Origin of the sequence: Burkholderia sp. AU39826 (assembly GCF_020419965.1) — a bacterium.
In the GTDB taxonomy this organism is placed as follows: Bacteria; Pseudomonadota; Gammaproteobacteria; order Burkholderiales; family Burkholderiaceae; genus Burkholderia; species Burkholderia semiarida.
Map to the genome: position 1 here is coordinate 57,672 of NZ_JAIZQG010000023.1, position 53,952 is coordinate 111,623.

The window sequence follows — 53,952 nt, forward strand, 5'->3', positions numbered from 1 at the left end:
GTTCTCGCCCGACTTCCGGCCGCGTAGCGCGCCGGCGCCGAAGCGGCGCGCGCCGCAGCATTCGGGACTGTTCGACTGGCTGAGGTTGTTTCGCTGAGCGTGATGCGGGCGGGCTTGGTCAGAAAAAGCGCTCAGCCCGCCGCGAGCGTCGCAGCCAGCGCGTCGTATTCAGACGCCCATGCCGCACGCCACACCGCCTTCGTCGCGTCATCGACCCACGCGCCGTCGATTCCGTTCAGCATGAATTGCTTCAACTCGGCCACGGTGAAGCCGAAATGGCTGAACATCAGCTCCCACGCTTCCGAAGGGTTCACCTTGTGCAGCGTCGGATCGTCGGTGTTCGGATGGATCTTCAACCCGAGGCCCGGCATCTTGCGCATCGGATGCAGCTCGGCCCATTGCTCCGGCGGTAGCGTGCGCAGGTAGTACGAGTTCGTCGGCACGACGGTGAATACGATGCCGCGTTCCGCGTAGCGCGCGCACAGCTCGGGGTTGTCGACGATCGTATAGCCGTGATCGATGCGGTCCACCTGCAGCAGATCGACGGCCGTCTCGACGTTGCGCCACGGCATCCCGAATTCGCCCGCATGCGCGGTCGTGCGAAAGCCGGCCGCGCGCGCGTTGCGGTACGCTTTCCAGAACAATTCGGGCGGCCGGTCGTTCTCGCGATAATCGATGCCGAGCCCCGCGACTTCGTCCGCGCGATTGGCCGTCATCCACTCGACGATCACAACCGCTTCGTCGGGGTCCTGCTCACGGTCGATGCTCGGAATCAAGCGCGCGCCGATCCCGAAATCGCCCGCGGCGTCGCGAATCGCCGTCACGATCGCGGCCTGCGCGTCCGCATACGCGATGCCCGACACGCGCACCGTTCCCGTCGGATTCCAGAAGAATTCCGCATGCCTGACGTTGTGCGCGGCCGCGTCTTCCAGATACTCGTAGGCAATCCGCCGCAGGTCGTCGGGGCGTGTGAGCAAATACTTGTCGAGCGCGCGCAGCACGTGCAGCACGCCCACCGGCTTCTCGCCGCGCGCGTAGAACGCGTCGATCTCCGCGCGCTCGATCGGCGCGCCGCTGCGTTCGGCCAGTGCGACGAACGTGTCGTGCCGCACCGCGCCGAGCAGATGGCAATGCAGCTCGACCTTCGGCAACGCGCGGAAGAAGGCCCGATGCGCGGGCGTAATCTCGATGCCCGTGCGCGCGGCCGGGACGTTGCCTGGTGTTCCCTTCATGTCAGTCTCTTTTTTTGGTAGTGCCGATGCGTCGCGAAGCCGTCTCTCAGTGCGGCTTCACGACGGTCCAGAAGTAATAGCCGAGCGGCAGCGCGAGCACGACGAGCCCCCACGACACGTCGCGCCAGCGGCCGGCCAGCAACTTGACGAGCACGTAGCACAGCAGCCCGCCGGCAATGCCGGTGCCGAAGCTGTTCGACATCAGCGTGAGCAGCACCATCGACATCACGGGCAGCGCATCGGTGAAGTCGTCGAAATGCGTGTGGCGGATCGTCGCGAACATCGACAGCCCGATCAGGATCAGCGCCGGTGCGGTGGCCTCCTTGGGGATCGCGAGCGCGACCGGCACGAACAGCAGCATCGCGGCGAACAGCATGGCCGCGGCCAGCGACGACAGCCCGCTGCGGCCGCCGGCTTCGACACCCGCCGCCGATTCGATCAGCGCGGTCAGCGCCGGAATGCCGAACACGGGGCCGAGCGTCGCGGCAAGCGAATCGACGAGGAACGGCCGGTTGATGTTCGGCAGGTTGCCCTGTTCGTCGAGCAGGTTCGCCTTCGCGCCGACCGCGAGTGCGGTGCCGAGCGTCGAGAAGAATTCCGCCGCGAAGAACGCGAACAGGTACGGTGCGGCGGCCAGACTCAACGCGCTGCCGATATCGAGCTTGAACGCGATCGGCGCGATGCTGTGCGGCAGCGACACGAACGACGCGGGCAGTTGCGTGACGCCGAGCGGCACGCCGGCCGCGGCCGCGACGAGGATCGCGATCAGGATCGCGCCGGGCACCTTGCGCGCCTGCAGCACGATCGCGATCGCGAGGCCGATCAGCGCAACGAGCGCGCCCGGCCGCGAGAAGTCGCCGAGCGCGAACGCGTTGGTCTTCGCGTTCGCGACGACCATCCCCGCATTGCGCAGCCCGAGCATCGTGACGAACAGCCCGATCGACGCACCGAGCCCGAGCTTGATCTGTACCGGAATCAGGCGCACCACGACGCCGCGCGCGCCGAGTATCGTCAGCAGGAAGAACAGCACGCCCGACACGCACGCGATGCCGAGGCCCGTCTGCCAGCCGACGTGCTCCGTCGTCGCGAGCGTCACGCCGATGATCACCGAGCCGCCGATACCGGGGCCGACGAGGAACGGCAGGTTCGCGTAAAGCCCCATCAGCGTGGTGAACAGCACGAACACGACGATCGTCGCGGTCGTCGCCGCGCCGCGGTCCATGCCGCCCGTCGCGAGCAGCGACGGGATCACGACGAGCAGGTACGCGGCCGCGAGAAACGACGTGACGCCCGCGATCGTCTCGGTGCGCACGCTCGTGCCCCGCGCGGCGAGCGCGAAGCGACGCTCGAGCCAGTTGGCCGGCGCATGCGCCGGCATCGTGTCAGTCGCTGACATGGTGGTTCTCCCGTGATTCCGAATATTGTCCTGTGTCGGGTCGTGCAGCGCGGTCTTATACTGCCGCGTACCGCATCCCGACCGTTATTGCCCGATGTCCGACCGCTCGTCGCTGCTCCCCGCGCTTACGCTGCGGCAGGTCCAGCACTTCGTCGTGCTCGCCCATGCACGCAGCTTCACGCAGGCCGCGCAGGCGCTGTCGCTCACGCAGCCGGCGCTCACCGCGTCGATCCGCCAGATCGAGTTCCTGCTCGGCGGCCGCCTGTTCGCACGCACCGCGCATCGCCTCACGCTCACCACCGCGGGCGAAGCCGTGCTGCCGCTCGCCGAACGCCTGCTCAATCAGGCGCGCGGCACCTTCGACGACATGACGCGGCTCATCGGCGAACGCATCCAGACCGTGCGCATCGCGTTCATTCCGTCGGTCGCGGGCCGCCTGCTGCCCGCGCTCAACGCCCTGCGCGGCACGCACCCGACGCTGCGCTTCACGCTCACCGATTTGCCGAACAGCGCACTCGTCGAAGCGGTGCGCGACGGCGTCGCGGATCTCGGCATCGGCGTGCGCGAACCCGATAGCGACGACGGCACGCTGCGCTACCAGCAGCTGTTCGAGGACGAGATCGTGATCGTCGTACGGCACGACGATCCGCTCGCCCGCGCGAAGAGCGTCACGTGGGCGAAGCTCGTCGATCGCGAACTCGCGGTATTCGTGCGCGGCAGCGTCAGCGAATCGCTGCATCGCACCGGCGGCGCCGGGAAACTGCGCCTGAACGTCACGTACCGGATGGAATACACGGAGCCGCTCTACGCGCTCGCGCGCAACGGCCTCGCGACCGCCGTGCTGCCGAGCCTCTACACGATGCATCTGCACGATCCCGAACTCGTCGCGCTGCGCGTCGACAAACCGCGCGTCACGCGTGCGATCTCGCTGATCTCGCTCGCCGCCGACGATCGCGGACCGCACGTACGCGCGTGCCGCGAGTGGATCGAGAAGCACATCTGATTCCGTTCGCCGCGCTTGGGCACCCACGTTCAGGGCAGCTTCGCGATTCGATCGACGAGCGTCGCGTAGAAGCGGTCCGCGTCGACCTCGTTGATCCACGTGGCATTCGGAGCACGGCCGCTGCGCCCGTTCCAGTCGACGATCGTCTCGCCGAGCGTCCATTGCCCGGTCGTCTCGACCACCACGTTCACCTTGCGGCCGCCGAACAGCGTCGGATCGACGAGATAGCCGACGGCCGTCGGGTCGTACATCGGCGCGTCTTCAACACCGCGCCGCTTCTTGTTGTAGGCGAGCTCGGCCTCCATGATGTCCGCGACGATCGCGCCGCAGCGGTTGCCGAGCGCGCGGAACGGCGCGACGCGCGCCGGCGTGATCGGCGCCTTCACCGCGACGTCGCGCGGCAGCACGACGATCGGCACGCCGCTGCCGAACACGACGTCGGCAGCCTGCGGATCGACGTAGACGTTGAACTCCGCGGCCGGCGTGATGTTGCCGCGCTCGAAGAACGCGCCGCCCATCAGTACGATATCGCGCAGTGCGGCGCGAATCCGCGGCGCCTCGACCAGCGCGGTCGCGAGGTTCGTCAGCGGGCCGAGTGCGCACAGCGTCACGCTGTTCGGCGCCGCGCGGCTCAGCGTATCGACGAGGTACGACACCGCGTGACCGGCCGCGAGCGGCGCGCGCGGCTCGTGCAGTTCGACGCCTTCGAGCCCCGTCTTGCCATGCACGTTCGCGGCCGTCACGAGGTCGCGCACGAGCGGACGCGGGCAGCCCGCGTACACCGGCAGCGTCTTCGTGCGGCCGGCCCAGTCGCGGACGATCCGCGCATTGCGTTCTGTCAACTCGAGCGGCACGTTGCCGGCCACGGCCGTCAGCGCGCGCACGTCGAGCCGGTCCGGCGCGCCGAGCGCGAACAGGATCGCGATGGCGTCGTCCTGCCCCGGATCGGTATCGATGATCACCGTGCGGCGCGCGGCGTCGCCGCCGGCCGCGAATGCGCCCGTTTCGGGCAGCAGCGCGGTGCCGGCCAGCGCGGCGGACAGTTTCAGGAAGGTGCGGCGGGATGCGATCGGATGAGTCATGGTCGGGTGCTCAGAAGACGTGCCGGACGCCGAGCGTCGCCATCATCTGGCGCGTGCCGGTCGAACGCGCATACGCGAAGATCTGCGCATGATCCGCGTCGCCTGCCGCCTGCTGCGCGATCACCGTCAGCGCGACGTCGGTGCGTTTCGACAGGAAGTAATCGGCCTGCAGGTTCACCTGATGCCATTTCGGACGCTTGTCGATCACGTCGTACTTGCCGTTCGTGAACGCATACGCGGCGCCGAGAAAGAGCTGCGGCGTCATCGTGTAGACGACGTTCACGTCCAGGTTCTGCAGGTGCAGGTGCGAATTGTCGAGGTAATCGTAGCGCACGTCGGTGAACATCGCCGCGAACTGCGCGCGGCCGATCGTGTAGAAGCCGCCCGTGCCCGCGATCCGCTGCCGGCTTGCGTACGCGGCCGGCGACATCGCGCTCTTGCTGAAGATCAGCAGCGGCGACGCATAGTCGTTCGCGATCGCGCCGTCCTGGTTCGTCGCGCTGTACGGATGGTTGTACTGCGCATAGACCGCGCTCCAGCGCAGCGGGCCGCGCTCATAGCCGAGCCCGAGGCTGTACGCGCTGTTGTTCGCGAAACCGGTGGCATTGCTGAAGCCGTACAGTGCGGTGAACTTCAGCCCGTAGTAGACGGGGCTCACGTACTTCACCGAGTTCTGCACGCGAATGTCGTTGTAGCCGTTGTCGTTGTCGCCGATGTTCACGCCGTTGCTCGCGATGATCACAGGCCCGATGTAGTCGTGGATCGCGTCGTACTGGCGGCCGAACGTCAGCGAACCGTAGGTACGATCGGCGAGCCCGACGTACGCCATGCGCCCGAACTCGCGGCCATTCTGCGCGGCCGTGCCCGTCATCACGTTGAAGCCGTTTTCGAGCTGGAAGACCGCGGACAGCCCCTGCCCCAGATCCTCCTTGCCCTTCAGCCCCCAGCGCGGGTTCTGGTTCGTGCCGGACAGCGCCTGCCACGCGTTCTTGCCGCCCTGATTCGTCGCGAACCCGACACCGGCCGAGATGAGACCGTACAGCGTGATGCTGCTTTGCGCACCGGCATGGGTCGCGAAGGCGCCGAGCATCGCGAGCGGAGCGAGCTTGTAGAGAGTTTTCATGCGGGTCGTGTGGTCGATGAGGGTCCAGGCGCGGCAGGGTTCCGCGAAACTGGACACGACTATACGAACCCCGATCGGATAATAAAAGTTTGCTTTCCTTATATGTCAATAAAACGGATTTATTCTCATCTTCACGCCTTCCGCGCTCGGCGGACGGGCCGTCAATCCGCCGTGTCCCCGCCCTTCGGCAGCTTCGACCACGCGCCGCGCCCCGGCATCGGCGACCAGGCCGGGCGGGTCTTGCGCGCGCTGTCGATCACGACCAGATAGCGGCCCGCGATCGGCGTGATGTCGCGATCGCGACGCAGCACCCACAGCGACTTGCCGGCCTCTACGCGTGCCTGATAGTCGTCGTCGAGCAGCCCGTGCTGGTCGAGGAACGTATTCAGCGACGCGGGAATCCGTACGCAGCCCTTCGAATGCCGGATGCCGAGCAGCGCTTCGAGCCGGTCGGGGTCGGTCGCATGCATCTGGAAGCGCATCGGCGACACGCCGCCCTTGCCCCAGCCGCGCTCGCCGTCCACCCAGCCGAAATCGTAAATGCGCATGTCGCGGTGGCCGTAGCCGCGAATGCCGTTCTCGTTCGTCGTGCCTTCCGCGCGGAAATCCATCGTATCGGGCGAGTGATGGAACACGCCGAGCGGCGTCAGGAAATGGTCGTACTGGCCCGGCAACCCGGTGCCGACCGGTGATGCGCCGATCATCAGCCACGCATTGGCCGGCGTCGCGCGGAAGTAGATGAACAGCGCCTGCACGTTCGGCGCGCGATCGACCATCACGACGTATTCGCCCGCGAGATCGCCGAGGTCCGCATCGGCGAGTGCTTTCTGAAGCCGCTCGCCGTACGCGCGCTGCTCGTTCGCCGGCACGTTCAGGCGTCGCGTGACTTCCTGCGTGAAGCGCTTGCGCATGTCGAGCGCGCGCGTCGTCGCGCGTTGGGCTTCCTCGGCCGACAGCGGCGGATGCCGGCGCGGCGGAGTGGGCGCAGGCGGCTCGGCCTCGCTGGCGGATGTGTCGGAGGCGCCCGATGCAGGCGCGGCGGCCGACGACGCGGAAGCGGCCGACGCACCCGACGCCGCGCCCGCGGGTTCCGCGTGATTCACGTGTGACGCGGCGGATGCCGGCGCTGCCGCCGATGATGCACCCGGCGCCGCATGCGCGGACGAAGCCGGATGCGTACCGGAGGGCGCCGAAGCAGGCGGCACAGCGGGTGAGGATGAGGATGAGGACGACGCGGCAGACGGCGCAGCGTCGGACGCGGCAAAGGCAGGCCGCTCGGCGAGCACGGAAATCGACACTGCTGCAGCAAGCCACACGGATGCGGCGACTGCGCGGTTGAGGCAACGCGGCTTCGCAAAGCGCCGCGTCAAATAGGCAAGAATCATACGTTCGAGGCCATCGGCCGATCCGGCCGCCGCATGCTGCTGGTGCGAGCGGCGCATCTTCCGCGCAAGCCATCGACACGTGCGGCGCATCGCGCGCGCCCGGCGCCGACGCCTCTTCGCGGCGGAGCCGTTCGCTGATGCAACGCGGGCGCTCCGATGGCGGCTAATGAGTCGTCAGGCCCTCCATTTTACTCGTCGATGCGCGAATCGGCAGCGACGAAAACCGCGATTTCCCGTGAAATTGCGCTTCGTCACGCTTTGTTTCAACTCGTTTCCACTTGCGCGTTCGTTGCATGGCAGGCTCGTGCCGTCCGATCGATTCGGTCAACCAATCATTCCAACGCCCCGTCCATCTGAACTCAGAACCTCGACCACATCGCACGCATGTCGCACGAACCGCGCGACACGCGTGCGCACCTGCCCACTACTTCGAGATGGTTTCGAGCGCGATACCCTTCGTGCGCGGTCCCATCCCTCCGATCGCGGCCATTACGATCACCATCGCGCCCGCGATGAACGCGAACACGCCGAACGTGCCGAAACCGCGCAGCACGGCCGCGATCACGAACGACGAGAAGATTGCCGAGAAGCGGCTCCACGAATAGACGAAACCGACGGCCCGCGCGCGGATCGACGTCGGGAACAGCTCCGCCTGATATGCGTGGAAGCTGTACGACATGATGTTGCTCGCGAGCGTGAGGCCGATGCCGAGCACGATCAGGAAAGCGCCCACCGTCGTCTGGCTGAACAGCAGCCCGCACACGACGATCGCCGCCGCCATCGCGACGATCACCGACTTGCGCTCGAAGCGATCGGCGATCACGAGGCCGATCAGCGGGCCGATCGGCGCCGCGAGCGCGATCACGCTCGAATACATCAGGCTCGACGTGATCGTGATGCCCTGCTTGATCAGCAGCGTCGGCACCCAGTTCGCGAAACCGTAGAAGCCGACCGTCTGGAACACGTTGAAGATCGTCATCATGATCGTGCGGCTGCGATACGGCGGCACCCACATGTCGCGGAAGCTGCCGCGCGGCGGCACGGGTTCGGCCGGCGCGGGCGGCGGCAGCGGCCGACCGTATTCGGCTTCGACCTTCGCCTCGAGCGCGCGCATGATGCGATCGGCTTCGTCGACCCGGCCCTGCTGCGCGAGCCAGCGCGGGCTTTCCGGCAGTTCGCGGCGAATCCACCACACGAACAGCGCGCCGTGCGCGCCGATCAGCACGACCCAGCGCCAGCCGTCGAGGCCGAGCGGCGCGTGCGGCACGAGCAGGTACGCGAGAAACGCGACCACCGGCACCGCGACGAACCCCACCGCCTGCTCGCATGCGAACGCGCGACCGCGGATCTGCTTCGGCACGAGTTCGGAGATGTACGTGCCGATCGTCACCATCTCGACGCCGAGGCCGAGACCGACGACGAAGCGCCAGAAGTTCAGCCCGGTCGCGGTGTCCTGGAACGCCATCACGACGTTGGCGGCCGTGTACCACAGCAGCGACCACGTGAAGATCGCCCGACGGCCGAACCGGTCGGCGAGGAAGCCGCACGCGATCGTGCCGATGAAGAGCCCCGAGAACAGCGCGGCGATGAAGCTCGCGACGCCCGTGGTGCCGAACAGGCCGTGCGTCGTCGCGGAAAGGATGCCGCTTTTCACGAGGCCCGGCGCGACGTAGCCGCTGTACAGCAGATCGTAGAGTTCGAAGAAGAAGCCGAGGCTCAGCAGCACGACGAGCTTCCAGACGCTGCGCGTCGGCGGCAGGCGGTCGAGGCGGGCCGAAATGGAGCCGGGGTCGATGGAGGGGGATGGGGCTTGTGCCTGCGGAAGGCTGTCCGTTGAGGCCATCTTGGGCGCGTCTCCTGATCGTGTCGTGTTGTGTGTTGTCGTCCGGCGGACCGTCGAACCGCCGCCGGGCGAATCGCTGCATTGTACCGGCACGCCCGTTTCGCGCAGGTGCGAACCGGCAAGCCGGCTGCGATACAGGCACCGAACCGAATCGATGCCCGATTCCGCGCCGGATAATGTGTAAATTGCGTAACCGTGTATCAGAGCCGAAACGCGCGTCAGCTCGGCGTTGCAGCGCCGCCTTCCCCCGCCCGCTGGCGGCGCAAGCCCGGCAATACGGGCCTGCCGCGCCGTTTCGCGCAGGCACGCGCCGCCAAAATCGCGGCGAACGGCAAGACGCAATCGGTACAACCACGCGTTCCGCGCCCCGGTAACATGCTACCGGGCCAACTACCGGCTTCCGGCTGCCTTTCGGCAACCGGCATTGTCGGCAAATCGTAAGCATTCCATGTCCATACAACGACTATCCCTGTACGCCCGCCGGATCGCGCTGATCGCGCTGCTGCAGTTCGCGGCGATCGCGACCGCGTCGGCGTTTCCGGCGGCCGCGTCCGCGCCTGTCGCGAGCGGCGTCGGCGCAACCGTGCCGGCCATCTCGCTGCCCGACGCGGTCGCGCAGCTCAAGCAGATGCAGGCCGAGCTGGACCGCATCAAGCAGCAGACTTCGACCACGTCCAACAGCAAGGAGCTGGACGCGCTCGACGATTCGGCGCAGGAACTGAGCGCCGATGTCGCGAAACTGCAGAGCGATCTCACGCCGCAACGCGCGCAGGTCCAGGCGCAACTCGACGTGCTCGGGCCGCCGCCTGCCGAAGGCGCCGCGCCGGAAACGCCCGCCGTCGCGAAGCAGCGGGCCACGCTCGACGCGCGCAAGACGCAGATCGACGCCGCGCTGAAGCAGGCGGCCGACCAGAAGGCGAGCCTCGCGAACCTGACCGAGCAATTCGCGAAGCTGCACCGCAGCCTGCTGAAGAACCAGCTCGCGTTCCGTTCGGGCAGCATCTTCAGCGCGCAGTTCTGGCTGCCGCTGTTCCACCTGGCGCCGGACGACCGTCAGCGACTCGACGATTTCAACGGCGAACTGTTCGACATGCTGCGCTCGTCGTGGGTGCCCGGGCAGCGGACGATCACCGCGATGCTGCTGATCGCCGCATTCGCGGCATGGCTCGGCGGCCGCCGGCTCATCGAGCGCGGGCTCGCCTGGGTCGCGCTGAACCGCCTGCCGCCCACGCGCCTGCGGCGCAGTGCGCTGGCGCTGTCGACCGCCCTGTCGACCTTCCTGGCAACGGCGATTGCGGTGCAGATCTTCTACCTCGCCGTCGCGCGCCGCTACGAGCTCACGCCGTCGCTGACCGATCTGTGGGACCAGTTCGTGAAGCTCGCCGCGACCTGCGCGCTGATCGCGGGCCTCGGCCGTGCGCTGCTCTGCACCAAGCACCCGTCGTGGCGCCTGCCCGCGCTCGCCGATCCCGTCGCGCTCGCGATGAAGCCATTCCCCAGCATCCTCGCCGCGCTGCTGCTGGTATCCGGTACGCTCGAATCGATCAACCGGATCGTCGACACCAGCCTGTCGGTCACGCTGTTCGGCCGCGGCATCGTATCGCTCGTCGTCGCGCTGACGGTCGGCGCGTCGCTGTTGCGCGCGAACCGTGCGCGCGCCGCACTCGCGGCGGCAGGCGAGGCGCCCGAGCAACGCTCGACGCTCGCCGGCCTGATCCATGCCGGCGTCACGCTCGCGATCGTCGTATCGTTGATCGCACTCCTGATCGGTTACATCACGGTCGCGCGCTTCATCACGTACGAGCTCGTGTGGTTCGAGATCGTGCTGTGCGCGACCTACATCCTGATCCAGTTGACGCGCGACGCGAGCGAGAGCCTGTTCTCGTCGAGCCTGTCGACGGGCCAGCAGATCAAGCACCTGTTCGCGCTCGAAGACCGTCACCTCGATCAGGCGCGCACGGTCCTGTCCGGCTTCGGCACGAGCCTGCTGATGCTGATCGCGGCGATCGCGCTGCTGACGGGCGGCTTCGGCACGACGCCCGGCGACCTGCTCGACAGCGCGGTCGCGATGATCGGCAGCCAGCGGCTGCAGAGCCTGAACATCATGCCCGACCGGATCATGAACGCCGTGATCGGGTTCGCGATCGGCTTCTACCTGCTGCGCTCGCTGCGCCGCTGGCTCGACGGCGAGTTCATGCCCGCGCTCGGCATGGATACCGGCATGCGCGTGTCGCTGATCACGCTGTTCACCAACGTCGGCTACGTGCTGCTCGTGCTGATGACGCTCGGGCTGCTCGGCGTCAGGTGGAGCAATCTCGCATGGATCGTCAGCGCGTTGTCGGTCGGTATCGGTTTCGGCCTGCAGGAAATCGTGAAGAACTTCGTGTCGGGGCTGATCCTGCTGACCGAGCGCCCGGTGAAGGTGGGCGACATGGTCAGCATCGCGGGCGTCGAAGGCGACATCCGCCGCATCAACGTGCGTGCGACCGAGATCCAGTTGAGCGACCGCTCGACCGTGATCGTGCCGAATTCGCAGTTGATCTCGCAGAACGTGCGCAACGTGACGATGGGCAACAGCACGCAGGGTGTCGCGACGCTGGTGCTGACGTTCCCGCTGAATACCGATCCGGAACAGGTACGCGACCTGCTGCTCGATGCGTATCGCGCGCACCCGGCGATTCTCGACAAACCGGCGCCGTCGGTGACGTTCAGCCAGCTCGCGCCGGACGGGATCACGCTGAGCGTGACGGGTTACGTGTCGAGCCCGCGGATCGCGAGTTCGACGAAGAGCGATCTGCTGTTCGAGATCCTCAAGCAGTTGCGCGCGGCGGGAATCACGCTGTCGAGCCCGCAGATGCTGGTCGTGCAGAACATGCCGGCGGAAGAGAAGTGAACAAAGACGGCCGGTCGCGTACTGCGGCTACCGCGATGGCCGTCTCCAGTCCTACCGGAATGCCCATCGTCCGATGATGCCGGCGCTGGCAAGCAGTCGAAGCCGTGCCGCCTCCCATTCGGCGAGCGTTCGCACCCGTTCCTGGCGGGCATCGGCAAGCGCCGCCTGCGCCGACAGCAGTTCCAGAATATCGCCTGCGCCGAACGCGTAACGATTGCGCGCCGATGTCAGCGCCGCTTCCGCGGCAGCCAGCAAGCGTGCCGACGCTCCCAGGTTATCCGCCGTCGTCTCCGCATCGGCGTGAGCCTTCAGCACGTCACGCAGAATCTGCTGCTGCGTATCGTGAAGCTGTGCCTGTGCCAGTTCGGTCTGAGCCTGCGCGCCGCGAATCCGATACGTGCGGGAAAAACCGTCAAAGAACGGAATCGTCAGAGTCAGGCCGATGCTGGTTTGCGTCGCCCGCACCGACTGCAGCCCCTGATTCGGGTAGCCGTTCCGGGACAACGTGCCGCTCAGATCCAGCGTCGGCATACCCTCTGACCGTGCAGTCGTCACCTTCGCTTGTGCAGCCTCCCATTTGGCTCGCGCTGCACGAATCTCGGGATGAGAACCTTCGGCCGCGCGAAGCCAGTCGCTTAGCTGGCGCTCCGCGTCCAGCGCAACCGGTACGACTGCCTCTTCGACCTCGATCCGCGTGCCGGCGGGCAGACCGGTCGCAAAGACCAGTTCGGCGCGGGCCCGCGCGACCTCTCCGCCCGCTCGCCGGGCAGCGAGCAATGCCTTGGCCAACGCCGTCTCCGCCTGCAATACGTCTGCTCGGGATGCAACGCCCATGGCCAGTCGCTTACGCGACGCACGCAGCGTCGATTCCGCCAAGGTCGCGGATTCGGTACGCGCGGCAAACGCGGCTTGAGCATTCTGAACATCGAAATAACTCCCGACGACATCCGCGACCGCCTTTTGCATCGCTGCGTCGTGGCTCGCCAGCGCGGCCGTCAGCAGCTGTTGCGCTGCCGCGCCGTTTGCAGCCCGCCCGCCAAAGTCGAGTAGCCGCCAGTTCAACGTCGCGTTCGACGCTCGACCGACACCGCGCGTATTCATCGACGGTGCATCGGGATACCGGTTATATGTCGTCAGTTGGCTGATCGATCCGTTGATAGTGGGGAGCCATGCCGATCTGGCTTCACCCACCGCGGCGGCCTGGATCTTGATCGATGCCCACGCCGCTCGGATACGGGGGTTGTGGCATAGCGCAAGATCGACCGCATCACCAATCGTCAGCGGCTTCGCCGGGTTGGTCGACGAAGCGCACACAACTGGCGCGTCATCGCCCGGTAATCGCTTCCCCGCATCCAGCACCGGCGGACGGGTCAGCAGCGGATCGGCGAGGCCATCCGGAATCCCGCGTGTTTCGGCATTGCACGCAATCGAAACCAACATCAGGCCGAAGATCCACGGACGCGCGCGATCTTTCAAGCTCCTAGCGCTCACGCAAACTCTCCCGTGCATGCTGCAGCAACGGCGACAGCACATACTCGATTACCCGCCGCGTGCCGGTTCTGATCTCCGCACTGCCCGACATACCCGGCGACAGTGCGATCTCGCGACCGTCGACCATCAGCGCCGAACGATCGAGCATGATCCTGACCGAGTAGACGAGCCCCTTCTTGTCGTCGTCTATCGCATCGCGCGAGACATGACTCACGGTCGCCGACACCGTGCCGTATTTCGTGTACTCGAATGCGTCGATCTTCACGCTGGCGGCCTGCCCTTCCTTGACGAAGCCGATATCCCGGTTGTCGACGAATGCTTCCATTTCTACCGCCCCCTCTCGCGGCACGATCTGCATCAACGGCTGCGCGGCCGGCACCGCCGTCCCGATGGTGTGGACGGCGAGCTGCTGGACGGTTCCGTCGATCGGCGCGGTCAGGCGCAGCAGTTCCCCGTGTGCCTCCGCTCGCCGCATGTCGCCCGACGACGCGTCCACGATACGCTGCGCATCGTTCAGCGCATCCTGGGTATTCCTTCGCGTCTCTGCCACGAGCGCCGCGCGTTGGTGACGAGCATCCGCCAGTTGTCCGGCCATATCGATGCGCTGCTGCTCGGCCTCGATCCACGCGTGCTCCGCAACGTCACCGGTCTTCATCAACCTGGCGTAATCGTCCGCACGACGCGCCGCAAGCGGAGCGGCCTGACCGTACCTGTGTATTTCGCTGTCGAGACGGTCCCGCCGCGCGACGAAATCGCGCCATTGATCCAGCAGGTGTCGCTCGACCTCGCGCCGCCGCTCGGGCGACACGCCCTCCACATCCGCCAGTCGAGGTTGTCGCCCCGTGTCGATCGCGTCGATCAACGCCCGTGCACGCTCGACCTGCAGTACCGCATTCAGCCGGTCGCCGTCCGCCCGTTGACGTTCGGCGTCGATCACGCGCGTGTCGAGATCGATCAGCGCATCGCCCGTCTTCACGATCTGCCCGTCGCGCACGTGCAGCGCTCTGACGCTCGCCACTTCGACCGCCGCCAGTGTCTTGGTCCGGGAGGATGGAATGATCTTGCCGCCGCCGTCGACGACAATGTCGATTTTCCCGAAATACGACCAGACGATCGCCGTCATCACGAGCAGGATGAGAATGCGCGCGACCCACCGGCCTGCCGGCGAGACAGGCGCCGCCTGGACCGACAGCGCCGCCGGGAGAAATTCGGCCTCGTTCGCGTCGAATGTCGGCAGCGTCATCCGATGGCGTCGCTTCCAGCAGTGACGCCAGACGTCGCGGTAACGCCCCACCAGTTCACGCCAGGCCTCTGCCTGCTGCCGCACGCTCATGTCCGTGCCTCCGCTACGTCGCGGCCGCCCTGTTGCAGCGAATACAAGTGTGCGTAGATGCCCTCCCGCATGCGCAGCAGTGTGTCGTGCGTACCGCTTTCCACGATCTGCCCGCGATCCATCACGAGAATCCGGTCGGCATCGCGCACCGCCGAGAGCCGGTGCGCAATGATCAATACCGTGCGTCGCGCGCAGATGTCGCGCATGTTGGCCTGTATGACGGCTTCGGATTCGTAGTCAAGCGCGCTGGTCGCCTCGTCGAATATCAGGATGCGTGGATCGGTCATCAATGCGCGGGCAATGGCGATGCGCTGCCGCTGGCCACCCGAGAGTCCGGTGCCATGCTCGCCGACGAGTGTGTCGTACCCCTCCGGAAGTTCGCAGACGAACTCGTGTGCGCCGGCCAGCCTCGCAGCATCGATCACCGCGTCGATCGACGCAGTGGGTCGAGCCAGCGCGATGTTGTCCCGTACCGAACGATTGAACAGCGTGTTTTCCTGCAAAACGACGCCAATCTGCTGGCGAAGGCTCGCCGTATCGATCACGGCGATATCCTGCCCGTCGACGAGCACTCGCCCGCGATCCGGCACGTATAGCCGCTGCGCGAGCTTGGTCAGCGTGCTTTTGCCCGACCCGGAGCGGCCGACGATTCCAATGACCTCCCCCGCCGCGATCCTGACGGAGATCTGCCGGATGACATCGCTTGCATCCGGCCGGTAGCGAAACGATACCTGGTCGAACTCGATCGCCCCGTCGAGACGGGGTACACGCGTCTTTTTCGCTGCGGTTTCGGGCGCCGTGTTCAGGATATCCCCGAGGCGCCCCATCGAAATCCCCACCTGTTGAAAGTCGTTCCACAACTGCGCGAGACGCAGTATCGGACTGGATACCTGCCCGGCCAGCATGTTGAACGCGACGAGCTCGCCGACCGTCAACTTGCCGTCGATCACCAGCGTGGCGCCCAGCCACATGATCGCCGCGGTCACCAGCTTGCTGATCAACGTCACGCCGCCGCTTGCAATCGTGGCAACGTTGGTCGCCGCCAGTCCCGCACTCACATAAGCGGCCAGTTGACGATCCCATCGGTCCGTCCAGCGCGGCTCGAGTGCCATCGCCTTGACCGTATCGATTCCGCTGATGGTTTCAACGAGGAATGACTGATTCTCGGCGCCCTTATTGAATTTCTCGTTCAGACGCCGCCGAACGATCGGCGTAAACACGACCGACAATAATACGTAGAGCGGAATCGAAACAACGACGATCAACGTAAGCCACGCGCTGTACCAGAGCATCACCCCGAGAAAAACGAACGAAAACGCGAGGTCCATCACCAGCGTCACGGCGTTGCCGGTCAGGAACGCGCGAATGTTCTCCAGCTCGCGAATACGGGCGACGGAATCGCCTACACGGCGCGCCTGAAACCACGCCAGCGGTAACGCCAAAAGATGGCGGAAGAGCCGCGCGCCGAGTTCGACGTCGATCTTGCTGCTCGTATGCGCGAAGACCCACGTTCGTATCCCCGAGAGCGCCGCCTCGAATAGCGTCGCGCAAATCAGCCCAACGGCGATCACGTTCAACGTCTTCATCGCGTGATTGACGAGCACCTTGTCCATCACCACCTGGAAGAAGAGCGGCGTGGCAAGCGCAATCAATTGCAACACCAGAGAAATCACGAGGACCTCGCCCAGCAGCTTTCGATACGTGACGATTGCCGGAATGAACCAGCTGAAATCGAAGCGCGCCAGAGTGCCCGCAATGCTGCTCCTGCTCGTGAAATAGATGAGCTCTCCCGTCCAGATTTCCAGAAGACGCTCGCGCGTCAGCACGGTAGGCGCCTCCCCCGGAAACTGGACAAGCGTTCGAGGCGCGCGCGTTCCATCCCCGGCCTGATACTGCGCGACCACGAAATAGCCGCCTTCACCCTTCATCCGTGCGACCGCGGGCAAAGGCGCCCGATCCAGTCGTTCGAGGTTCTGTTGAACGACCCGGGCCGTCATGCCGAGCGAACGCGCGGCTCGCAGGATTGTTTGAGTATCGAAACGATCGAAACCAAATTCATGTCGCAACGCGGCTTCGTCGGCCGCGATGCCGTGCAGGCTCGCCATCGTCAGAACGACGGCGAGACCGGAGTCGACATCCTGCGTCGGAAACGACGCCTGAGGCCGGAAATTGGAACTGTCCATGAAGGGAATACGAGGCGAGGAAGGAAATGCGATACGGCCGGCAGCAGGCCGTCCGGTCGCACTAATGTGCAATCGGACGGATGGACATTCGGGAACGGGAATTAGCGCCAGCTTGTCGCCAGCGTGGGCGCAAGCGCGGCCTGATGCTCAGGGGGCAGCGTTACCGCTCCTGCAGCCGGCGGCGACCATGCCGCCATGGCCTGCACCAGCTTCTCGACATCGGCGTTGACGAGCGTCCGACCGTCGTCCAAGCGGATCTGCTCGATCTGATAGCGTGATCCCGAGTACCAGTCCCGAACCGTAGCCGTATCGCTGGAGCCGAGGATACTGATCTCGAGATCGTCGCCGACGTGACGGAACCACAATTGATCCGCGGATACACCAGCCCCGATGCTGATCACATCGTTGTTGCCGAGCGTTTCGTCGTCGTCCCGGATCGTGTCGCGGCCGGACCCGCGGCCAAATCGATAGGTATCGTTGCCCAAGCCGCCGACCAGGATGTCGTTGCCGGCACCACCATCCAGCACGTTGTTACCGCGATTGCCGATGATCGTGTTGTCGAGTGCGTTACCCGTGCCGTCGATGTCCTCGTTCCACAGTTTCAGCGCTTCGGCCGTGTAGATCGCGTAGGCATTCGGTACGTTGGCGGCTGCCCGGAACTCCTGAAGGCTGATGTAGCGCGTCATGTCGCTGACGCGCCGGCGGCCCGAGTCGGCGATATAGAAGCCTTTGAGCTGGCCGTCAGAGTCTCCGTAGACCGCGCCCGTCACGGTGACGACGTGATTCACGCCACCGCCATCGAGATAAGCGCTGTCCTCCCAGAGCCGCCCCGAGTTCAGCGCGAGTATCACGCCACGACCACTGCGCACGAGATTCGCAACCGCATGCTCGTCGTAGCCGGCAAGCAGATTGTTTGCAATACCGTAACTCTTGAGCAGCGCCTGTTGCTGAACGTAATTCGACCCGCCTCGCTGGTAATCCGTTGCCGCCGGGCTGGTGACGGCCCATTGATTGTCGATTGCGCGTCGGACGACGTCTCCCTCAGTCGTCGGCGTCCCGGTCTGCGTCAACAGATTCGCGATCGAGGTCAGCGCACACGTTCCCTGGAACGTCGGAACCGCATCGCCCTGCATGTAATCCAGCTCGTTGGCCTTCGGGTACCCGTACACGTGAACGGCCACGCCGTCGACAAGCCCTTTTTCCGGCTTGCCGAAATCCAGCAGGTTCAGGTTCTCGACGTGTTCGCCCAACGTATAGCTGATCTTGCTCTGCACGGTATCGATACCCTCGCCGGCGAATTCGACGACACGGTCGCCGACATTGTCGACGTAGTAGGTATCGTTGCCCTTTCCGCCGATCATCGTATCGGCACCGGTGACACCATCGAGAATGTTGTCTGCGCTGTTGCCGACGATCCGGTTATCGAGCGCATTGCCCGTGCCGTTGATGTTGAAGCCTTCGACGAGTCTCAATTCTTCGATATTGGCATTGAGAATGTAGTTTGCGCTGCTGATGACCGTGTCGTAACCCTCGTTTGCGTATTCGAGAATCACGTCATTGACGCTGTTCACGATATAGGTATCGTTGCCCGCGCCGCCTTCCATGTGATCCGCGCCGGCCCCACCGTCGAGATAGTCGTCGCCGAGACCGCCGAGCAGCGTGTCATTGCCTTCTCCACCGTAGAGATAGTCATCGTCGGTTTCACCGGGGCCTAGCGTCCTCTTCGCCTCGTTGTCGCCGGTGAAACCCACCAGCAAATCGTCGCCGGCGCCGCCGTACAGAATGTCGTTTCCGACCTGGCCGAACAGTCGGTCGTTGCCGTCGCCGCCGTAAAGCCGGTCGTGGCCGTCGCCCCCCTGAATTTCGTCGTTGCCTGCGTCGCCGTGGAGCAGATCGTTGCCGAGACCGCCGAGGATCAGATCGTTTCCGGCTCCGCCGTAGATCGTATCGTCGTCGGTTTCCCATGCGGCCAGCGACTGCTTCGCGTCATTGCTGGCCGTAAAGCCGACGAGAATATCGTCGCCGTCGCCACCCCAGATCGTGTCGTTGCCTGCACCGCCAAAAATCTTGTCGTTGCCGGATTCACCGGAAAGCGCGTCGTTGCCGTTGCCGCCGTTCAACTCGTCGTTACCCGCCCCACCGAAGAGCCGGTCGTCGCCATCTCCGCCGTCGAGGAAATCGTGGTCGTTGCCGCCGTCGAGGTAATCGTTGCCCAAACCGCCGTGCAGCGCATCATTGCCGTTGCCGCCATACAGCGTGTCGTTGTCGGATTCACCCCACGACAACGTTTGCTTCGCATCGTTGCTGGCGGTGAAGCCGACCAGCACGTCATCGCCATCGCCGCCCCAGAGCACGTCGTCGCCGGCTTCGCCGAAGATGCGGTCGTTACCGGCGTCTCCAAGTAGCTGGTCGTTGCCTGCGTCACCATGCAGTTCGTCGTTCCCGGCGCCGCCGAAGACCGTATCGTTTCCGTCCCCGCCACTCACGAAGTCCGCTCCGTCGCCACCGTCCATGTAGTCGTGGCCGAGGCCTCCCCACATCCGGTCGTTGCCGGCGCCACCGTACATGACGTCGTCATCCGTTTCGCCCCAGGCCAGCGTTTGCTTGCTTTCGTTCGATGCGGTAAAGCCCATCATGATGTCGTCACCGTCGCCGCCGTTCATGATGTCGTTGCCGGCCTGGCCAAATAGCCTGTCGTTGCCGATCCCGCCGTCGAGGACGTCGTTGCCGGCGCCGCCGTTGAGTTCGTCGTCACCTTCCTCGCCGTACAGTCTGTCGTCGCCGTCATAGCCGAACAGCGTGTCGTTGCCGGTGCCGCCCCACAAATTGTCGTTGCGGCTGCTGCCGCCCATGATGTCGTCGCCGCCGCCGGCGAGGAAGTTCACGAGCAGGCCGCTGTTGATCCAGTGACCGTATGCGGCGTAGTAGTTCGCATCGAATACGTCGTTGCCGTCGGTTCCGACGAGATAGGTTCGATTGCTGTTGTTGACCTTGATTTGATTCGGGCCGAAAAAGATAAAGTCTCTGCCGCCGTTGACCCAGTAAATATTGTCGTTGTCGCGCAACCACCGATAGTTCGAAAACGGTACGCTCGGCGCCAGATAGATTCTTCCGGGCTGGCCCGCAACGTCGCTCCCCTTCCACGGCGCGGCGGCAGAGCCTGCCGCATACCAAGCGTTGCCGCGGGTCAGAATGTCGTAATCGATAGCGCGGATCTCGGAAATCCCTGCCTGTCCAAGCGTTTGAAATTCGCCCGCGTCGCCGATGCCATCTTCATTGGTATCGACCCAGACTTGCAGCCCGCTCAATTCCGCGCCTGAAAGCTTGCCGTCGCGATTGGCGTCGAGCGATCCAAGCGCCGCCGCGCTCAGGCCGCGCCGCTGCGCATCGAGCAGTACCGGGGTCTTGTTTGCAATCGATACTGCCGCGTCCAGTGCGGCGCTTTTCGCTTCGTAGAATGCGCCGATCGGGTTTTGCCAGCCTGCCGGCATCGTGAACCCGTAGTCGTTTTTTCCGCCAAAGGTCAGGGTTCGCGAAATGATCTGGCTCAGATCCAGATAACTCGTGCCGCTCAGTAGGCCGGTGGCGCGATATCGCGACAGCAGGCTGTCGGCAAAGGCGGCATCGCGGATGTTGGACAGGTCGTAGCGCTGGCCGCCATTCACGACGAAGTTGCGGTCGGCGACGCCGTCGCCGTTGGTGTCTTCGCGGATTACGCTGGCGCCGTTACCGAGGTGGGTTTCTGTTTTGATGTTGTCGAAGACGCCGTCGCCGTTGGTGTCAGTTCGGGTGATCGTTCCGTTTCCGATGGAATCGTAGATGATTTCCTCAGTCTTCAAGCCGTTAGCCGCATATCGCGCATATTCGACAATCTGTCCGTTTGGACCATATAACGCTGCTGTGCTCAACAACCCGCGATCATATTGATTTGTCTGCCGCGTGCCGGTTGAGAAATGCAACGTCACGGACTTCACCAGTCCCGTCTCGAAATCTACTGAGTAGTTCATTGCAGCAACCGGAGCATGAGACAAGCGCTTTGGTGACGCACCATAAGCCGATCCGTAGTACTCATAGTAGTTGACGTTCAAATTCGCTCCGGGGCTCGCCTGAGCAAGATAGCTTCCGGCAACCTCCATCATTGCCTTTTTCAGCATATCCGCCGACATCTTTCCGACGTTCGCGTCGTAAACTTTAGTAAGCATGTGATAGATGTCATAGCCGGGTGCCGACACATAGTCCGGACGATCGCCAAGCACGGAGATCAACGATCCGCTATTCTCGTAAATTTCCCGTGCGATTTTCCAATTATTGTAGGCTGCCTCCGCCTCCTTCGTTACGCCAACAATAGCGGCAACATCATAATCATTCCGCATCTTATCCGCATAAAAATTCTCCCTCGCTTTATCACGCGCATCGTTGATGTAGTGCCCCAGCTCATGACTCAATACACCTACAAAGACACGCGGATCGAGTGCATCATATCCTGCATCTCCGTAGCTCCCGAAATAAATACCTTTCTCATTGGAGCTCCAGAAAATCCCTCTCCTATTGGCATCGACCTCAATTGGCCGAACAACCTCCGTCAAAACATCTTTATTGTATTTATGAATCTGATCGACCAGCGTTTGGCTTTTATTTATCAAACCAATCACATCTTCGCTCAAATTCAGCCCCTTAAATACTTCCTCTCTTCCAGTAATTTTCGACACACCAACCCCTTAGAATAAGCCATCAAAATTATGCTAAATTGGCTCAAATCATCGACTCACCACATCTAAAACAAAACCCCACATCAAACAAGTCAAACTCAATCGCACGAATTGTTTTGGAATAAAGTCACCGAAGCCAAGCACTGGTTACTCAAAAAACCAAAAGTCGCTTTCACCCCCGCTCTCGGCGGCGTGTATACATACCCCCACCCGCTCCCGTGTGGCTCTGGTCGCTTGCCGACATCCCCAAACACTTCAATCAGATCGGAAGGCGTAATGCATGTCAAATCAGCGTTTACCGGCAACGCCAATAGAACCCTCGTGAAGCTCCGTGCCGTTGGCCAAAACATTCCATATGAATACCTTCCATCCGTTCGGTATTCCTTCGAAGCGGCCACCTTTATCGCCTCAACTCGATAACCGATAACCGATTTTTCATCGGCGCCAAAGACGGTCTCACTCGGCTTCACTCGATAAACAACTCGCAAACGGGAAGAAACCGAATCGACATCACTCAACTCAACTACGTCCACGACAGTCTTGACATCCATCAAGAAGTCTCGCTTGGCACGGATTGGCAGTTCATTGACGGATAGGTTTCTACACCCAACAACAGAAATGCTCACACCGATAATCGCGGTTGCAATACATATCTGTCTTATCGCAATCGACACATACCATACATTCGCCCGTCCATCGACACCGAGCATCACCATCCTCGAACAATAATGACCACACTTCTTGAGACGATCGACCAGATGCATATGCGCTCCATTTTCATCGACACATCCCCTCCGATCACAATTCACCCAAACGTCCCCAACGCGTCCCACTCATCAAGTTCATGCCAAGCCACGAATCACGCCTCTTTCGATGAAAAAATACCGACCACAAAAAACCAAATCCAACTAAGACCTAGAGAAATACACATAATATGAGCACCGCCTGCGAACAACGGCCCCACCAAGCCAAGCCACAATCGAGATTCACTAATGGGAATGAAATTAAATTCGTAGTAGTACCCCTCAACCAAAACAAAAACTCCACATAAAAGAAAAAATGGAGCCCCACAAATTACCTTTACCTTCCCTGTTATCGACAATCTCTCATACGTTTCCCTCCCCTTAGCCTGACCCGCATAAAGCAAACGAAACCCAACCAGAATCCTAAACGGAAAGGCGGCAAGCATCAGCGCAAAATAGAGTGCAGTGACATCGGGGAATTTTGACCTTTCAATGGCACCGAATAGCAAAGGAAATACTTTGCCAACGCTGGCTACAATCACATCCAGAAAGGGCCATCGCACCAGCGCGTCCTCCGGCGCAAGCCAAGCTACGATTGCGCCGGCGACATGCAATACCAGAATGGCCGGACTGAACTTGTAAATTCCAATCACTCCACCAACAAGACTCCGAGATTCGTTATCACCCGTTTCCTCTTTCGATATTGAGCTCCGCCCTTTAAATCGATCTGACATCAGCGACCCGATTTAACACCATCCACACTAGATTCGAGATCACCCATCAATCACTCAAATTCAATGCTTCACATCCGTTATATTTGCAAATTTCCCAATGTGGAATTGGAATTCAATTCAAAATAATTACATGTGAATTCGTTTTTCTGCTGCGCCCACCCGTCACCGAGCACAACACCACGAAGATATAGAAAGAATTGAAAGAAAACAAGCAAATGCTTGATTTCCATACACATACGAAACAAGGAAAAAATAATCCCGTACTTGTCTGATCCGGGCCTTACTGCCGTGCATCAGTTGATCTATATATCCCCAACACCAGTCGATCTACTCTATAGACCCACGAGCCAATCAATACCGCCAAAATAAAAAAGCCGGCACTCTGGCCGGCTTTTCCGCTAAACCTGAAGACCGACGTATTGTCAGTCGCTATGTACAGTCAGCACACGATACGTGTTCACGACACGGTGCATCAAACATCAAACTTCACCCCCTGCGCCAGCGGCAGTTGCCGGCTGTAGTTGATCGTATTCGTCGCCCGGCGCATATACGCCTTCCACGCATCCGAACCCGACTCGCGCCCACCGCCCGTTTCCTTCTCGCCGCCGAACGCGCCGCCGATTTCCGCGCCGCTCGTGCCGATGTTCACGTTGACGATCCCGCAATCGCTGCCGGCCGCCGACATGAACTGCTCGGCCTCGCGCATGTCGTTCGTGAAGATCGCCGACGACAAGCCTTGCGGCACCGCGTTGTGCAGCTCGATCGCGTCGTCGAAGTTGTCGTAGACCATCACGTACAGAATCGGCGCGAACGTCTCGCGCTCGACCACCGCCGACTGCTGCGGCATCCGCACGATGGCCGGACGTACGTAGTACGCATCCGCATGACCGACGTCGACGCGCTCGCCGCCCTTCACTTCGCCGCCCTGCTCGCGCGCATCGACCAGCGCCTTCTGCATCGCGTCGAACGACGCACGATCGACCAGCGGGCCGACCAGCGTGCCTTCCTCGAGCGGGTTGCCGACCTTCACCGACGCATAGGCCTTCTCGATGCGCGGCAGCAGTTGCTCGACGAGGCTGCGATGCACGATCAAACGGCGCAGCGTCGTGCAGCGCTGGCCGGCCGTGCCGACCGCCGCGAACGTGACCGCGCGCACGACGAGATCGAGGTCGGCGCTCGGCGCGACGATCATCCCGTTGTTGCCGCCGAGTTCGAGGATGCCGCGTGCCAGGCGCTGGCTCAGCACCTTCGCGACTTCCTGGCCCATCCGCACGCTGCCCGTCGCGCTGACGACCGGCACCTTCTTCGACGCCGCCAGCACCTCGCCGACATCGCGCATGCCGAGCACCAGTTGGCTCAGCTCCGTCGGCGCGACGCCCGGATGCGTCTTTTCGAACTCGCGAAGCGCCTTCTGGAGCAGCACGTGGCAAGCGATCGCGGTGAGCGGCGTCTTCTCGGACGGCTTCCACACGACCGAATCGCCGCACACGAACGCGAGCGCCGCATTCCACGCCCACACCGCGACCGGGAAGTTGAACGCCGAAATCACGCCGCACACGCCGATCGGGTGCCACGTTTCCATCATCCGGTGGCCCGGGCGCTCCGATGCGATCGTGAGGCCGTAAAGCTGGCGCGACAGGCCGACCGCGAAATCGCAGATGTCGATCATTTCCTGCACTTCGCCGAGCCCTTCCGACGTGATCTTGCCGGCCTCGAGCGTGACGAGGCGGCCCAGCTCGGCCTTGTGCTCGCGCAGCACGTTGCCGAACACGCGCACGAGTTCACCGCGCACCGGCGCCGGCACCGTGCGCCACTTGAGGAACGCGTCGTGCGCGGCGTCGATCTTGCGCTCGGCGTCGGCGGGCGTGTCGACGGCCAGCGTCGCGAGCGTCGCGCCGTCGAGCGGCGAACGCGCGGTCAGCGCATTGCCTTTCCACTGGGCGAGATCGATGTCGAGCGCGGCAAGAATGTCGTTGAATTGCATCACTTCCTCTTCAGGGACAGATTGATCGGTGCGGCGGCAGCGCCGCCCGCGTGATTCGATTGGAGCGCGTTCGAGCGCCTCGTGCAAGCGGATGCGCCGCGCGGCGGGCCCGATGCGCCATCCGGCGCATCGCGCTGCGCCGCCGCCGAAAGCCCGCCCGGACGGCGCGCCCCGGCCTCGCGAGGCACGATCCATGAAACACATTGTCGATGGCCACAAGTCGGGCCGCTATTGATATTAACTCACGACTTCATTCCCAAAACGCAAGAAGTCAGTCGAGCAGCCGCGTCCGTTCGTGCTCCGATATCGGACGTTTCCAAAGCTCGTGGACGGGTGCTCGGACGCGTCGCGCCGCGACAGTAGTTGATGATCGTCCCGCATCACCCTGTTCGGAAATATCGTTTGCCCGCCCGCGCACCCTGCACCCACAATCGGTGCGACGTCGAGGTGCAACGCACCCGGCGCGCCGCCGGCCGCCACTACGGCGCCCGGACGACCGACGAAGGCGCACGCATCAGGGCCCGGCTCAGCGGGCCGGCTTCGCCCCGCATCACCGCTGCCCGGCCCGCGGCCGGCAACGCGTCGCGCTTCGTCACCGAACAACAATCCCGGAGACAGCGCCCAGCGCCCGCCATGCATTCAGATGCCCGCCCCGATTCGTCCCGCCCGTCCGGCTCGCCGCCCGCGAAGCCGTCCCTCCACCGTGCGTTGCAGGCTCGCCATCTGCGGATGATCGCGATCGGCGGCTCGATCGGCACGGGCCTGTTCGTCGCGTCCGGCGCGTCGATCTCGCAGGCCGGGCCGGGCGGCGCGATGCTCGCGTACATGGTGATCGGCCTGATGGTCTATTTCCTGATGACGAGCCTCGGCGAGATGGCCGCGTTCATGCCGGTGTCGGGCTCGTTCGCGACCTACGGCGCGAAGTTCGTCGACCAAGGCTTCGGCTTCGCGCTCGGCTGGAACTACTGGTACAGCTGGGCCGTGACGCTGGCGGTGGAACTGGTCGCCGCGCAGCTCGTGATGAATTACTGGTTCCCGCACGTGCCGGGCGTCTGGTGGAGCGCGCTGTTTCTCACGCTGATCTTCGCGCTCAACGCGCTGTCGGTGCGCGGCTTCGGCGAAGCCGAATACTGGTTCGCGCTGGTCAAGGTGCTGACGGTACTCGCGTTCGTCGGCGTCGGGCTGCTGATGATCTTCGGGATCATGCAGGGCGGCCCGAGCGCCGGCTGGGGTAACTTCACGACCGGCGACGCGCCGTTCGTCGGCGGCTGGGCGACGATGCTCGGCGTCGCGATGATCGCGGGCTTCTCGTTCCAGGGCACCGAGCTGATCGGCGTCGCGGCCGGCGAATCGGAAAACCCGCGCACGACGATTCCGCGCGCGGTGAGCCAGATCTTCTGGCGCATCCTGCTGTTCTACGTGTTCGCGATCTTCGTGATCGGCGTGCTGATTCCGTACACCGACCCGAGCCTGCTGAAGAGCGACGTGACCGATATCGGCGTGAGCCCCTTCACGCTCGTGTTCCGCCACGCGGGCCTCGCGTTCGCGGCCGGCGTGATGAACGCGGTGATCCTGACGGCCGTGCTGTCGGCCGGCAACTCGGGCATGTATGCGTCGACGCGGATGCTCTACAACCTCGCGGTCGAGGGTCGTGCGCCGAAGCTGTTCGCGAAGCTGTCGCCGGGCGGCGTGCCGCGCAACGCGCTGTATGCGACCACCGCCGTCGGCGCACTGTGCTTCCTCACGTCGCTGTATGGCGACAAGACCGTGTACCTGTGGCTGCTCAACACGTCGGGCATGGCCGGCTTCATCACGTGGCTCGGCATCGCGGTCAGCCACTACCGCTTCCGCAAGGGCTTCCTGAAGCAGGGCTACCGGCTCGACCAGTTGCCGTACCGGTCGAAGTGGTTCCCGTTCGGCCCGCTGTTCGCGTTCGCGCTGTGCGCGGTCGTCGCGCTCGGCCAGGACTACCACGCGTTCCTCGCCGACCGGATCGACTGGACGGGCGTCGCCGCGACCTACATCGGCCTGCCGTTCTTCCTCGCGATCTGGCTCGGCTACGCACTCGTGCGCAAATGCCGCCTGGTGCGCTACGAGGACATGGAAATCGCGCCGTGGATCGAACGCAACGCGGCGCATGAAGCAGCCGAAAAGGCCGACGCCGGTTATCCGGCCTACGTTGCCCGCCCGGTCAACCCGACGCCGGGCGCCTGACGCCCGGTAACGCGCCAGCGGCCCCCCTTCGCGGCGCCCGGCCCGCTACGCTGAAAACCCCATTCGACGCGGCGCGCGCGTTCAGGCAAGATCGACGCGCCGCCCGTTTTTCCGCCGTCACGAGTCACCGAACACGCATGCAGAACTTCTACGAAGCCACCGTTTCCCGCCAGCCCTACCCGCAACTGACCGGCACGATCGATACGCAGGTCTGCATCGTCGGCGGCGGCCTCGCCGGCCTGTGCACGGCACTCGGCCTCGTCGAACGCGGCGTGCACGATGTCGTGGTGCTGGACAGCGAGCGGGTCGGCTTCGGCGCGTCGGGCCGCAACGGCGGCTTCGTGTTCGGCGGCTACAGCCTCGACAACGCCGACCTGCTGCGCACGCTCGGCCGCGACGAAGGGCGCCGGCTGTACCGGCTCACCGTCGACGCGGTCGATCTGATCCGCGCGCGCATCGCCCGCTACGGGATCGACTGCGACATCGTCGACCAGGGCGTGATGCTCGCGAACTGGTTCGACGATCCGGCGCGGCTCGACAGCGTGCGCACGCTGATGAAAGACGAGCTCGGCGTCGACTGGGAACCCGTCCCGACCGACGCGCTGCGCGAGCGGCTGAAGACGCGGCGCTATTACGGCGGCCTGTTCGAGCCGAACGCATTCCATTTCCATCCGCTGAAGTACGTGCTCGGCGTCGCGGCGGCCGCGTCGCGCGGCGGCGCCCGCGTGTTCGAGCGCTCGGCCGCGCTCGGCATCGCGCGCGACGGCGCCGGCTACGTCGTGCGCACGGCCCAGGGTGCGGTGCGCGCGAAGGACGTCGTGTTCGCCGGCGGCGGCTACGCGCGCGGCGTGTCGCCGCGCATCGAGCGCGCGGTGCTGCCGATCGCGACCTACGTGATCGCGACCGAACCGCTCGGCACGCGCCTGCCCGACGCGATCGACGCGCCGTACGCGATCTACGACACGCGTTTCGCGTTCGACTACTACCGTCCGCTGAAGGACACGCGGATCCTGTGGGGCGGCCGGATCTCCGTGCTCGACCGCGGCCCCGACGCGATCGCGCGCCTGCTGCGGCGCGACCTGCTGCGCGTGTATCCGCAACTGGACGGCGTGAAGGTCGACTACGCGTGGGGCGGGCTGATGAGCTACGCACGGCACAAGATGCCGCAGATCGGCCGCGACGCCGACGGCGTGTGGCACGCGATCGCTTTCGGCGGCCACGGGATGGCGCCGACCACGGTGGCCGGCGAGACGCTCGCCGCCGCGCTGGCCGAAGGCCGGCCGGTGCCGGACGGCTTCGCCGCGTTCGGGCTCACGCGCACGTTCGGGCTGGCCGGCCTCGCCGCCGCGCAGCTTGCGTATACGGCGTACCAGGCCCGCGACGCGCTCGCGTCGTGCCGCCGCTGAGCGCCCGCGACGGCCTTGCCGATTAGAGCGGAAGGTCGGCCGGGCGGGCATTTTCCGCATGCTAGAATGCCTTTTCCAAGCCGCCGCGAACCACAACAAAGTCACATGAAAGCAGGAAGCAAGGCCGCCACGTCCGACCCCCGCGCGCTTGCGTCCGATGCGCGGCGCAAATACGATCCCGAGCAAACCAAGCGCAACATCCTCGAGGTCGCCACGCAGGAATTTTCCGCGATGGGCCTCGCCGGTGCGCGCGTCGACGCGATCGCCGAGCGGACGAACACGACGAAGCGGATGCTCTACTACTACTTCGAAAGCAAGGAAGGCCTGTACGAGGCCGTGCTGGAGAAGGTGTACGGCGACATCCGCGCATTCGAGCAGGAACTGCACGTCGGCGACATGGAGCCGCGCGAAGGCATGCGCCGTCTCGTCGAATTCACGTTCGACTATCACGACAAGCATCGCGATTTCGTCCGCCTCGTGTCGATCGAGAACATCCACGGCGCGAAATATCTCGAACAGCTCAAGTCGTTCAAGAACCGCAACGTCAGCATCATCAAGACGCTCGAGGAACTGGTCGAGCGCGGCGCGGCCAGCGGCGCGTTCCGCAAGGACATCGACGCATACGACCTGCACCTGCTGATCAGCTCGTTCTGCTTCCATCGCGTGGCGAACCGCTACACGTTCGGCGCCGCATTCGGCCGCGATCCGTCGGCGCCGCGCCTGCGCGCGCGGCATCGCGACACGATCGCCGACGCGGTGCTCCGCTACGTCGCCGCGTAAGCGACGGCAGCCCGTCGGAGCGCGCGCCCGCCGCGCCCGTCGCACGTCGGCGCATCAGTCCGTCGGCGCGGTCGACGCGAGCGCGATCCGCGCCTTCTCTTCCGGGCTGCCCGGCACGTAATACTTCTTCGCCCAGCTCGAATCCGGCGCGAGCGCGAGCCGTGCACGCGCGCCCGTGCCGCGCTGCTTCGCACGAATCGCCAATGCGCGAGCGCGATAGTGCTCGTAAAGCCGCAGGAATTCCGCGAGATAGATCGCCGCGATCCGCTTGTCGCGGATCTCGAGCAGGTTCTCGTCGTTGTACTGCTCGGAATTGCGGCTCATGTTCGCCGAGCCCGTATAGACGACCGGATTCGCGCCCTCCGCATCGATCACGATGAACTTGTGGTGGATCACGACGGGCGGAAAGGCCGGCGCCGGCTCGCCCGGGAAGAGCCGCAACTCCGGCTCGAAACCCTGCGGCACGGTGGCCGGCGAGAAATACGACGCGTCGATCACGTCGTGGTTGTCGCGGCTGCGGTGGTACAGCTCGAGGTTCGCGAGCGTCGCCGCATCGAGCGACTGGCCGGCCTGCCGCGCGGCATCGGCCTTCGTCGCGCCGCCAACGTTGATCCGGTTCACCAGGCCGAACATCATCAGCCCGCGGTCGCCGGCCGCGAAGCACGCATCGCGCAGCGCCGCGTCGGTCGGCATGAACAGGCAGAACGACACCGAATGCTTCGCGGCCGCGATCGCGGCGACGATCGTATCGATCTCGGTACGCTGCCCCGCCGGCTCCGGCGAGTACGCGACGCGTACCTGCGCGCTGCCGATCGTCATCGGCGCCGACCAGCCCGGCGACAGCCGGGCGGTTTCCGCAATCGACGGATTCCCGGCCAGCGCGAGGGCGCGCTCGTTGTACAGCGCGGCGAGCGCGGGCGAGTCGAACGCATGCAGTACGTTGGCCTGCTCGGTGAGCCCCTCGGTCGTGAAGTTCGCGGAACCCGTCAGCACGCGCGCGGGCGCCGGGTTCGACCGCGCATCGGTCACGATGAACTTGTCGTGCATGATGTGCGTCCGGTCGCGCGGGGCGAGCGTCGCGAGGCCTTGCAGCGCATCGACGGCCGGCTGGTTCGGCGACGGCAGCGGCGGCTTGCCCTTGCGCGCCGTCGTGTGCGCGTCATAGACGATCGCGAGCGACGCTTCGCCATGCCGGCGCCCGAACGCGGCGAATGCAGGCAGCGCCCACAGCGTGTCGGTCAGGTGATAGACGGCCGACACCGCGCGCGACGCGGGATCGAGCATCTGAGCGAACACCTGCTCCATGTCGTTCGCGAGCCACGTGCGCAGCTTCAGCGCCTGCGCGGCGCTCGGCGCCTCGTTCGGCGCGAGGCCGAGCGCCGCGACCTGCTTCGCGAACGCCTGCGAGCTGACCACCGCGCGGTTGAACCACGTGCCGATGCCGTCCTCGACGTGCGCGGGCAGCACGACGTCGCACGCGCCGGCTTGCGCGTCGAGCACCTGCAGGTTCGCCGGCGTGCCGACGACCGGATAGACGTCGTAGCGAAACGACGCACCGCGGTCCTGCGGATCGATGCGCGCGTCCCACCACATGAATTTCTGGATCGGCGCCTGATCGGTCGGCGCATCGCCCTGCGTGTCGGCGGCCGGGCCGTCGAACGTCAGGCGGTTGGGCAGCCAGCTGTCCGGCGCACGCGTCTTGCCGTCGGCCGACCAGAAGCCCGGCGTGCGCCGGATCGCGAAGCCGAGGAAATCGGCGCGCGACGCCGCATCCGGCCAGTCGAAAGCCAGCAGGACGAGGGTGGGGGAAAGATAGCTGCGCACGCTGACGGCCATTCGTTGCTCCCTGGCCTGACGGCCGGTCGAGGTGAATGGGTCAGTGTCGACGGCGGTTCTTCCGGCACGATGACCGTTCGATGAACCTTGTATGTCGGACGCGCGTCAGTCGCACACGAGCAGCTCGATGCCGCGAGCGGTCAGCGCGCGGCGCACCGCCTTGTCCGGCGCGCGTTCGGTGACGAGATAGCGGGCGGCCGACGCGCCGTTGATCCGCACCGGCGTCACGCGGCCGAACTTCGAATGGTCGGCGACGATGATCGCCGTGCCCGCCGCCGCGATCATCCGGCTGCGCACTTCTGCCGCGAGCCGCGAATAGTCGGTGCATTCGCCGTCGGGCGTGATGCCGCCGGCGCCGACGAACGCGAAATCGACGTGGTATTGCGCGAGCTGGTGGATCGTGTCGAGCCCGAACGTGGCGTCCTCGTCGTCGGACAGTTCGCCGCCGAGCAGCGTCACGCGGTTGCCGTTGCGCCGCGCGAGCACGAACGCGGTGCGCCAGTCGTTCGTGTAGATCGACAGCCGGTGCCGGTCGGCGAGCGCCAGCGCGACCGCATGCGGCGTGCTGCCCGAATCGATCAGCACCGATGCGTCGTCGGGCACGAATTCGGCCGCGCGCCGCCCGATCGTGCGCTTCGCGTCGGCGTTCGCGGCTTCGCGCTCGGACAGGCTCGGCTCGCGGCGAGCCGCGGCCAGCGCGCCGCCGTGCGTCATCACGAGCAGGCCGCGCGCGGCCAGCGCGTTCAGGTCGCGCCGCACGGTTTCGCGCGACACGTCGAGCGAACGGACGAGTTCCGCGACCGACAGCGCGCCCGAGCGTCCAAGCTCCGACAGGATGTATTGATGACGTTGTTCCGCCAGCATCGCGTGTGCGCCCGAGGCGACTGGTAATGGGTAAGCCGGCCATTGTATTACGGTCGTTTGACGACCATTTGACCGCGCCGGGGAATGCGGCCGGGCGGCGGCCGCGCACGTCGCCCGAAAGCGAAATTCAGTATTGCCGGGCGCGCGCGAATCGGCGCGGCGCCGGTTGCTACACTTTGCGCTTCGCCGAACGACCGACCAAGACCGACCGACAAAGGGGCTCGCGCCATGTATCGCAAAGGCAGTGTGATCGAAATCCAGTTTCCGCCGGAACGCCTCAACGACGCGGCAGGCGATCCGTACTGGATCGACCTGACGCTCGACGAAGCGCGCCGACTCTACGAACAGCTCGCCGCGCGCTTCGCGACCGACGCGCGCGCCAACCAGCCGCTCGACACGTTCTCGATCGACTGATCGCCGCCGCGTCGTATCCGCCCGCACGGGGCGGTACGCATCGCCCACCCGGCGCGCGATGATCGCCCGCACCGTCACGCACGGCGCGGCGTGAGTGCAGGATTCGACAAGACACCGGCGCAGCTTCGCCCGATACTGGCCGACTTTCCGGTTCTGTCCGGCCGCGTCGCGGCCCGTCACGCATGCTCAACTCGATCGTCGCCGCCGTTTTCGTCGCGCTCTGGTCCACCGGCTTCATCGTTGCACGGGCGATCAAGCCCTACGCCGATCCGAACCTGTTCCTGCTGGCGCGCTTCGCGGGCACGGCCGCGCTGTTCGGCGCGGTGGCGCTCGTCGCACGCGCGCCGTGGCCGGCCCGCCGCGAATGGCCGCGCCACCTGATCGCCGGCGCGCTGCTGCAAGGCGTCTATCTCGGCGCGAGCTACTGGGCCGTCGCGCAAGGATTGAACGCGGGCGTGATGGCGCTGCTCGGCGCGCTGCAGCCGCTCGCCACCGCCGTGCTCGCGGTCCCGCTGTTCAACGAACGCCTGCCCGCGCGCGGCTGGCTCGGGATGGCGCTCGGGCTGGCCGGCGTCGCGCTCGTGCTCGCGCCGAAGGTCACGGGCGGCGTCGCGCCGCCGCCGGGCGCGGCGCCTGCGTGGCTCGTCGTCACCGTGTCGGTTCTCGCGGTCGGGGCGATCACCGCCGGCTCGCTGTACCAGAAAGGCAAGCTCGCGCAGAGCGACCTGCGCACGGCCGTCGCCGTGCAGAACTTCGGCGCGGCGATCGTCGCGGCCGCCTTCGTCGTGCTGCTCCATGAAACCCGCTGGATCGGCGCGCCGGCGCTGTGGGTGTCGCTCGTATGGGGCGTCGTGTTCCTGTCCGGCGGCGCGGTCACGATGCTGATGTGGATGCTGCGGCGCGGCAACGCCGCTCGCGCGACGTCGCTGCTGTTTCTCGCGCCGCCGCTGGCCGCGCTGCAGGGTTACGGGCTGTTCGGCGAAACGCTCGCGACGATCCAGCTCGCCGGCTTCGCGCTCGCGCTGGTGGGCGTCGTGCTCGCGCGGCGCTGACGCCGGCCGTCGCCCCGCCCGGAGGCCGTTCGCGCCGCATCCCGCACCTGCCTGGCGCACCGCGCACCATGGCGATGCGCCGCGTCTCGCCGAAGCAACGCGAAACCGCCGGAAACGCAGGCCCGGCGCGGCGGCGCGCCGCGATTGCGCTTATGATGGGCGCCTTGCAATTCGTTCCGGAATTTCCCTCATGACCTCCGCCGATTACGCCAGCCGCCAACGCGCGATCATTGCCGAACTGAACGTCGCCCCGCACTTCGACGCCGAAGCCGAAATCGCCCGGCGCGTCGATTTCCTCGCGCAGTACCTTCGTTCGACCGGCCTGCGGACCTACGTGCTCGGCATCAGCGGCGGCGTCGATTCGTCGACGGCCGGCCGCCTTGCGCAACTGGCGGTCGAGCGCCTGCGCGCCGACGGCTACGATGCACGCTTCATCGCGATGCGCCTGCCGAACGGCGTGCAGAACGACGAAGAGGATGCGCAGCGCGCGCTGGCGTTCGTGCGCGCGGACGAGGTGCTGACGGTCGACGTGAAGCCGGCCGCCGATGCGATGCTCCGTTCGCTGGTCGCATCCGGCCATGCGTTCGACACGCCCGCGCAGCAGGATTTCGTGCACGGCAACATCAAGGCGCGCGAGCGCATGATCGCGCAGTACGCGGTAGCCGGCGCGCGGCGCGGCATCGTGATCGGCACGGATCACGCGGCCGAATCGCTGATGGGTTTCTTCACGAAGTTCGGCGACGGCGGCGCGGACATCCTGCCGCTCGCGGGCCTGAGCAAGCGTCGCGTGCGCGCGGTCGCGCGCGCGCTCGGCGGCGACGAGCTGATCGTGATGAAGGTGCCGACGGCCGACCTCGAGGAGCTGCGCCCGCTGCGCCCCGACGAGCACGCGTATGGCGTGACCTACGACGAGATCGACGACTTCCTCGAAGGCAAGCCGGTCGCCGATCGCGTGTATGAAACGGTGCTGCGCTTCTACGACGGCTCGCGCCACAAGCGCGCACTGCCGTACACGATGTTCGACTGGCCGGCCACCGCATAAGCCGGCCGCCGCGCCACCGACATACCGCCGCGCGCACCGTCACGGCTGCGCGCGGCCGACCGGCGACGGGCCACGCTACGCGCGCCCGCCCGTCTTCTTCGCCTGCAGCGCACGAATGCGCATCCGCGCGCCCGTATCGCTGACCGTCGCGTCGTACATCGTCGCGAGATCGCGCTTGAGCGCGGTGCGCGACCCGGCGTCGAGGTACACCATGTGCCCCGACGGATAGAACCGCGCGGACAGGTTCTGCCGCACCTTCTGGTCCTCCAGCGGCATCTGCTGCAGATCGATCACGGTCTGGTAGAACGGCGTGACGAAATCGTAGAAGCCGTTCGCCGACAGCACCTTCAGGTCCACGTTCAGCGCCATCACCGCGGCGAGGTCGCCGGCCGTGTAGAGAATCACGTTGCCCTGTGCATCGATGCCCTGCTGCGCGCCGGTCGGGTCGATGTGGCTGAAATCCCAGTTCTTGAAAGCCTGGTCGTTCAGGTCCGTGAACGCCGAGTTCGACGTGAACTTCAACTGCTCGTTCAGGTAGCTGTTCCACATCGCCGTATAGACGCCCGTCACGGCCGTCATCGTCGGATCGTTGCCGCCCGAATTCGGGTCGATCTTGCCGGCGATGCCCGACGAGATCCCGGTCACGCGGCCGTCGTACGAACCGAGCGCGAGCCCCTGCGCATGCAGCAGCGTCGTCAGGAACAGCGAATTGCCGCGCGTGTCGTAGCCCGCGATGTCGAGCCCCCACGATTGCAGCGTCGCCGTGTCGATGCCCGTGTATTCCGACAGTTTCCGCACGGTGGCCGGGTCCGCATGCGGCGCCGCGCGCAGCGCGCTCAGGTAGTCGGTGCGCGCGAACTGCGCGACTTCCTCGACGAACGCGCCGAGATCGCTCGGCGCCGGCTTGATGCCGAGCTTCTTGTGATACCACGCGTCGGCCGCGGCGGTCGGCAGCGTGCCGACCGGGTTGCCGGCCTGCCGGTAATCGAGGATCGACGATTGCAGCGTGACGCCGTTCAGGTCCACGCCGTCCTCGTGCAGCTTGTACGCGAGCACGCAGCTGCGCGCGGTGCCGTACGATTCGCCGAACAGGTATTTCGGCGAATTCCAGCGGTTGTTCTTCGTCAGGTAGCGCTTGATGAATTGCTTGAGCGAATCCGCATCCTGGTCGACGCCCCAGAAGTCGCGATTCTTGTTCGGCGCGACGGCCGCCGAATAGCCGGTGCCGACCGGATTGATGAACACCAGGTCGCTGTGGTCGATCATGCTGTCCGGGTTGTCTTCGATCTGGTACGGCGCGGGCGGCGTGAACCCCGGCATCGACGTCTTGATGCGCTTCGGCGCGAACGAGCCGAGCAGCACGAACACCGACGACGAGCCGGGCCCGCCGTTATAGAAGAACGTCACGGGCCGCGTTTCTTCCTTCGCGCCGTCCGCCGTGAACGCGACGTAGAAGATTTTCGCGGCCGGCTGCGAACTGCTGGGATCGACGGTCACGAGGTGGCCGACCGTCGCCGTGTACGCGATGCGCCTGCCGTCGATCAGGATCGTGTGGTGCGTGATCGCGGCCGCTTCGGTCGTGTCGGTCACCGAGTCGTCGGGGCCGTTGCCGTACGCGACCGGATCGAAGAACGGCTGGTCGCGGCCGCGGCTCAGCGCGACCGGGTTGATGGTCGGCGGCACGCCGTGCGAATTGTGGTCGCCGTGATGCAGCGGATACACGCCGCCGGAAGATGCGGAATCGATGCCCATCGTGCTGCTCCTGGAGGTGAAAAAAGACGCGGGAAGATCACCCGCGTCGAAAGTAAAGGCAGGTACCGGCGCGTCAGCTCGACGGCTTGCGCGCGAGGAGCGCCGCCAGTTTCGCACCGTCGGGGCTGCCGAGCCCCGTGCACGCGTCCCAGCCGGCCGCGGCCGCATAGGTGCCATTCGATCCTTTCGTGATGTCGCGCAACGCATCCGGATGCTTGTACAGCACCGGATTGATCCAGCCGGCCGATGCGCCGGCCGCCGCATTGATCCGCGCGATCAGCGCGGCCCACAGCGGTGCGACCGCGCTCGTGCCGCCCATCACCGCGGGCGTGCCGGCGACCGACACTTCGTAGCCCGTCTGCGGCGACGCATCGCCGGCCACGTCCGGCACACCGCGCTTGGCGAGCGGCGTGGCGGTGCCGTCGGCGCGTGCGACCTTCAGCCCCTGCTGCCACGCCGGCAGGTCGAACAGCGAACTGACGCCGCCGCCGCCCGCGCCGCCGCCCGACGCCTCGTCGTTCCACGTGACCTCGCTGCGGATGCCCTGCCCCGGCAGCGCATCGAGCTGCGTGCCGCCGCAGCCGAGCACGTACGGGCTCGACGCCGGGAAATCGACGTGATCGGCGCCATCCTGCAGCCCGTCGCCCGAGCCGCTGTCGCCCGACGCCGCGCATACGGTGATGCCCTGCGCGGCGGCCGCCTGCAGCACGCGGTTGAACGCGTGTGCCGACTGCGCCTGCCAGATCGCTTCCGGGCCGCCCCAGCTGATCGAGATCACGGAAGGCCGGTGGGTCTTGTCGGTGACGGCCGCGTTGACGGCCTGGATGAAGCCCGCGTCGCTGTTCGGCGCGAAGTAGACAGCGATCTTCGCGGCCGGTGCGATCGCGCCGGCGATCTCGATGTCGAGCGCGACTTCGCCGTCCGGCCCGTTCGGCTCGCCGGTCGGCGCATTGCGGCCGGTGCCGACGTTCACGTCGACGAGCGTCGGCGGCGTCGTGATCCCGAGCCCGCGGAAATACTGCTGGATGTCCGCCGCGCGATAGCCGCCGCCGAGTTCGATGATCGCGATGCATTGCCCGGCGCCGTCGCCGGCCGGAAAGTCGTACAGCGACGCAAGCTGGATCGGCGTGAACGTGACGGCCGCCGCGCCGCGCGCAGGCTTGAACGGCGGACGGAAGCGGAAGTGCGGCCGCGCCTGCGGGCGGCTGTCGAGGCCGAGCACGGCGGTTACCGCGTCGCCGAGCTCGTCGGGCAGCGCGATCGGGCCCGAGCGGCCGCGATACTGGCCGATCGACCGATGCTCGAAACGCTCGAGCTTCACGCCGAACGCGGCTTCGAACTGCGCGATCGTGCCGGACACCACGACGACGCTTTCGACCGGGTCGACGCGATCGACCGTCAGTTGATGACGATGCGCGAATTCCTCGGTCTTGCGGATGTCGTCGGGATTGGCGGAGAAACGCTGCGCGAATGCGTCGCGCGACACCGGTTTTGCGCGGGCGTCGCCGGTGGCGAGCTGGTGGACCAATGCATCGAGTTGCCCTTCTTCCTGCCGCCGCAACATGATCGTGACGTGGATGCGTTCTGCCGGATCGCACTGGCCGAGACACTTGGACTCGGCGACGATGCGGGGTTCACGGTCGGCTTGAAGATGCCTTGCCATGTTCAGACCCTCCTTGGTACCGCGTTGCACGGAACAGCCAGGAAATCGGACATAGCCTGCGGACGACGGTTCCGTTCGGTCAGTCGATTCGCGACGGCGCGTTTGCGACGGCGCGTTTGCGACGGCGCGTTCGCGATCACGCGAAGTCAGAGGAAGTTTAGAACAGTCAGACGATTTGCGCGCACGCCCTTCTGCGGCAAGCATTTGCGCGAAGGCCGGCATCGCGCGCGGCCTGAATCGACTCGTGCATGGCCCGCCCGCGCGGCCGATCGCCCCGCCGGCGGCCATGTCGGCGCAACGCTCAGTCCATCGACAAACGCAGCGCGAAACCGATCAACGCCGCGGAGAAGGTCCAGCGCTGCACCGTCTGCGCGAGCGGATGCGCACGCATCCACGCCGCGATGCGCGATGCGCCGAACACGCACGCGAGGTCGAAGCACACGCCGGCCGCCACCAGCAGCGCACCGAGTTCGAACATCTGCCAGACGACCGGCCCGACCTCGGGCCGCACGAACTGCGGCAGCAGCACCGAGCAGAACAACAGCGCCTTCGGGTTCAGCAGATTGGTCAGCAATCCCTTCACGAACGACTGCCGCAGTTCGCCCGCCGCCGCGTCGCCGTCGCCGAGCGCGAACACGGGCGAGCGGAACACCTGGATCGCGACATACGCGAGATAGAGTGCGCCGCCGTAGCGGATCACCTCGTACAGCCACGGCGCGCCGCGGATCAGCGCCGCGACGCCGCATGCCGACAGCGTCACGTGCACGGTGCGGGCGAGCGACAGGCCGGCGGCCGCCGCCATCCCCGGCCGCACGCCGCGGCCGATGCTGGTTTGCAGCACGAGCGCCATGTCCGGCCCCGGCACCGCGTAAATGGCCGCCAGCGCGGCGAGATAAATCAACAGCAAATGCGTGGAAATCATGGTCTGCCCCTCGTCCTTCAATGACGATATGTTGCCGCCGAAGGCAGAGGGATTATTGGCCATTTGCGACTCAGGATTGGAAATTCCTGGCGGAATCCGCCACAATAAATGGATCACGACAAGGATTCCGCCAACATGATCGACCTCGACAAAACCGACCGCGCGATCCTCGCCGCGGTGCAGCGCGACGGCCGCCTGCCGATCGCGCGGCTCGCCGAATCCGTCGGCCTGTCCGAAACGCCTTGCGCGCGGCGCCTCAAACGTCTGGAAAACGACGGCTACATCGAGCGCTACCGCGCGCAACTGTCGCGCCAGGCGCTCGGTTTCGGCGTGGTCGCGTTCGTGCTCGTGCGGTTCGCGACGCACGACCGCAAGGTCGCCGACCGGTTCGAACGGGAAGTGCTCGGCATCGAGCGGATCCTGGCCTGCCACAACGTCGCGGGCACCGCCGACTACCTGTTGCAGGTGGTCGCGCGCGATCTCGACGATTACGGCACGTTCCTGCGCGATTCGCTGCGGATGCTGCCGGGCGTGACGTCGATCGAATCGGCGCTGTCGCTGCGCGAGGTGAAGCACGATGCGGGGTTGCCGGTGCCGTGATGCATGGCTGGCCGGCAAGCCGCCCGCGCGCAACGCGCGTTCACCGGGTCGGCCGCGCCGCGCCGGCGTCACACCACGTCGGGCGCCTGATGCGCGCGCTCGAGATCCTCGAGAAACGCTTCGACCAACGGATCGCCGCGTCCGTCGCGCGCCACGACCATGTGGAACGTGACCTCGTAGTGCAGTCGATCCGGATTGAGCGGCGCGAGCAGGCCCTGCGCGACATAGGGCGCCGCGAAGTGCTGCGGCAGGTAGCCGAGGTGATGGCCTGACAGGATCAGCAGCGCGACGGCCTCCATGTTGTCGGCGGTCGCGGTCACGCGATCGGGCGTCGTCGACATCTGCGCTTCCGGCAGCGGATACGAGCGCCAGGCCCACTCGAAGCCGGCGACGTCGGCCGGCGTCAGCGTGCCGGCGCCCTCGAACAGCGGATGGCCACGGCCGCAGTAGGCGACCTGCCGCTCGATGAACAGCGGCGTGTAGTGCAGCGTCGGCACGCGATGCCAGAAATAGCCGACCGCGATCTGGATCTCGTTGCTCAGCAACTTTTCCTCGAGATCGCCGGGCGCGCGCACCGAGATCGAGAAGCGCACCGCCTCGTCGCGCGTGCGGAACGCGGCGATGGCTTCGGCGATGCGCGCGTTCTGGCTCACCGGCGTATGGCCGATCAGGCCGATGTTCAGCGTGCCGACCAGTTGGCGATCCATGTGCCGCGCGGCCATCCCGAATTCGTCGAGCGCCGCGAGCAGCTTGCGGCTCATCGCGTGGAACCGTTCGCCCTTCGGCGTGAGCCGGAAGCCGCTGCGGCCGCGCTCGCACAGCCGGTAGCCGAGCCGCGTCTCGAGCGACGACAGCTGCGCGCTGATCGTCGACTGGCCGACGTTCAGTATCGCCTGCGCGGCCGACACGCCGCCCGCGTCCGTGACCGCGAGAAACACGCGGATCAACCGCAGATCGAGGGTCGACAGATTCCCCAGCACGTTCATCCCCTTCCATACATCGATGAAGATCGATGTTTACGTCGATATCTTCGCATTCTTCTTTGCCGGCGGAGCGCGTAAAACTGTGCGCCAGGCCGCGTCGCATGATACGGCAACCCCACACCGGAAGAGACGAACCCATGAACGACCACACCCATTTCCAGCCGCTCGGCGGCAATGAAATGCCGCGCTCCGGCGGCATCGCGACGATGATGCGCCTGCCGCACGTGGCGAGCGCCGAAGGCCTCGACGCATGTTTCGTCGGCGTGCCGTTCGATCTCGGTACGTCGAACCGCACCGGCGCGCGCTTCGGCCCGCGCCAGATCCGCACCGAATCCGTGCTGCTGCGCCCGTACAACATGGCCACGCGCGCGGCGCCCTTCGATTCGCTGCAGATCGCCGACATCGGCGACGTCGCGGTCAACCCGTACAACCTGCACGATTCGATCGCCCGCATCGAGGCCGCGTACGACGCGATTCTCGAGCACGACTGCAAGCCGATCACGCTCGGCGGCGATCATACGATCGCGCTGCCGATCCTGCGCGCGATCCACCGCAAGCACGGCAAGGTTGCATTGATCCACGTCGATGCACACGCCGACGTGAACGATACGATGATGGGCGAAAAGATCGCGCACGGCACGCCATTCCGCCGCGCGGTCGAGGAAGGGCTGCTGCACGGCGACAAGGTCACGCAGATCGGCCTGCGCGGCACCGGCTACGCGGCCGAGGATTTCGACTGGTGCCGGGAGCAGGGCTTCCGCGTCGTCCAGGCCGAGGAATGCTGGAACAAATCGCTCGCGCCGCTGATGGAAGAAGTGCGCGCGCGCATCGGCGACACGCCCGTCTACATCACGTTCGACATCGACGGCATCGACCCGGCCTACGCACCGGGCACCGGCACGCCGGAAATCGCGGGCCTCACGGTGCCGCAAGCGCTCGAGATCATCCGCGGCGCGAAGGGGCTGAACATCGTCGGCTGCGATCTCGTCGAAGTCGCGCCACCGTACGACCCGTTCGGCACCACGGCGCTGCTCGGCGCGAACCTCGCGTACGAGCTGCTGTGCGTGCTGCCGGGCGTCACCTACCGCGACTGATCCTGGCGCCGCCACTATTCCAAATCAGAGGATTCCAGAGGAGCACACACCAAGATGGGGACTTCCGTCAAGCAACCGAAGCGTGCGGCGCTCGCTTCGTTCGTCGGCACCACGATCGAGTGGTACGACTTCTATAGTTATGCGACCGCCGCCGCCATCGTGTTCGGGCCGCTGTTCTTTCCCGGCGAAAACCGCTTCATCAGCCTGCTCGCATCGTTCGGCTCGTTCGCGGTCGGTTTCTTCGCGCGGCCGCTCGGCGGCGTGATGTTCGGCTATCTCGGCGACCGCTTCGGCCGCAAGCGCTCGCTGCTCGCGACGCTGATGCTGATGGCCGTGTCGACGGTCGCGATCGGCCTGCTGCCCACCCATGCGCAAGCCGGCGTGATCGCACCGATCCTGCTCGTGCTGATGCGCGTGCTGCAAGGCATCGCGGTCGGCGGCGAATGGGGCGGCGCGGTGCTGCTCGCCGGCGAGCATGCACCCGAGGGCAAGCGCACGTTCTTCGCGTCGTTCGCGCAGTTGGGCAGCGCGAGCGGCCTGATCCTGTCGATGCTCGCGTTCGGCGCGATCAGCACGCTGTCGAAGGACGACATGATGAGCTGGGGCTGGCGCGTGCCGTTCCTCGCGAGTTCCGTGCTGCTGATCGTCGGCTTCGTGATCCGCGCGAGCGTGTCGGAATCGCCCGAGTTCGAGGAAGTCAGGAAGAGCGGCAACATCGCGCAAAAACCGCTGCGCGAAGCGCTCAAGGTCTGGCCGCTGCTGCTGCTCGCGATCGGCGCGAACGTTTACGGGATCGCCGGCGTGTATTTCAGCAACATCTTCATGATCAGCTATGCGACGCAATTCCTGTCGCTCGACCGGTCGATGGTGCTGCATTGCATGACGATCGTCGCGGTGCTGCAGTTCGTCGTGCAGCTCGCGGCCGCGTTCCTCGCGCAGCGCTTCGGCACCACGCGCGTGCTGCTGATTACCGGCGCCTGGGCGATGATCGTCCCGTTCGTGATGCTGCCGCTCGTGCACCTGGGCACGCCGGTGTCGATCACGATCGGCGTCGGACTCGCGACGCTCGCGGAATCGGGCTACTACTCGGTCGTCGCGGGCTTCGTCAGCGGCATCTTCGTCGCGCGGATCCGCTATACGGCGATCTCGATCGCGTACCAGGTGTGCGGCGCGCTCGCCGGCGGCCTCACGCCGCTGGTCGCGACCATCATCGCGCAGCACGCCGCGCCGCAATGGTGGCCGCTCGCGCTCCAGTACACGAGTGCGGCCGTGCTGTCGTCGCTCTGCGTGTGGCTGATCTCGCGCCGCGTCCGCATCGACGATGCGGGTGCGCCCGGCAAGACGAACGACGCGCTGCCGCGCGGCACGCGCACCGCGTAGCGCTCGACGCGTGGTGCACATCCATGCATGACAAAAAACGACCCGCTGCCGCGGGTCGTTTTTTTCGTCCGATCGTCGATCGCGACGGTACCGCACCGCGTTCGCTGCGTCACTGCACCTGATTGCGTAGCGTCTTCGCGGCGGCGACCATGTTCGTCAGCGCCGGAATCACTTCCGCCCACTGCCGCGTCTTCAGCCCGCAATCCGGGTTCACCCACAGACGTTCCGCCGGAATCCGTTCGGCCGCCTTCTTCATCAACCCGACGATGTGATCCTGCGTCGGAATGTTCGGCGAATGGATGTCGTACACGCCCGGCCCGATTTCATTCGGATACTTGAACGTGTCGAACGCGTCGAGCAGCTCCATGTCCGAGCGCGACGTCTCGATCGTGATCACGTCGGCATCCATGTCGGCGATCGACGCGATGATGTCGTTGAATTCCGAATAGCACATGTGCGTGTGGATCTGCGTATCGTCCTGCACCCCGTTCGCGGCGATGCGGAACGACTCGACTGCCCACTTCAGGTATTCGCTCCATTGCGCGCGGCGCAACGGCAGACCTTCGCGCAGCGCCGCTTCGTCGATCTGGATCACGCGCACGCCCGCCTTCTCGAGATCGAGCACTTCGTCGCGGATCGCCAGCGCAAGCTGGTAGCACGATACCGAGCGCGGCTGGTCGTCACGCACGAACGACCAGTTCAGGATCGTCACCGGGCCGGTCAGCATGCCCTTCATCGGCTTGTCCGTCAGTGACTGCGCATAGGCGATCCACTCGACCGTCATCGCCTTCGGGCGGCTGATGTCGCCGAACAGGATCGGCGGCTTCACGCAGCGCGAACCGTACGACTGGACCCAGCCGAACTGGCTGAACGCGTAGCCGTCGAGTTGCTCGCCGAAGTATTCGACCATGTCGTTGCGCTCGGCTTCGCCATGCACGAGCACGTCGAGTTCGAGCGACTCCTGTTCGCGCACGCTGCGTTCGATCTCGGCCTGCATCGCCGTGCGATAGCCGGCTTCGTCCAGCGCGCCGGCCTTGAACCGGCTGCGCGCCTGGCGGATCTCGGCGGTCTGCGGGAACGAACCGATCGTCGTCGTCGGGAACGCCGGCAGGTTCAGTCGCGCCGACTGCTTCGACGCACGCTGCGTATAGGGGCTCGCACGGTTGCCGAGCTGCGTGTCGATGCTCGCGATCGCGGCCTTCACCGCCGGGTTGTTCACGCGCGGCGAGCGGCGGCGCGAGTCGATCGCGGCGGCATTCGCGGCGAGCGCGTCGGCCACCTTGTCGCGGCCTTCGTTCAGCGCGGTCGCGAGCACCTTCAACTCGTCGAGTTTCTGCAGCGCGAACGCGAGCCACGAGCGGATCTCCGCGTCGAGCTTCTCCTCGCTCGCGAGATCGACCGGCACATGCAGCAGCGAGCACGACGGCGCGAGCCACAGCCGGTCGCCCAGTTGCTTCGCGAGCGGTTCGAGCCAGTCGAGCGTCGCGTTCAGATCGGTCTTCCAGATGTTGCGGCCATTGATCGCGCCCACCGACAGCACGCGGTCTGCCGGCAGTTCACGCACCAGCGCGTCGACTTCGTCGCGTGCGTTGATCGCGTCGATATGCAGGCCGTCGACCGGCAGCGACGCCGCGAGCGTCAGGTTGTCCTGAAGCTGGCCGAAGTACGTGGCGAGCAGCAGCTTGATGCGGCGCGTTTCCAGCGCCGCGTACGCGGTGCGCAATGCCTGGCGCCATTCGGCATCGAGTTCGGTCACGAGAATCGGCTCGTCGATCTGCACCCATTCGACGCCCTGCGCGGTCAGCGTGTCGAGCAGCGCGCCGTACACCGGCAGCAGCTTCGGCAGCAACGCGAGGCGATCGGAATCGTCCTTCGACTTGCCGAGCCACAGGTACGTGACGGGGCCGAGAATCACCGGTTTCGCGCGCACGCCCTGCGCGTTCGCTTCGGCCAGTTGCTGCAGCAGACGCGACGGATCGAGCGAGAAATTCGTATCCGCGTGGAACTCCGGCACGATGTAGTGGTAGTTCGTGTCGAACCACTTCGTCATTTCGCCGGCCGCGACACCGCCGCAGCACGCCGCGTGTTCTTCCGCCGACTGTGCCGAACGGCCGCGCGCGACGCGGAAATAGTTGTCGAGCGCATCGCCGTGGAAATCCTGCACGCGCTTCGGCAGGTTGCCGAGCGTGAAGCTCATGTCGAGCACCTGGTCGTAGAACGCGAAGTCGCCGATCGGCGCGAGATCGAGATCACGCTGGTCGTGCCAGTGGCGCCGCCGCAACTCGGCGCCGAGCGCCTTCAGTTCGTCGCGCGACGATTCGCCCTTCCAGTAGCGTTCGAGACCGAACTTGAGTTCGCGCTTCGCGCCGATGCGCGGAAAACCGAGGTTGTGTGTCGTGACCATGAAGCTGCCGTCCAGAGAAATATGAAGATCCGGCAGCCATCATAGGGATTTCAAACCATGAAATAAAATGGCATTATTTCATTCATCCATTAACATTCTTCATGTATTCGTGGAATGAGCGCCATCCATGCTGGAACGATTCCATCTCGTCGTCATTCGTGAAGTCGAGCGCCAGGGCTCGCTGACCGCGGCGGCCAATGCATTGCACCTCACGCAGTCGGCGCTCAGCCATACCGTCAGGAAAATCGAGCAGCAGCTCGGCACACCGATCTGGGACCGGGAAGGCCGCGGCCTGCGGCTCACGCAGGGCGGGCAGTATCTGCTGAAGCTGGCGAACCGGCTGCTGCCGCAGTTCGAGCTCGCCGAGGAACGGATGAAGCAGTACGCGAAGGGCGAGCGCGGCACGCTGCGCATCGGGATGGAGTGCCACCCGTGCTACCAGTGGCTGCTGAAGGTCGTGTCGCCGTACCTGTCGCGCTGGCCCGACGTCGACGTGGACGTGAAGCAGCGCTTCCAGTTCGGCGGCATCGGCGCGCTGTTCGGTTACGACATCGACGTGCTCGTGACGCCCGATCCGCTGAACAAGCCGGGGCTGCGTTTCGATCCCGTGTTCGACTACGAACAGGTGCTCGTGGTCGCGGATTCGCACCGGTTCGCGCATGCCGACTACGTGACGCCCGCGCAGCTGACCGACGAGATCCTGATCACGTACCCGGTCGAAACCGATCGGCTCGACATCTACAACCAGTTCCTGACGCCGGCCGGCATCGTGCCGAGGCGGCACAAGTCGATCGAGACGACCGACATCATGTTGCAGATGGTCGCGAGCGGGCGCGGCGTGGCCGCGCTGCCGCGGTGGCTCGCGGACGAGTACGCGGACCGGATGCCGGTCGTGCCGGTCAAGCTCGGCAAGAAGGGCATCGCGAAGCAGATCTTCCTCGGCATCCGTGAAGCGGATGCATCGATCGACTATCTGGCGGCGTTCGTCGCGCTGGCGCGCGAATCGACGTGGAGCGCGCCGCGCATGCTGCGCTAGGCGCGCCCGGTTGCCCCGCGCGTCAGGCGGCGCGCATTCCCGCGCGCTCGCCGCGCTCGACCCATGCGCCGAACAGCAGGCCGATCGTCGTCCACATGATCACCTGCATGCCGATGGCCGCCACGCGGAATTTCCACAGCAAGGCCGCCGGGAAATCGGCCGGCAACTCGCTGACCGACGGCAGCCCGATCTGCACGGCCGCGATGATCGCGACGAACACGAGCCCGGCGACGATCGACGCGTTCCACTGCCCGAGCTTCGCCAGCAGATGGCGGCGCACGCTGACCGAGAACACCATCGTCGCCACCGAGATCGCGATCATCAGGAAAAACAGGCCCGTGCGATAGCCGATCGTGTCGGGGTCGCCGACCGACGGCGGATTGGCCGGGTACTTGAGGTTCGGCACGATCACGAGCGCGACGAACGCCGCCAGCGCGAGCCACGCGGCGAGCGGGCGCGCCGGCAGGCGGCTGCCGCGCCCGTATGCATACGCGAAGACCAGCGAGAACAGCCCGCCGAATGCCGCGCCGTAGGTCACGACGCCCGTCAGCAGCCCGAGGCCGGCCTGCGTGTGGCGGCTGACCAGCTCGGGCTCCGGCGCCTCGCCTTGGGCGGCGGTGGTTTTTTCCTCGAAGGCGATTGCCTGATCGACCTGCGGTTCGCCGACGATTTTCGCGAAACCGAACGTGAGGAGGCCCGCGGCGATGCCGGCGAGCATCCCGCGCATGAGCAGCTTTCCGACCATCTTTTACTCCGCGTCAGTGGCAGGGAAAGCCGAGCAGATGGCGGCCGTCGTGGACGAATTCGTGTACGACCATGCCCGGCACGAGCGACGTCGCGCCCTGTTCCGCACCGACGAAATAGAGTGCGAGCAGCAGGATCAGGCCGACGAACACGGCCCACGGCAACAGCTCACGGACGGGGATGGGCGCCGGCACGACCGCCGGCTTCAGCACTGCTTCGCTCATGGATGCACCTCAGGGGAATCGCGCCCCGACAAATGATGGATGGGTACGAAGGCAGGTCTGGCTTCCGGGATCATCGATTCTCCGGTTACAGTGGCGCGACCGCGCCGGAATTGCACCGGCTTCCGCGCTTCGTATCGGGCGAATTGTACGCGCGAACGTTCGCGTATTGAAGCGATGCCACATGGGCAAGCGCATCCCGTTCCGGATCATCCGACAACCGACATGACCCTGCCTGCCTCGCTGCGCCTGATCGCGCACGCATCGACCCGCGCCATGCGCACCGGCACGTTTCCCGACGACGATCCGCTCGACGCACTCGGGCTCGCCGAAGCCGCTGCGTTGCGCGGCCGATGGATGGGCGTTGCCGGCTCGCTCGTGCTGTGCAGCCCGGCACGCTGCGCAAGGCAGACGGCCGACGCACTCGGGCTGCACGCCGATATCGACGATGCGCTGCGCGACCTCGACTACGGCAACTGGCGCGGCAAGCGGCTGCACGATCTCGCGCGCGACCTGCCCGACGAACTTGCAGCATGGATCGGCTCGCCGTCCGCGTCGCCGCATCGCGGCGAATCGTTCGACGCCGCCGCGCATCGGGTCGGCACATGGCTGGCCGCATTGCCGCGCGATCGCGATGTCGTCGCGATCACGCATGCACCGATCGTCCGCGCGGCCATCGCGCACGTGCTGCGGATGGATCGCGAGGCGGCCGCCCGCCTCGACGTCGCGCCGCTGTCGTGCACGACGTTCGTCGCGTCGCCCGGCGGCTGGACGTTGGCCGCGACAGACAACGTGCATGACACGGGTGCGTAGGCCACTGTCTCGTTCACGATGTGGGTAGACGATGCGCCCCGACGCGTCACATGCCGCCGCTTGCCTTACATCCCGTAAGACGCACCGTTCGTCCTCCCGACTGTCATCAAACTGACTGCTAGCCGCAGCTAGGATCGGACGCGGTTCCCTCACGAGATGCCGTCATGAATCAACCCGCTTCGTCCTCCCCGCACCATCCCGGCTCCGTCGCACGCAACAGGCAGATCGGTTATGCCGCATTTCTGCTGGTGCTCGTGCTCGGCGCCGTCTATATCGCCACGCACTTGCTCGCCGATCTGGCGCCGGTCCGCGAAGGGACGCTGTTCCCGTATCTGCTGCTCGGCGCCGCGCTGCTGATCGCGCTCGGCTTCGAATTCGTCAACGGCTTCCACGACACCGCGAATGCGGTCGCCACCGTGATCTATACGCATTCGCTGACGCCGAACGTCGCAGTGATCTGGTCGGGCATGTGGAACTTCCTCGGTGTGATGGTCTCGAGCGGTGCCGTCGCCTTCGGCATCCTGCAGTTGCTGCCGGTCGAGCTGATCCTGCAGGTCGGCAGCGGCGCGGGCTTCGCGATGGTGTTCGCGCTGCTGATCGCCGCGATCGTCTGGAACCTCGCGACCTGGTATTTCGGATTGCCGTCTTCGAGCTCGCATACGCTGATCGGCTCGATCATCGGCGTCGGGCTGATGAACCAGCTGATGCACGGGCCGTCCGGCACGAGCGGCGTCGACTGGGGCCAGGCACTCGGCGTCGGCAAGTCGCTGCTGCTCTCGCCGATCGTCGGTTTCCTGTGTGCATCGCTGCTGCTACTCGCGCTGAAGGCCGTCGTGCGGATTCCCGAGCTGTACAAGGAACCGCCGAAGGACCAGCCGCCGCCGTTCTGGATTCGCTGCCTGCTGATCCTCACCTGCACCGGCGTGTCGTTCGCACACGGGTCGAACGACGGGCAGAAAGGAATGGGCCTCATCATGCTGATCCTGATCGGCACGGTGCCCACCGCATATGCGCTGAACAAGGCCGTCACGCCCGCCGAATCGCAGACCTTCGTGGCCGTCGCGAACCAGGCGGCCGCGACGTTTGGGAAGTACACGAACGGCGTCGCGCCGTCCGCGAACCCGCGCGCCGATGTCGAACACTACGTGCAGCATCGTGAACTGACGCCCGCCGTGCTGCCGGCCGTCGCGCAGTTATCCACGTCGCTCGCGACCGCCGTCGGCGCGTCGGGCTCGATGGCGGCCGTGCCGCAGCGCGACGTCGACAACGTGCGCAACACGATGTATCTCGTCTCCGAAGCCATTCGCCTGATCGAGAAGTCGGGCCAGCCCGCGTTCGCGGCCGACGACAAGCTCGCGATCAACAACTATCGCACGCAGCTCGACCACGCGACCAAGTTCATTCCGACGTGGGTGAAGGTCGCCGTCGCGATCGCGCTGGGTCTCGGCACGATGGTCGGCTGGAAGCGGATCGTCGTGACCGTCGGCGAAAAAATCGGCAAGCAGCATCTGACGTATGGACAAGGCGCATCGGCCGAACTCGTCGCGATGCTGACGATCGGCGCCGCCGACGTGTACGGGTTGCCCGTATCGACGACTCACGTGCTGTCGTCGGGTGTCGCGGGCACGATGGCGGCGAACGGCTCCGGCTTGCAATGGAGCACGGTGCGCAGCCTCGTCCTCGCATGGGTGCTGACGCTGCCGGCGTCGATCGCGCTGGCGGCCGGGCTTTACTGGTTGTTCCGGTCGCTGGCCTGATCGCGGACGCGGCGGGTGGCGCCGGGTGCCGGCCATCCGCCGCGGTAGACTAGATCTGTCGCTTCGCTGCCCATCAGTTCGTCCGCTGCTCCGCCGCCTCCCCCCTCCCACCCGTCGCCACCTTCAGTGTGTCAATGGCGCGCCTTCAACGCTTCCCCTTCCCTGTTTGCCGGCCCGAATTAAAGCGCAAGATCTGGAGCGTATCGGCATGTGGACGCCGCTAGACTGGGTTCATCGACTTCCATCGTGAATCCGACCGTGCGCGACCGCACGACGCCGCACTGCCGATGCCCCGAGGTACGCCCGTGAACATTGCCGATCTGCAACCCGCCGTCGACTCGCAGGACATCGCGCAACGCGTCGACACCCTCGACTGGTCGAGCGTCGATGCCGAGCTCGATCGCTACGGATGCGCGCGCGTGCCGGGCCTGATGTCGGCACGCGAGTGCGATGCACTCGCGTCGCTCTATCCGCGCGATGCGCTCTATCGTTCACGCGTCGTGATGGCGCGGCACGGCTTTGGCCGCGGCGAGTACAAGTATTTCGCATATCCGCTGCCCGCGGTCATCGCCGAGCTGCGCGCGACGATCTACCCGCATCTCGCGCCGATCGCGAATCGCTGGAACCAGGCGCTCGGATGCGACGTCCGTTATCCGAAAGACCATGCGACGTTCCTAGACCGCTGCCACGCAGCGGGACAGACGCGACCGACACCGCTGATCCTGCAATACGGTGCCGACGACTACAACTGCCTCCATCAGGACCTGTATGGCGAGCACGTGTTTCCGCTGCAGGTCGCGATCCTGCTGTCGGCGCCGGGCCGCGATTTCAGTGGCGGGGAATTCGTGCTGACGGAACAGCGACCACGCATGCAGTCGCGTGCGGAAGTAGTGCCGTTGACGCAAGGCGACGCAGTGATCTTCGCGGTACACGGCCGGCCCGTGCAGGGAACCCGCGGCGTCTATCGCGTCAACCTGCGGCACGGCGTCAGCCGGATTCGAAGCGGCCACCGCCATACGGTCGGCATCATCTTCCATGACGCGCAATAGCGGGTAGTGGATAGCGGGCATCGGGACGGACGGCTGCTGTCTCGTCCCGCCCCTGTCGCGCATCGCATGCATGGTCGCCGCGGCACCGCACGCTATCGTTCCGAGAACGTTCCGACAAAGCACGATCGACCAGAAGGCCGCGTGCCCGCAATGACCGAATACCGATTGCGCCGACCGTCAAGCGATCCACGCAGAAACGAATCGGCCACTTCAGGGTGAGTGCTGCAAAACATCCGCGCTCACCTGTCGCCCCGCCGATACGATTGGCAGTCCGGCCTATCCTCGCGCCATGTTGGCCCGCAGCCGGTCGCCGGCATCGGAGGCCAGCCGTGCATAGCCCGGCAACGTCAGCAGCGCGAGCACGCCCGCTGCGACGAACGCCCAGCGGAAATCGTCGAGCACGTAGTGCATGCCGGCCGCGTCGCCGCGCCCCCATGCCGCGAGCCGCAGCGACAATGCACCGAACGCGATCCCCATCCCGATCGTCATCTGCTGCGCGGCACTCCACAGCGTGCTGGCCGCGCTCGTTTGCTGAGGCGGGATATCCGCATAGGCCAGCGTCGCGAGCGTCGTGAACTGCATCGACCGCGTGAGCCCGTAGACGAATACGACGAACAGCGTGATCGCCAACGGCGTCGACGCAGTCAGCCAGCCGCATGCGATCGTGAAAATGCCGACGATCGTGACGTCGACGAGCGCAACGCGCCGGAAGCCGTAACGATCAAGGATCCACGACGTGCCCGCCTTCATCCCGAGATTGCCGAGCGCGCTCGCGAGCAGCAGCAGGCCGGACTGAAACGGCGATAGCCCGAAGCCGATCTGGAACAACAGCGGCAGCAGGTACGGGACGGCGTTGATCGCCATCCGCGTGATCGAGCCGGTGATCACGGTCACCGAGAACGTCGGCACCTTCAGCGTCGTGAAATCGAGCAGCGGATGCGCGCAGCGTCGCGCATGCAGCCAAGCGGCAATGCCGAACAGCACGCTCGCGCCCACCAGGGCACCCGCGCGCGTGAAATCGACATCCTGCTGGCCAGCCGCTTCGGTGCCGATCAACAGGCAGGTCAATGCGCCGCCGGCCAGCACGAAGCCGACCCAGTCGAGCGGCCGTTGCTCGCCGGCCCGCGTATTCCGGACGATCAGCCACGTACAAACGAGCGCGGCAAGGCCGAACGGGACGTTCAACAGGAAGATCCATCTCCACGATGCATAGGTCGTGATGAAGCCCCCGATCGGCGGCCCGACGACGGGCGCGACGATCCCCGGCCACGTGATCGTCGCGATCGCGCGCATCAGCCTCGCCTTCTCGGTACTGCGCACGACGATCACCCGCCCGACCGGCACCATCATCGCCCCGCCGACACCCTGCAGCAGCCGGGCAGCCGTAAACGACATCACCCCTTCGGACAGCCCGCACAGCACCGACGCGCCGGTAAAGACGACGATCGCACTCGCAAAGACGGTGCGTGAACCATAGCGATCTGCGATCCAGCCGCTGATCGGGATGAACACCGCCAGCGCCAGCATGTAGGCCGTCATCCCGAGGCTCAGTGCGTTCGGTCCGACGCCGAAGGAGCGGGCCATTTGCGGCAGCGCAGTCGCGATCACCGTCGTGTCGAGGTACTCCATGAAGAAGGTCGCGGCGACGAGATACGGCAAGAAGTCGGTCGTCCGACCACTTTGAGCGGGGCTGTCAGTCATGAACGATGCAGAAGACGGAATACAAAAAGCGCCGACGGCCGGCGGATGCAGGCAAAGCACCGGGAATCGGGACGAGCGATGATATTACCCCGAAGGGCTTACTTCCCGCTCTGCCGGGCATGTCACGCGAATGAACTTTATGCGCATAGATTTTTATGATGATGTCGTGCTGCGATCGTCGAGTAGTGCGTATGACACGGCGCCTCGAAGGACGGGCAGATGCAGGGATTTTTCGTCAGTAGGCAGTATTCATCGATCATTGCCGATCAACATCGCTCATCATCAGCCATCGCAACATCGTCGCCGAATGTGCAATATTGGCCAGAATCGATCCTGAAGACGGATGGTACGGTTAGCGGAAGGAGGTGCTGGGAGATTCAGGACGGTACAACGGCCGCTACCCGAGAATAACGGAGCGCAGGATTGACCGGTCTGCACTGCTATTCATTACGTCGCAGCGGGACTCGGCGTAGGTAGCCTCGGTAATGCTTCGCCGCCGGCCTTTTGGGATGCCGAAATGCAAAAACCCCCGCCTTGTCGGGCGGGGGTTCTTGGCTTAGGGAGCCTGACGATTACCTACTTTCACACGGGAATCCGCACTATCATCGGCGTAGAGTCGTTTCACGGTCCTGTTCGGGATGGGAAGGGGTGGGACCGACTCGCTATGGTCATCAGGCAAAGGGGGTTGTTGCGTTGCTTCGCAGCGCAACCAATCTTGGAAGAAGCAGTAATTTAGGTTGTGTGTATCACACACGAGAATCCAACTTGTCTCATCTTGCTACGCAGGTCGCCGGTACTTCAACCGGCGCGCCGCATCGATCAGCTTCGCTGCTCGACGCTCTGCGTGGGATGCTCGTAAGTGCTGAAGCACTAACGATCATCGACAAGGCAGACTTGTTATAGGATCAAGCCTTACGGGCAATTAGTATCGGTTAGCTGAACGCATTACTGCGCTTACACACCCGACCTATCAACGTCCTGGTCTCGAACGACCCTTCAAGGAGGTCAAGCCTCCAGGGATATCTCATCTTAAGGCGAGTTTCCCGCTTAGATGCTTTCAGCGGTTATCTCTTCCGAACATAGCTACCCGG

At 65.3% G+C, this 53,952-nt stretch carries 39 protein-coding genes, 2 rRNA genes and 1 riboswitch (1 of these 42 cut by a window edge); of the genes, 16 read left to right on the forward strand and 25 right to left on the reverse strand.

Features of this window, described 5'->3' with window-relative positions; genetic code table 11:
* On the forward strand, positions 1-97 hold the 3' portion of the coding sequence (locus LGM42_RS27980) for a penicillin-binding protein 1A (RefSeq protein ID WP_226233920.1). 2,135 nt of this gene lie to the left of the window's left edge; the window shows 97 of its 2,232 coding nt (coding positions 2,136-2,232); its start codon lies off the left edge, out of view; it ends in the stop codon at positions 95-97.
* A 34-nt stretch (positions 98-131) separates the two neighbouring features.
* On the opposite strand, the gene add is transcribed toward LGM42_RS27980, so the two are convergent.
* Positions 132-1,232, reverse strand: a complete 1,101-nt coding sequence (gene add / locus LGM42_RS27985) for an adenosine deaminase (RefSeq protein WP_226233922.1) — start codon at positions 1,230-1,232, stop codon at positions 132-134.
* Positions 1,233-1,278: 46 nt separating this feature from the next.
* Positions 1,279-2,628 (reverse strand): NCS2 family permease, encoded by a 1,350-nt coding sequence (locus LGM42_RS27990; protein ID WP_226233924.1) that lies wholly within the window; start codon positions 2,626-2,628, stop codon positions 1,279-1,281.
* A 94-nt stretch (positions 2,629-2,722) separates the two neighbouring features.
* Between LGM42_RS27990 and LGM42_RS27995 the strand changes: the two genes are divergently transcribed.
* Positions 2,723-3,631, forward strand: a complete 909-nt coding sequence (locus LGM42_RS27995) for a LysR family transcriptional regulator (protein ID WP_059575522.1) — start codon at positions 2,723-2,725, stop codon at positions 3,629-3,631.
* A 29-nt stretch (positions 3,632-3,660) separates the two neighbouring features.
* Here the strand turns inward: LGM42_RS27995 and LGM42_RS28000 are convergent, their stop codons facing one another.
* The 4 genes from LGM42_RS28000 to LGM42_RS28015 all read right to left on the reverse strand — a co-directional run bounded on the left by LGM42_RS28000 (position 3,661) and on the right by LGM42_RS28015 (position 9,064).
* Positions 3,661-4,713, reverse strand: a complete 1,053-nt coding sequence (locus tag LGM42_RS28000; RefSeq protein WP_226233926.1) for a nucleoside hydrolase — start codon at positions 4,711-4,713, stop codon at positions 3,661-3,663.
* Positions 4,714-4,723: 10 nt separating this feature from the next.
* Positions 4,724-5,836, reverse strand: a complete 1,113-nt coding sequence (locus LGM42_RS28005) for a porin (RefSeq protein ID WP_226233927.1) — start codon at positions 5,834-5,836, stop codon at positions 4,724-4,726.
* Between the two features lie 161 nt (positions 5,837-5,997).
* The gene (locus tag LGM42_RS28010; RefSeq protein WP_226233928.1) at positions 5,998-7,311 is read right to left on the reverse strand and encodes a hypothetical protein; all 1,314 of its coding nucleotides are present in this window, start codon (positions 7,309-7,311) and stop codon (positions 5,998-6,000) included.
* Positions 7,312-7,645: 334 nt separating this feature from the next.
* Positions 7,646-9,064 (reverse strand): MFS transporter, encoded by a 1,419-nt coding sequence (locus LGM42_RS28015; RefSeq protein WP_226233930.1) that lies wholly within the window; start codon positions 9,062-9,064, stop codon positions 7,646-7,648.
* Between the two features lie 448 nt (positions 9,065-9,512).
* On the opposite strand from LGM42_RS28015, the gene LGM42_RS28020 reads away from it, so the two are divergent.
* The gene (locus tag LGM42_RS28020) at positions 9,513-11,957 is read left to right on the forward strand and encodes a DUF3772 domain-containing protein (RefSeq protein WP_226233932.1); all 2,445 of its coding nucleotides are present in this window, start codon (positions 9,513-9,515) and stop codon (positions 11,955-11,957) included.
* A 51-nt stretch (positions 11,958-12,008) separates the two neighbouring features.
* On the opposite strand, the gene LGM42_RS28025 is transcribed toward LGM42_RS28020, so the two are convergent.
* From LGM42_RS28025 to LGM42_RS28055, 7 genes are all read right to left on the reverse strand, one after another.
* Entirely contained in the window at positions 12,009-13,466 is a 1,458-nt protein-coding gene (locus LGM42_RS28025; protein WP_226233933.1) for a TolC family protein, read from the reverse strand.
* Positions 13,438-14,781, reverse strand: coding sequence for an HlyD family type I secretion periplasmic adaptor subunit (locus LGM42_RS28030; RefSeq protein ID WP_226233935.1), 1,344 nt, complete (start codon positions 14,779-14,781; stop codon positions 13,438-13,440). The genes LGM42_RS28025 and LGM42_RS28030 overlap by 29 nt, the downstream gene beginning before the upstream one ends.
* Positions 14,778-16,964 (reverse strand): type I secretion system permease/ATPase, encoded by a 2,187-nt coding sequence (locus LGM42_RS28035; RefSeq protein WP_226233937.1) that lies wholly within the window; start codon positions 16,962-16,964, stop codon positions 14,778-14,780. The genes LGM42_RS28030 and LGM42_RS28035 overlap by 4 nt, the downstream gene beginning before the upstream one ends.
* Positions 16,965-17,065: 101 nt before the next feature.
* Positions 17,066-21,673, reverse strand: a complete 4,608-nt coding sequence (locus LGM42_RS28040; RefSeq protein WP_226233939.1) for a calcium-binding protein — start codon at positions 21,671-21,673, stop codon at positions 17,066-17,068.
* A 98-nt stretch (positions 21,674-21,771) separates the two neighbouring features.
* Complete coding sequence (locus tag LGM42_RS28045) at positions 21,772-22,437, reverse strand: hypothetical protein (protein WP_226233941.1); 666 nt, start codon at positions 22,435-22,437, stop codon at positions 21,772-21,774.
* A gap of 95 nt (positions 22,438-22,532) precedes the next feature.
* Positions 22,533-23,150: a hypothetical protein gene (locus tag LGM42_RS28050; RefSeq protein ID WP_226233943.1), complete on the reverse strand. Its 618-nt coding sequence runs from the start codon at positions 23,148-23,150 to the stop codon at positions 22,533-22,535.
* Positions 23,151-23,622: 472 nt separating this feature from the next.
* The gene (locus LGM42_RS28055; protein ID WP_226233945.1) at positions 23,623-25,134 is read right to left on the reverse strand and encodes an aldehyde dehydrogenase family protein; all 1,512 of its coding nucleotides are present in this window, start codon (positions 25,132-25,134) and stop codon (positions 23,623-23,625) included.
* A gap of 633 nt (positions 25,135-25,767) precedes the next feature.
* On the opposite strand from LGM42_RS28055, the gene LGM42_RS28060 reads away from it, so the two are divergent.
* From LGM42_RS28060 to LGM42_RS28070, 3 genes are all read left to right on the forward strand, one after another.
* The gene (locus LGM42_RS28060; RefSeq protein ID WP_226233946.1) at positions 25,768-27,348 is read left to right on the forward strand and encodes an amino acid permease; all 1,581 of its coding nucleotides are present in this window, start codon (positions 25,768-25,770) and stop codon (positions 27,346-27,348) included.
* Positions 27,349-27,485: 137 nt separating this feature from the next.
* On the forward strand, positions 27,486-28,754 hold the full coding sequence (locus tag LGM42_RS28065) for an NAD(P)/FAD-dependent oxidoreductase (RefSeq protein WP_060315190.1): 1,269 nt from the start codon (positions 27,486-27,488) through the stop codon (positions 28,752-28,754).
* Between the two features lie 105 nt (positions 28,755-28,859).
* A complete protein-coding gene (locus LGM42_RS28070) occupies positions 28,860-29,534 on the forward strand; it encodes a TetR family transcriptional regulator (RefSeq protein ID WP_059575553.1) in 675 nt (224 codons plus the stop codon).
* A gap of 54 nt (positions 29,535-29,588) precedes the next feature.
* Here LGM42_RS28070 and LGM42_RS28075 read toward each other — a convergent pair whose 3' ends face one another.
* Entirely contained in the window at positions 29,589-31,370 is a 1,782-nt protein-coding gene (locus tag LGM42_RS28075; RefSeq protein ID WP_226233948.1) for a phospholipase D-like domain-containing protein, read from the reverse strand.
* 105 nt (positions 31,371-31,475) lie between these two features.
* Entirely contained in the window at positions 31,476-32,234 is a 759-nt protein-coding gene (locus LGM42_RS28080) for a DeoR/GlpR family DNA-binding transcription regulator (RefSeq protein WP_059575557.1), read from the reverse strand.
* 228 nt (positions 32,235-32,462) lie between these two features.
* On the opposite strand from LGM42_RS28080, the gene LGM42_RS28085 reads away from it, so the two are divergent.
* From LGM42_RS28085 to nadE, 3 genes are all read left to right on the forward strand, one after another.
* On the forward strand, positions 32,463-32,648 hold the full coding sequence (locus LGM42_RS28085) for a hypothetical protein (RefSeq protein ID WP_006480515.1): 186 nt from the start codon (positions 32,463-32,465) through the stop codon (positions 32,646-32,648).
* A gap of 182 nt (positions 32,649-32,830) precedes the next feature.
* Positions 32,831-33,700 (forward strand): DMT family transporter, encoded by an 870-nt coding sequence (locus tag LGM42_RS28090; protein WP_226233950.1) that lies wholly within the window; start codon positions 32,831-32,833, stop codon positions 33,698-33,700.
* A 190-nt stretch (positions 33,701-33,890) separates the two neighbouring features.
* On the forward strand, positions 33,891-34,742 hold the full coding sequence (nadE, locus tag LGM42_RS28095; RefSeq protein ID WP_059575561.1) for an ammonia-dependent NAD(+) synthetase: 852 nt from the start codon (positions 33,891-33,893) through the stop codon (positions 34,740-34,742).
* A 75-nt stretch (positions 34,743-34,817) separates the two neighbouring features.
* Here the strand turns inward: nadE and LGM42_RS28100 are convergent, their stop codons facing one another.
* The 3 genes from LGM42_RS28100 to LGM42_RS28110 form a co-directional block, all read right to left on the reverse strand.
* On the reverse strand, positions 34,818-36,494 hold the full coding sequence (locus LGM42_RS28100; protein ID WP_060315180.1) for a S10 family peptidase: 1,677 nt from the start codon (positions 36,492-36,494) through the stop codon (positions 34,818-34,820).
* Between the two features lie 73 nt (positions 36,495-36,567).
* Positions 36,568-38,157 (reverse strand): protease pro-enzyme activation domain-containing protein, encoded by a 1,590-nt coding sequence (locus tag LGM42_RS28105; RefSeq protein WP_226233952.1) that lies wholly within the window; start codon positions 38,155-38,157, stop codon positions 36,568-36,570.
* 301 nt (positions 38,158-38,458) lie between these two features.
* Positions 38,459-39,079: a LysE family translocator gene (locus tag LGM42_RS28110; RefSeq protein WP_059643529.1), complete on the reverse strand. Its 621-nt coding sequence runs from the start codon at positions 39,077-39,079 to the stop codon at positions 38,459-38,461.
* Between the two features lie 135 nt (positions 39,080-39,214).
* Here LGM42_RS28110 and LGM42_RS28115 point away from each other — a divergent pair, with 135 nt between their 5' ends.
* A complete protein-coding gene (locus LGM42_RS28115; protein WP_006488501.1) occupies positions 39,215-39,679 on the forward strand; it encodes an Lrp/AsnC family transcriptional regulator in 465 nt (154 codons plus the stop codon).
* 68 nt (positions 39,680-39,747) lie between these two features.
* Here LGM42_RS28115 and LGM42_RS28120 read toward each other — a convergent pair whose 3' ends face one another.
* A complete protein-coding gene (locus LGM42_RS28120) occupies positions 39,748-40,665 on the reverse strand; it encodes a LysR family transcriptional regulator (protein ID WP_185716552.1) in 918 nt (305 codons plus the stop codon).
* A gap of 134 nt (positions 40,666-40,799) precedes the next feature.
* Here LGM42_RS28120 and speB point away from each other — a divergent pair, with 134 nt between their 5' ends.
* Both speB and LGM42_RS28130 read left to right on the forward strand, forming a co-directional pair.
* Entirely contained in the window at positions 40,800-41,756 is a 957-nt protein-coding gene (gene speB, locus LGM42_RS28125) for an agmatinase (protein ID WP_226233954.1), read from the forward strand.
* A gap of 54 nt (positions 41,757-41,810) precedes the next feature.
* On the forward strand, positions 41,811-43,136 hold the full coding sequence (locus LGM42_RS28130; RefSeq protein ID WP_060315178.1) for an MFS transporter: 1,326 nt from the start codon (positions 41,811-41,813) through the stop codon (positions 43,134-43,136).
* A 109-nt stretch (positions 43,137-43,245) separates the two neighbouring features.
* Here LGM42_RS28130 and metE read toward each other — a convergent pair whose 3' ends face one another.
* On the reverse strand, positions 43,246-45,540 hold the full coding sequence (metE, locus tag LGM42_RS28135) for a 5-methyltetrahydropteroyltriglutamate--homocysteine S-methyltransferase (RefSeq protein ID WP_226233955.1): 2,295 nt from the start codon (positions 45,538-45,540) through the stop codon (positions 43,246-43,248).
* A gap of 127 nt (positions 45,541-45,667) precedes the next feature.
* Here metE and LGM42_RS28140 point away from each other — a divergent pair, with 127 nt between their 5' ends.
* Complete coding sequence (locus LGM42_RS28140) at positions 45,668-46,576, forward strand: LysR family transcriptional regulator (protein WP_059575575.1); 909 nt, start codon at positions 45,668-45,670, stop codon at positions 46,574-46,576.
* Between the two features lie 22 nt (positions 46,577-46,598).
* On the opposite strand, the gene LGM42_RS28145 is transcribed toward LGM42_RS28140, so the two are convergent.
* Together LGM42_RS28145 and LGM42_RS28150 are read right to left on the reverse strand one after the other, a co-directional pair.
* Positions 46,599-47,321, reverse strand: a complete 723-nt coding sequence (locus LGM42_RS28145) for a CbtA family protein (RefSeq protein WP_059575577.1) — start codon at positions 47,319-47,321, stop codon at positions 46,599-46,601.
* 13 nt (positions 47,322-47,334) lie between these two features.
* Entirely contained in the window at positions 47,335-47,544 is a 210-nt protein-coding gene (locus tag LGM42_RS28150; protein ID WP_034175140.1) for a CbtB domain-containing protein, read from the reverse strand.
* Between the two features lie 32 nt (positions 47,545-47,576).
* Positions 47,577-47,720: riboswitch (cobalamin riboswitch) on the reverse strand.
* 46 nt (positions 47,721-47,766) lie between these two features.
* Between LGM42_RS28150 and LGM42_RS28155 the strand changes: the two genes are divergently transcribed.
* The 3 genes from LGM42_RS28155 to LGM42_RS28165 all read left to right on the forward strand — a co-directional run bounded on the left by LGM42_RS28155 (position 47,767) and on the right by LGM42_RS28165 (position 51,160).
* Positions 47,767-48,354 carry a histidine phosphatase family protein gene (locus tag LGM42_RS28155; RefSeq protein ID WP_060316909.1) on the forward strand — a complete coding sequence of 196 codons (588 nt, stop codon included), beginning with the start codon at positions 47,767-47,769 and terminating at the stop codon, positions 48,352-48,354.
* A 164-nt stretch (positions 48,355-48,518) separates the two neighbouring features.
* The gene (locus tag LGM42_RS28160; RefSeq protein WP_059575581.1) at positions 48,519-50,111 is read left to right on the forward strand and encodes an inorganic phosphate transporter; all 1,593 of its coding nucleotides are present in this window, start codon (positions 48,519-48,521) and stop codon (positions 50,109-50,111) included.
* 287 nt (positions 50,112-50,398) lie between these two features.
* Entirely contained in the window at positions 50,399-51,160 is a 762-nt protein-coding gene (locus LGM42_RS28165) for a 2OG-Fe(II) oxygenase (RefSeq protein WP_099317842.1), read from the forward strand.
* A 276-nt stretch (positions 51,161-51,436) separates the two neighbouring features.
* Here LGM42_RS28165 and LGM42_RS28170 read toward each other — a convergent pair whose 3' ends face one another.
* The 3 genes from LGM42_RS28170 to LGM42_RS28180 all read right to left on the reverse strand — a co-directional run.
* Positions 51,437-52,861, reverse strand: a complete 1,425-nt coding sequence (locus LGM42_RS28170; RefSeq protein WP_226233957.1) for an MFS transporter — start codon at positions 52,859-52,861, stop codon at positions 51,437-51,439.
* 563 nt (positions 52,862-53,424) lie between these two features.
* Positions 53,425-53,537, reverse strand: a 5S ribosomal RNA gene (gene rrf, locus LGM42_RS28175).
* Between the two features lie 225 nt (positions 53,538-53,762).
* Positions 53,763-53,952: ribosomal RNA gene (locus LGM42_RS28180) — 23S ribosomal RNA — on the reverse strand; the annotation flags it as partial.

Coding starts and splice junctions, on each gene's coding strand:
- add (WP_226233922.1), bottom strand. CDS start 1,232: ATGAAGGGAACACCAGGCAACGTCCCGGCCGCGCGCACGGGCATCGAG.
- LGM42_RS27990 (WP_226233924.1), bottom strand. CDS start 2,628: ATGTCAGCGACTGACACGATGCCGGCGCATGCGCCGGCCAACTGGCTC.
- LGM42_RS27995 (WP_059575522.1), top strand. CDS start 2,723: ATGTCCGACCGCTCGTCGCTGCTCCCCGCGCTTACGCTGCGGCAGGTC.
- LGM42_RS28000 (WP_226233926.1), bottom strand. CDS start 4,713: ATGACTCATCCGATCGCATCCCGCCGCACCTTCCTGAAACTGTCCGCC.
- LGM42_RS28005 (WP_226233927.1), bottom strand. CDS start 5,836: ATGAAAACTCTCTACAAGCTCGCTCCGCTCGCGATGCTCGGCGCCTTC.
- LGM42_RS28010 (WP_226233928.1), bottom strand. CDS start 7,311: ATGCGCCGCACGTGTCGATGGCTTGCGCGGAAGATGCGCCGCTCGCAC.
- LGM42_RS28015 (WP_226233930.1), bottom strand. CDS start 9,064: ATGGCCTCAACGGACAGCCTTCCGCAGGCACAAGCCCCATCCCCCTCC.
- LGM42_RS28020 (WP_226233932.1), top strand. CDS start 9,513: ATGTCCATACAACGACTATCCCTGTACGCCCGCCGGATCGCGCTGATC.
- LGM42_RS28025 (WP_226233933.1), bottom strand. CDS start 13,466: ATGCACGGGAGAGTTTGCGTGAGCGCTAGGAGCTTGAAAGATCGCGCG.
- LGM42_RS28030 (WP_226233935.1), bottom strand. CDS start 14,781: ATGAGCGTGCGGCAGCAGGCAGAGGCCTGGCGTGAACTGGTGGGGCGT.
- LGM42_RS28035 (WP_226233937.1), bottom strand. CDS start 16,964: ATGGACAGTTCCAATTTCCGGCCTCAGGCGTCGTTTCCGACGCAGGAT.
- LGM42_RS28045 (WP_226233941.1), bottom strand. CDS start 22,437: ATGCATCTGGTCGATCGTCTCAAGAAGTGTGGTCATTATTGTTCGAGG.
- LGM42_RS28050 (WP_226233943.1), bottom strand. CDS start 23,150: ATGTCAGATCGATTTAAAGGGCGGAGCTCAATATCGAAAGAGGAAACG.
- LGM42_RS28055 (WP_226233945.1), bottom strand. CDS start 25,134: ATGCAATTCAACGACATTCTTGCCGCGCTCGACATCGATCTCGCCCAG.
- LGM42_RS28060 (WP_226233946.1), top strand. CDS start 25,768: ATGCATTCAGATGCCCGCCCCGATTCGTCCCGCCCGTCCGGCTCGCCG.
- LGM42_RS28065 (WP_060315190.1), top strand. CDS start 27,486: ATGCAGAACTTCTACGAAGCCACCGTTTCCCGCCAGCCCTACCCGCAA.
- LGM42_RS28070 (WP_059575553.1), top strand. CDS start 28,860: ATGAAAGCAGGAAGCAAGGCCGCCACGTCCGACCCCCGCGCGCTTGCG.
- LGM42_RS28075 (WP_226233948.1), bottom strand. CDS start 31,370: ATGGCCGTCAGCGTGCGCAGCTATCTTTCCCCCACCCTCGTCCTGCTG.
- LGM42_RS28080 (WP_059575557.1), bottom strand. CDS start 32,234: ATGCTGGCGGAACAACGTCATCAATACATCCTGTCGGAGCTTGGACGC.
- LGM42_RS28085 (WP_006480515.1), top strand. CDS start 32,463: ATGTATCGCAAAGGCAGTGTGATCGAAATCCAGTTTCCGCCGGAACGC.
- LGM42_RS28090 (WP_226233950.1), top strand. CDS start 32,831: ATGCTCAACTCGATCGTCGCCGCCGTTTTCGTCGCGCTCTGGTCCACC.
- nadE (WP_059575561.1), top strand. CDS start 33,891: ATGACCTCCGCCGATTACGCCAGCCGCCAACGCGCGATCATTGCCGAA.
- LGM42_RS28100 (WP_060315180.1), bottom strand. CDS start 36,494: ATGGGCATCGATTCCGCATCTTCCGGCGGCGTGTATCCGCTGCATCAC.
- LGM42_RS28105 (WP_226233952.1), bottom strand. CDS start 38,157: ATGGCAAGGCATCTTCAAGCCGACCGTGAACCCCGCATCGTCGCCGAG.
- LGM42_RS28110 (WP_059643529.1), bottom strand. CDS start 39,079: ATGATTTCCACGCATTTGCTGTTGATTTATCTCGCCGCGCTGGCGGCC.
- LGM42_RS28115 (WP_006488501.1), top strand. CDS start 39,215: ATGATCGACCTCGACAAAACCGACCGCGCGATCCTCGCCGCGGTGCAG.
- LGM42_RS28120 (WP_185716552.1), bottom strand. CDS start 40,665: ATGAACGTGCTGGGGAATCTGTCGACCCTCGATCTGCGGTTGATCCGC.
- speB (WP_226233954.1), top strand. CDS start 40,800: ATGAACGACCACACCCATTTCCAGCCGCTCGGCGGCAATGAAATGCCG.
- LGM42_RS28130 (WP_060315178.1), top strand. CDS start 41,811: ATGGGGACTTCCGTCAAGCAACCGAAGCGTGCGGCGCTCGCTTCGTTC.
- metE (WP_226233955.1), bottom strand. CDS start 45,540: ATGGTCACGACACACAACCTCGGTTTTCCGCGCATCGGCGCGAAGCGC.
- LGM42_RS28140 (WP_059575575.1), top strand. CDS start 45,668: ATGCTGGAACGATTCCATCTCGTCGTCATTCGTGAAGTCGAGCGCCAG.
- LGM42_RS28145 (WP_059575577.1), bottom strand. CDS start 47,321: ATGGTCGGAAAGCTGCTCATGCGCGGGATGCTCGCCGGCATCGCCGCG.
- LGM42_RS28150 (WP_034175140.1), bottom strand. CDS start 47,544: ATGAGCGAAGCAGTGCTGAAGCCGGCGGTCGTGCCGGCGCCCATCCCC.
- LGM42_RS28155 (WP_060316909.1), top strand. CDS start 47,767: ATGACCCTGCCTGCCTCGCTGCGCCTGATCGCGCACGCATCGACCCGC.
- LGM42_RS28160 (WP_059575581.1), top strand. CDS start 48,519: ATGAATCAACCCGCTTCGTCCTCCCCGCACCATCCCGGCTCCGTCGCA.
- LGM42_RS28165 (WP_099317842.1), top strand. CDS start 50,399: ATGCCCCGAGGTACGCCCGTGAACATTGCCGATCTGCAACCCGCCGTC.
- LGM42_RS28170 (WP_226233957.1), bottom strand. CDS start 52,861: ATGACTGACAGCCCCGCTCAAAGTGGTCGGACGACCGACTTCTTGCCG.